We start from the raw sequence: 41,254 nt of genomic DNA, 5'->3' as shown, positions 1-41,254 counted from the left end.
TGCCCAGGTGGTGAAATTGGTAGACACGCCAGCTTCAGGTGCTGGTGATCGCAAGGTCGTGGAAGTTCGAGTCTTCTCCTGGGCACCAAATTCAGATCAAACCCGCGAAAGCGGGTTTTTTCGTTTCCGAGGTTTGAAAACTTCCCCCATGATTTCCCCCTCATCCGCACTTGAGAAGATTTATCGTTTATCCTTGCAATGATTTGTTGCATATAAGCGAGGAACACTTCGGATGATGATCCGTGACAACCGACTCAAGACATCCCTTCTGCGCGGCCTGACCCTCACTCTACTCAGCCTGACCCTGCTCTCGCCCGCCGCCCACTCTGCCGACAAGGTCTCCCTGACCTTATACAACGGCCAACACAAAGAAGTCGGCGATGAACTCGCCAAGGCCTTCGAAGCCAAGACCGGCATCCACGTCAACGTGCGCAAAGGTAGCAGCAACCAGCTGGCCAGCCAGGTCGTCGAAGAAGGTGAGCGCTCCCCTGCCGACGTCATCTACACCGAAGAATCACCGCCCCTCAACAAACTCGGCGAGCAAGGCCTGTTGGCAAAAATCGATGCCAGCACCCTCGATGTCCTGCCCAAGGATTACGTGGGCAAAAACGGCGACTGGATGGGCGTGACCGCACGCACCCGCGTCGTAGCCTTCAACCCCAAACTGATTGCCGAAAAAGACCTGCCCAAGTCGGTACTGGATTTTGCCGGCCCCGAGTGGCAAGGCAAAGTCGGCTTCGTCCCCACCAGCGGCGCGTTTCAGGAGCAAGCCGTGGCGATCATCAAGCTGCACGGTCGCGAAGCCGCAGAAGAATGGCTGACCGGCCTGCGCGCCTTCGGCAAGGTGTACAGCAACAATATGGTCGCCCTCAAGGCCGTGGAAAAAGGCGAAGTGGCCACCGTGCTGGTGAATAACTACTACTGGTTTGCCCTGAAAAAGGAAAAAACCAATCTGGATTCCCAACTGCACTACTTCACCGATGGTGATGCTGGCGGCCTGATCACCGTATCCTCCGCTGCCGCACTCAAATCCAGCAAGCATCCCAAAGAAGCTCAGCAATTGCTGGCATTCATGGCCAGCGAAGAAGGCCAGCGCGTGATCACCAACACGTCGGCCGAGTACCCGCTGCGCAAGGGCATGGAATCGAACCGCGGCCTCAAGCCATTCAGCGAGTTGCAGCCGCCGAAAGTCACCCCCGCAGACCTGGGCAACGCCGAAGAAGCCCTGGAACTGGAACGTGACGTTGGCTTGAACTGATGAACCCATCGCTTTCCGTCGCGGGGTTCACCCCCCGTCGCAAACGCCCGTCGATCTGGCTGCTGCTACCTGTGCTGTTGCTGGTTGGCCTGAGCCTGTTGCCGCTCGCCTACGTCGGGCTCAAAGCCTGGCAGGCGGGCTGGACGGAGGCGGTGCATCTACTGTGGCGGCCTTATGTGTTCGGACTGCTGCGCAACACCCTGGCGCTGATGGTCGGCGTGACCCTGACCTGCGGCGTGATCGGCCTGTCCCTGGCCTGGCTGCTGGAACGCAGCAACCTGCCAGGGCGGCGCATCTGGGGTGTGATCCTGTGCCTGCCGTTTGCGGTGCCGGCGTTCGTCAGCAGTTTTACCTGGGTGTCGCTGAGCGCCCAGTTCGAGGGGCTTGGCGGCGCGATCCTGGTGATGAGCCTGTCCAAATACCCGCTGGTATTTCTGCCGGTGGCGGCAACGCTACGCAATCTTGACCCCTCCCTGGAAGAATCGGCCCGCACGCTGGGGCTCAACCGCTGGGGCGTGTTCTTTCGCATCACCTTGCCGCTGCTGTGGCCATCGCTGCTGGCCGGCTCACTATTGATCGCACTGCACATGCTGGTGGAATTCGGCGCGCTGTCGATCATTGGCCTGCAGACCTTCACCACCGCGATCTACCAGCAGTTCGAACTGGAATTCAGCAATGCCAATGCGGCAATGCTCTCGGCAGTGCTGCTGGCGATGTGCCTGACCCTGCTATGGCTGGAACTGCGCGTACGCGGAAAAGGCCGGCACGTGCGCATCGGCCAGGGCGCGGCGCGGCACGCCGAGCAGGTTCGACTGGGCAAGTGGACGCCATTGGGCCAGGTGTATTGCCTGGCGCTAGCGATCATCGGCAGCGGCATCCCACTGGGAATGCTCGGGTATTGGTTGGCAGTCGGTTCGTCGGCAGCGTTTCCGATGGCCGAGATCGGTGAGGCGCTGCTGTCTTCCCTGGCGCTCTCGCTGGGCGGCGCCGCACTGTGCCTGGTACTGGCAGTACCGGTTGGTTTGCTGGTGGTGCGCTACAAAGGGCAACTGGCGCTTTGGGCCGAACGCTTGCCGTACTTACTGCATGCCCTGCCCGGCCTGGTGATTGCGTTGACCCTGGTGTATTTCGCCCTGCATTACGTGCCAGCGCTGTACCAGACCTCGGCATTGCTGCTGATTGCTTATGCGCTGCTGTTTTTGCCATTGGCGCAGGCGCCGATTCGTACAGCGCTGAACAAGGCGGCGCCACAGCTGGAAGAGGCTGCGCGCACGTTAGGCGCATCGTCCTTCAGTGCGTTTTGCCGGGTGACGCTGCCAATTATCTTTCCGGCGCTGGGGGCGGCGTTTGCCTTGGTGTTCCTGGATGCGATGAAGGAATTGACGGCGACATTGCTGTTGAGCCCGACCGGGCTGAATACCTTGGCGACGGCCGTCTGGGCGCATACCTCGAATGTGGAATTTGCGGCGGCGGCACCGTATGCGGCGTTGTTGATATTGGTCTCGGGGTTGCCGGTGTATCTGCTCACGACTCGGATGTATCTGAGTCGCTGAAACAGTTATCGCAGGCAAGCCAGCTCCCACAGTGACCGAGTTCCAACTTTGGAATGCAGTTGAACGTGGGAGCTGGCTTGCCTGCGATGAGGCCCGTCCAGACAACCTCAAGCCCTGAACTGCCCCAAGCTCGCCTTCAACTGCGCCGCCAACCCATCCAGCACCTTGCCACTGGCCGTCGTCTCCACCACCGCTTGCGCCGCACGCTCGGCCTGGGCATGGATCACCTCCACGCGCCCACGCACCGCATGCGCGCCCTGGGCTTGATGCTCGGCCGCGCGCGTCGCCAGGCCAATCGCCGCATGCACCTGCTCCACAGAAGCCTGCACCGTCTGCTGCAAGCGCACGCTGTCGCGCAGCACCAGCAAGCCCTCACTGGCCTGGCGCCCCGCCTTGCCGATGGTTTCTACGGCCTCACGCGCGCCCTGCTGCAACGCAACAATATGCGCCTGGATATCGCCAGTGGAGCTTTGAGTCTTGCTGGCCAGCGCACGCACTTCATCGGCCACCACCGCAAAGCCGCGCCCAGTCTCGCCAGCCCGTGCCGCTTCGATGGCCGCGTTGAGAGCGAGCAGGTTGGTTTGCTCGGCGATACCGTGAATCACGGTCAACACCACTTCAATTTGTTCGCTTTGCTGCGCCAGCCGTTCGATCACCTGGGAACCGGCCTGCACCTGCCCCGCCAACGCCTCGATCAAGCTGCCAACTTCGGCCGAGGTCCGTGAGTTCTCATCCGTGGCCTGGCGAATATCCACCACCTGCTGCAGGGCCGCCTGCATGGCGTGGCTTTCGGCCTGGGCCTCATCGGCCATTTGCGACAAAGCGCGCAAACTCTCGGCCACTTCATCACGCTGCAAGCCCGCCGCCGCATCGGCGCCAGCATTGCGCAACGTCATGGCGCCGATTTCCACGCCAGTACGCTGGGCCACGTCGCCTGCCTCCCGCACGATGGGCTGCAACTTATCCACAAAGCGATTGACCGCCGAGGCCATATCGCCGATTTCATCCTTGCTGTTGATCTGCACGCGCTTGGTGAGGTCGCCCTCGCCGGCCGCCAGATCATCCATCGCGGCAATCAGCAACTTCAGGCGATTGACCACGCGTCGCCCCAGCACAATGGCGATCAGCAGCAATACCCCAAGCCCCACCAGTGCCAGCCCCATGCCGATGCGCCAGCGCAGGGTGCCCGCCGCGTCTTGCACGGCGCTGGCGGTATTGGCCGTCATTTGCGTGGCAGTGGCTTGCGCCGATTGCAGCCGGGCGCCCATGGCGTTGGCGCTGTCAGCGGAGGCTCCCTTGAGGCTGTCACCCACCAGTTGATCACCGCTGGCGATCAGCGCGGCAAAGCGCTTATCCAAGGCTTGCAGGTCGGCTTCAACCGCAGCGGTCGACACGCCCATGCGCACCTTGCCGATTTCCACACCGTTGGGGCTGATGGAGGCTTCGACGTAATACACGGAGGGGTCTGTCTTGGCCGCGTCCAGTACCTTATCCAGAGCACGCTCACCCGCGCCTTTTGCCAGCAACGCCTGGTTGATCGGGTTCTCACGGTTCAGATAACGCGTCAGGTGCTCGCCTGCGGCGTCGTCATACACCACGAACAGCACATTGGGGTTGCGCTGGGCCCGGCGGGCAAACTCTGAAAGGGTCGGCACGTCACTGTCCCACATGGCGCGGGGCGCGACCGAGGCCAGCAGTTGCGCCATGTCATTGGCGGAGTCCTGCAGGTCTTTTTCCAGCGTCGCACGCAACTGCTTTTGCTCTTCCTGCAAGCGCGTGGAAAGCCCAGTTGTCAGTCGCTGGCGCGTGCTGGCGGACAGGCTGTCCAGGCTGGACGTGACTTCCTTGCCAGCTTGGGCCAGTTCACCAGACAACTTCTGGCTATCTATGCCCAGGCGATTGCCCAAATCGGCTTCCAGCGCCGTCACCGTGCTCCGCGTCAGCGCGACGGCCACCAGCACTTGCACCAAAAGAGCGATACCAAGGGTAACGAACACCGGCCGCAACAGACGGCTTTGTAACAACGAGAGAACGGCAGACACTGGAAATCCCTCCACCACGGGTGCCACTAATTTGATAGCACCTCGAAAGAGGGAAACACAGCAAGGGTCGTGCCGCTTGCCAGGCAGAAACGACAAAGGGCTCCCGAAGGAGCCCTTTGCTTTTCACATCAACAGCTTATTACGCGAACGGGTGACGCAGAACGATGGTCTCGTTGCGGTCCGGGCCCGTCGAAATAATGTCGATCGGCGCACCGATCAGCTCTTCCACACGCTTGATGTAGGCGCGGGCGTTGGCTGGCAGCTCTTCCAGGGTCTTGGCGCCCACGGTCGATTCGGTCCAGCCTGGCACTTCTTCGTACACAGGCTGCAGGCCCACGTAGCTGTCAGCGTCAGTCGGGGCAACATCGTTGCCTTGGGCGTCTTTGTAGCCGACGCAGATGTTGATGGCTTCCAGACCGTCGAGTACGTCCAGCTTGGTCAAGCAGATGCCCGAGATGCTGTTCACATCGATAGCGCGACGCAGGATAACGGCATCGAACCAGCCGCAACGACGAGCACGGCCAGTGGTGGCGCCGAATTCGTGGCCTTGCTTGGCCAGGTGCGCGCCGACGTCGTCGAACAGCTCAGTCGGGAACGGGCCCGAACCTACGCGAGTGGTGTAGGCCTTGGTGATACCCAGGATGTAGTCCAGGAACATCGGGCCAACGCCAGAACCGGTCGCAACGCCGCCAGCGGTGGTGTTGGAGCTGGTCACGTACGGGTAGGTACCGTGGTCGATGTCCAGCAACGAACCCTGGGCACCTTCGAACATGATGTCCTTGCCAGCGCGACGCAGGTCGTGCAGCTCGGCCGTCACGTCCAGCATCAGCGGCTTGAGCAGCTCAGCGTATTCCTTGCACTCGGCCAGGGTCTTTTCAAACTCGATGGCTGGCTCTTTGTAGTAACCCACCAGCATGAAGTTGTGGTAATCCACCAGTTCACGCAGCTTGTCTTCAAAGCGCGGCATGTTGAGCAGGTCGCCCACACGCAGGCCACGACGTGCAACCTTGTCTTCGTAGGCCGGGCCGATGCCGCGACCGGTGGTGCCGATCTTCAGCTCGCCACGCGCCTTTTCACGGGCTTGGTCCAGCGCAACGTGGAAGGACAGGATCAGCGGGCAGGACGGGCTGATACGCAGGCGCTCGCGCACCGGTACGCCTTTCTCCTCCAGCTTGGTGATCTCGCGCAGCAGGGCGTCAGGTGCAACCACCACGCCATTGCCGATCAGGCACTGCACGCCTTCGCGCAGGACACCCGACGGGATCAGGTGCAAGACGGTTTTTTCGCCATCGATGACCAGGGTGTGGCCAGCGTTGTGGCCACCTTGGTAGCGCACTACGGCGGCAGCATGTTCGGTCAGCAGATCAACGATCTTGCCTTTGCCCTCATCACCCCATTGGGTGCCCAGGACTACGACATTCTTACCCATAACACTTGTCCTCATTCGCGCAAACTTGGTGCCGGCGATGGCCGGCAGGAAAACTCAAGAAGCCAGTGGCGATACTTGCCAAAGCCCGTTCTGCTGAATCAATTGCCGGTCGCAGTCCGCTTCACGGGCGGCGGCCAATGGCTGCCCAGGCAAGGCCTGGACTACACGCTGACCCTCACGGCGTAACTGGCAAACCTGCTGCCAGAGCGCTGCGTCCGTACTGTCGGGCATCCAGATGCCACCAGACGGCAGCTCGACCTCAGCACGCCCCAGGGTCACCAGGGTTTTCAAATCGGTGGAAAAACCAGTGGCCGGACGCGCACGACCGAAGTCGGCGCCGATATCGTCATAGCGACCACCTTGGGCGATGGCCTGGCCAACACCCGGGACGAATACCGCGAACACCACACCGGTGTGGTAGTGGTAGCCGCGCAATTCACCCAGATCAAAATACAGCGGCAGCTCCGGGAACCGTGCTGACAGGCGCTCGGCAATTGCCAGCACATCATCCAGTGCCGCCAATACCGGTGCCGGCGCATTGGCCAGGCGCTCACGCGCAGCCACCAGCACTTCACGGCCGCCGCACAGATTTACCAGCGCCCGCAGCATGCCAGCCAGCTCAGCAGGCACACCCTCGGTGAGAGCGATCACTTCATCGATCGCCTTGCGCTGCAGGGCATCGAACAACTGTTGCTCCACTTCACCGGACAACCCGGCAGCACGCGCCAGGCCACGGTAGATACCGACGTGGCCCAGGTCCATGTGCACGTCCGGCACATCCGCCAGTTGCAGCATGGCCAGCATCAGGCTGATCACTTCCACATCGCTGCTCGGGCTGGCGTCGCCGTACAACTCGGCGCCCAACTGGATCGGGCTACGGGAAGACGACAAGGCGCGCGGCTGGGCATGCAGTACGCTGCCGGCGTAGCACAGGCGGCTCGGGCCTTCGCGACGCAGGGTGTGCGCATCGATGCGCGCCACTTGCGGCGTGATGTCGGCACGGAACCCCATTTGCCGGCCCGATTGCGGGTCGATGACCTTGAAGGTGCGCAGATCCAGGTCCTGGCCCGCGCCGGTCAGCAGGGATTCCAGGTACTCGATATGGGGAGTCACGACAAACTCGTAACCCCAGCTCTGGAACAGATCCAACACCTGGCGACGCGCTACTTCAATGCGCGCAGCTTCTGGTGGCAGTACTTCTTCGATGCCATCTGGCAGCAGCCAGCGGTCTACCGTTGCCATTACGCCATTCCCCTTTGATCCGGGCGGCCAGCCCCTCGGCCGAGCCTTGAGTGAAGCAGAAAATACCCGCCCCTTGCATAAACCACGCGCAAGAGCGACGTGACGAACGGCCTGCAAACGGCCTCGTCGGGCACTTTCCTCGAAAAACCTGTCACGCCTGCCGAATCAAACATGCAGACGCAAAAAAGCCGGGAATTTCCCGGCTGCCGCATCATACACCCGTTTTCTGAAAGGATCACCCCGCCAGGCATTTTAGCCGCCCGACGGAGTGCGCCTTACAGAATCACGGGCTGGTTACTTGGACTTTTCCAGGTAGCGGAAGAAGTCGCTGCTTGGGTCCAACACCAGTACGTCGGTTTTGTTCGCGAAGCTTTCACGGTAGGCGCGCAGGCTACGGTAGAACGCGTAGAACTCCTGGTCCTGGCCGTAGGCCTTGGCGTAGATCGCCGCGGCTTGAGCATCGCCGTCACCACGAGCCTCTTCAGACTCACGATAGGCTTCTGCCAGCAGTACACGACGCTGACGGTCGGCATCGGCACGGATACCTTCAGCCAACTCGTTACCCTTGGCGCGGTGCTCACGCGCTTCACGCTCACGCTCGGTGCTCATACGCTCGAACACGCTGCGGTTCACTTCCTTGGGCAGGTCAATGGCCTTGACGCGAACGTCGACCACTTCAATACCCAGCTCTTTTTCCGCCATGGTGTTCAGCGAACGGGTGATGTCAGCCATCAGCGCATCACGTTCACCGGATACCACCTCGTGCAGGGTGCGCTTACCAAACTGGTCACGCAGGCCCGATTCCAGACGACGGGACAAACGCTCGTCGGCAATCTGCTTGAGGCCGGAAGTCGCAGTGTAGAAGCGCTCGGCATCCTTGACGCGCCACTTGGCGTAGGCGTCAACCATCACGGCTTTCTTTTCCAGGGTCAGGAAGCGCTGTGTCGGTGCATCCAAGGTCATCAGGCGGGCGTCGAACTTGCGCACCTGGTTGACGTAGGGGACTTTCACATGCAGGCCCGGCTGGACATCCGCCTGGACCACGCGACCGAATTGCAGCAGCACCGCACGCTCGGTCTGAGCGACGATGTAGAAGCAGTTCCAGGCAGCGATGACCACGACGACGCCCACAATCAGGGCGGTCAGCGATTTATTGCTCATCAACGGCTCTCCCTGGTACGTGTTTGCTGTTGCAGCAAGTCAGCGGCCGCACGGGCGCTCGCTTCGTTGGCAGCGGCATTCGAACCGGTGGACGGTGCACTGGCGCCGCTACGACCACCTTCGATCATCTTGTCCAGCGGCAGGTACAGCAGGTTGTTCTGCCCACCTTTGCTGCCGGTCACGAGAACCTTGCTGGTGTTGCTGAAGACTTCCTGCATGGTGTCCAGGTACAGACGCTCGCGGGTCACTTCAGGAGCCTTGCGGTACTCGGCGACCAGCTTGGTGAAACGATCTGCCTCACCCTTGGCGCGGGAGACCACTTCATCGCGGTAACCGTTGGCATCTTCAAGGATGCGCTGGGCCTGACCACGGGCTTCCGGCACAACGCCGTTGGCATAGGTTTCAGCCTGGTTGCGCGAACGCTGCTCGTCTTCACGTGCACGGATCACGTCGTCAAAGGCTTCCTGCACTTCACGCGGTGCCGCTGCGCTCTGTACGTTCACCTGGGTAACGGTGATACCGGTGCGGTAAGTGTCGAGGAAGCGTTGCAGACGCTCCTTGATTTCGCTGGCCATCAACTCACGACCTTCGGTGAGCACCTGGTCCATGGCGGTGGAACCCACCACGTGGCGCAGGGCACTTTCGGTTGCGTGTTGCAGGCTGATTTCCGGCTGATCAACGTTCAGCACGAAGTCTTGCAGGTTGCTGATCTTGTACTGCACGGTCAGCGGCACTTCGACGATGTTCTCGTCTTCGGTCAGCATCTGGCCCTGCTTGGTGTACGCACGCTCACGCGTCACGTTCTCCATGTACTTCTTGTCGATCGGCGGGAAATAGATGTTCAGGCCTGGCCCGACAGTCTCGTAGTACTTGCCGAAGCGCAGCACCACGGCTTGCTCCTGCTCGTCCACCACGTAGACCGCGCTGTACAGCCATACGGCCGCGAGCACGACAAGACCCAGGCCCAGCAGGCCATAGCCACCGCCCTTGCTTGTGCGACCGCCGTCGTCACCACCACGTTTTTTTCCACCACCGAACAACCCATTCAGGCTTTCCTGCAGCTTTCGGAAGGCCTCGTCGAGATCCGGTGGCCCCTTGCGGTCGCCATTATTGCGGCGCTTACCACCCCAAGGATCCTGATTATTCGAGTTGCCACCCGGCTCATTCCAAGCCATAGCGCTCTCCATCTGATAAAGCAAAGACGCACCCACGGCGCGCCGACCAATGCTACAGAATGCCTGCTACTGCGGCACAACCGCTTTCTCAGGCTTTTATTGCAAAGTGTGTTGTTCGATGAACTCTGCCGGTACAACACCCTCTCGGCTGACCAGCCGATTGAGTTCCGAGCGTGGCAATCGAACGGCCAGCAAGCTGACACCTTCTTCGTCGTGTTCTTCTTTCTGTACCGCGCCCAACTCGAAAAACTGTGCACGCAGTCGAGCAAAACGCTGCGGCAAGCGCAAGGTGCCGACGAACAAATCGCTGCCGAGCAATTCGGCAATGGCTTGTTCCAGCAACTCCAAGCCACTGCCATCTCGCGCCGATAACCAGACCCGCTGGGGCTTGCCGTTCTCGTCGCGCTGGATCTGTGGCTCAACGCCTTCAAGCAAATCGAGTTTGTTATAGACCTCGAGGATCGGCAAGTCCTGGGCACCAATCTCGCCCAGCACCACCATGACCTGTTCAATCTGCAACATGCGATCCGGTTCGGCCGCATCGATCACGTGCAACAGCAGGTCGGAATTGCTCGACTCTTCGAGCGTAGACCGAAATGCCTCGACGAGCTTGTGGGGCAGGTGACGAATGAAACCCACAGTATCGGCCAGCACAATCGGCCCCAGGTCGTCGATGTCCAGACGCCGCAGGGTCGGGTCGAGGGTGGCGAACAGTTGGTCGGCCGCGTACACATCCGACTTGGTCACGTTATTGAACAACGTGGACTTGCCGGCGTTGGTGTACCCCACCAGGGACACGGTCGGGATATCCGCACGGGAACGGCCACGTCGCGACTGCTCGCGCTGGCTGCGCACTTTTTCGAGGCGGCCCTTGATCTGGCGCAGGCGAACCCGCAGCAGACGCCGGTCGGTTTCCAACTGGGTTTCACCCGGGCCACGCATACCGATACCGCCACCCTGACGCTCAAGGTGAGTCCAGCCGCGAACCAGGCGGGTGCTCATGTGGTCAAGCTGGGCCAGTTCAACCTGGAGCTTGCCTTCATGGGTGCGGGCGCGCTGGGCGAAAATATCGAGAATCAGACCGGTACGGTCGATCACGCGACACTCGAAAACACGTTCGAGGTTACGTTCCTGACTGGGCGTGAGGGTGTGATTGAAGATCACCAGATCGGCTTCTTCGGCATGAACCAGGTCGCGCAGTTCCTCGACCTTGCCGCTGCCAATCAGGTATTTGGCGGTTGGCCGATGACGCGGTACGTTAAAAAACGCAACGGTCTCGGCGCCGGCCGAATTTGCCAACTCCTGAAACTCCTGCGGATCTTCGCGCGCCTCAGGGTCCTGTCCATCCAAGTGAACGAGGATTACTCGCTCACCACCACCGTGGCGCTCAAAGAACAAAGGAGACTCCTATCAGGCGTTACCTGGCTCAGCGTCACCCTGTTCATCACCTGCTGCGCTAGGCAGACGGATTGGACGAACTGGAACGACTGTCGAGATAGCGTGCTTGTAAACCATCTGGCTGACGGTGTTTTTCAGCAGGATAACGAATTGGTCGAACGACTCGATCGTACCTTGCAGCTTGATGCCGTTGACCAGATAGATGGAAACCCCAACTTTCTCTTTACGTAAAGTATTCAAGTAAGGGTCTTGTAGCGAATGCCCTTTTGACATGTGCCGCACTCCTTTAAGGATCAATAATAAAAAATCGGAAAATAGATAGCTTATGGCCGTCACACCCCCAAGGATAGACGGCAATTGCAAGGACTCAGCTCAATATGGAGACCGTTCCCAAGTATTTCAAGGCGCGTGACAGATTGTCGCTGTCCAGGCTGTCCAACCAGTGCAAATCGCTCCAGCTGCGCAGCCAGGTGAACTGGCGCTTCGCCAATTGGCGCGTGGCAATGATGCCGCGCTCCTGCATTTCGGCGGACGTCAGCTTGCCATCCAGATGATCCCAGACTTGGCGGTAGCCTACAGCACGTATCGAAGGCAGCCCTGCATGCAGGTCGCCTCTTGAACGCAATGCTACGACCTCGTCCACAAACCCCTGTTCCAACATTATTGTGAATCTTTGTGCAATTCGTTCATGCAACACCTGGCGGTTTGCCGGAGCGATGGCCAGATTCGCCACAGTATAGGGCAATTGTGACTGTCCAGATGCGCCTGCATCAGTACTTTGCGCAGTTTGTTTCAGGCGATGTTCAGTCATGGTCTGACCACTGACACGCCATACTTCCAGGGCGCGTGTGAGCCGCTGGGGGTCATTGGGGTGAATACGTGCCGCAGAAACCGGGTCTACCGCCGCCAACTGGTCGTGAAGGGCCTGCCAGCCAAGGCGCGCAGCCTCTTCTTCAAGCTCGGCGCGCACCTGGGCATCGGCAGGCGGCATATCGGCCAGACCTTCCTGCAACGCCTTGTAATAGAGCATGGTGCCGCCCACCAGCAGCGGGATATTGCCGCGCGCGGTGATCTCGGCCATGGCCGCCAGGGCGTCGGTGCGAAAATCCGCCGCCGAATAGCTCTGCGCCGGATCGATGATGTCGATCAACTTGTGCGGATACTGGGCCAACAGCGCCTTCGACGGCTTGGCCGTACCGATATCCATGTCCCGGTAAACCAGGGCAGAGTCGACGCTGATCAACTCGCAGGGCAGCACCTTGGTCAGCTCGATGGCCAGGTCGGTCTTGCCGGCGGCCGTGGGGCCCATCAGGAAAATGGCGGGAGGCAAGGCACTCATCAGCGGCCGCGCAAGAACAGTTTGTCCAGATCATCCAGGCCCATCTGAGTCCAGGTCGGTCGGCCATGGTTGCATTGGCCGCTGCGCTCGGTGTTTTCCATGTCGCGCAGCAGGCCGTTCATTTCCGGCAGGGCCAGGCGGCGGTTGGCGCGGATGGCGCCGTGGCAGGCCATGGTGCCGAGCAATTCGTTGATATGCGCCTGGATACGGTCGCTGGTGCCGTACTCCATCAGGTCTGCCAGCACGTCGGCCACCAGGCGGTTAGCTTCGGCCTGCTTGAGCAGCGCGGGAATCTGGCGGATCGCCAGGGTTTCCGGGCCCAGGCGTTGCAGCTCGAAGCCCAGCTTCTGGAACACACCGTGATGTTCTTCTGCGCAGTCGGCTTCACGCTGGCTCACCGCCAGGGATTCGGGCACCAGCAGCGGCTGGCCGCTGAGGCCTTCGCTGGCCATGGCGATCTTCAGGCGCTCGTACATGATCCGTTCATGGGCAGCGTGCATGTCCACCAGCACCAGGCCATGGGCGTTTTCGGCGAGGATATAAATGCCTTTGAGCTGCGCCAGGGCATAGCCCAGCGGCGGAATATCACCGCCGCCTTCGGGCAACGCCACAGCAGCACCCGGCTCGGCACCCGGCAACGGCGCGAAAAACTCACGGTACGCCGCCTGGGCTTCGGCCACCGGCGCCGTCGATTGCGGGCGCGGTGTGTATTGGTACTGATAACCCGCACCGGCAACCGAATTCGGCGCCGTGTAGGCTGGCTGCGCCTGCGGCGATTGCAGCAGGTTGGCCGCCAGGCTCATCTCGCCCTGGGGGCCGAACTCGCCGGCTTCCGGGCCGCTCGGCCGCACCACCGCCGTGACAATCGGCGCTGACAACTGATCATCCGGACGCACGTCACCCAAGGCGCGGTGCAGCGTGCCGTAGAGGAAGTCATGCACCATGCGCCCGTCACGGAAGCGCACCTCGTGTTTGGTCGGGTGCACGTTGACGTCGACCACCGAAGGGTCAACCTCAAAGAACAGCACAAAGGTCGGGTGTCGCCCGTTGAACAGCACATCGCGATAAGCCTGGCGCACCGCGTGGGCCACCAGCTTGTCGCGTACCGCCCGGCCGTTCACAAAGAAATACTGCAAGTCGGCCTGGCTGCGGGAGAACGTCGGCAACCCGACCCAGCCCCACAACCTCAAGCCATTGCGCTCGATCTCAATCGGCAGCGCCTGTTCCAGGAACCCGCTGCCACACACCGCTGCCACCCGCCGAGCACGCGCGGCGTCGTCGTTGGCTTCGTGCAGGCTGAGGATGGTCTTGCCATTGTGGCGCAGGTGAAACGCCACATCGAAACGCGCCAAGGCCAGGCGCTTGATGACTTCTTGCAGGTGATCGAATTCGGTTTTCTCGGCCTTGAGGAATTTGCGCCGCGCCGGGGTATTGAAGAACAGGTCGCGCACTTCCACCGAGGTGCCCACCGGATGCGCCGCCGGCTGGACCCGAGGCGCCATGTCGCGGCCTTCGGTTTCCACCTGCCAGGCTTGCTCGGCGCTACGGGTGCGGGAGGTCAGGGTCAGGCGGGCCACGGAGCTGATGGAGGCCAGGGCCTCACCACGAAAGCCCAGGCTCATGACCCGCTCCAGGTCTTCCAGGTCGCGGATCTTGCTGGTGGCGTGACGGGCCAGGGCCAGGGGCAGGTCATCCGAAGAGATGCCGCTGCCATCGTCACGTACCCGCAGCAGCTTGACGCCGCCCTGCTCCACATCGACATCAATGCGTTTGGCACCGGAGTCGATGCTGTTTTCCAGCAACTCCTTGATGACCGACGCCGGGCGTTCAACCACCTCACCCGCGGCGATCTGGTTGGCAAGGCGCGGGCTGAGCAATTCAATGCGCGAGCCGCTGTTCAAGGTGGATTCGCTCATCACTGCGCCGCCAATGAAGTGCCGGGGATGGTCAACACCTGGCCTATCTTCAACTCGTCGGTTTTCAGGTTATTGGCGCTGCGCAAGGCAGCAGGCGTGACCTGGAAACGGACCGCCAGCATGGCAACGGTATCACCGGGTTGCACACGATGGTCACGCGGGCCCTGGGCGATTTTGCCGGAGTCGCGCAACCAGGCGATATAGGTGCCCGGCGGCGGGTTTTGCTGGAAAAACTGGCGCACGCCGGCGCTGATCGAGCGCGCCAGCGCTTGCTGATGACTGGCGCTGGCCAGTTTCGACGCTTCGTTGGCGTTGGAGATAAACCCGGTTTCCACCAGGATCGACGGGATGTCCGGCGACTTCAACACCATGAACCCGGCTTGTTCCACACGCTGTTTATGCAGCGACGTCACGCGACCGATATTGCTCAGCACTTTCTGCCCGACGTTAAGACTGGAAGTCAGCGAGGCCGTCATCGACAGGTCGAGCAGCACCCCGGCAAGCATCTTGTCCTTGTCATCAAGGGAAACGTTGCCGGCCCCGCCGATCAAGTCTGAACGGTTTTCACTGTCGGCCAGCCAGCGCGCAGTCTCGGAGGTGGCGCCGCGATCCGACAGGGCAAATACCGAGGCGCCAAAGGCAGCGGTTGAAGGCGCGGCGTCGGCGTGAATGGACACAAACAGATCCGCGCCCTTCTTACGGGCAATTTCAGTACGGCCACGCAGCGGAATGAAGTAGTCACCGGTACGGGTCAGCTCGGCGCGGTAGCCTTTCATGCCATTGACCTGGCGTTGCAGCTCACGAGCGATGGCCAGTACCACGTCCTTCTCGTGCTGGCCCCGTGAGCCGGAAGCCCCCGGGTCTTCGCCACCGTGGCCGGCGTCGATCACCACGATAATGTCGCGCTTGCCTGCCGGTGCAGGCGGCGGCGGTGGCAGCTTGACTTGGGGTTGCGAAGGGTTGACCGGCACCGCAGGCACCGTCGCCACGCTTGGCGTTGGCGCAGGCGGCGGTGCGGCGTCGGCGGGGTTGTCGAACAGGTCGACCACCAGGCGGTTGCCGTACTGGGCGTTGGGGGCCAGGGAGAAGCTTTTGGGGGTCACGGCCTTTTTCAGGTCAATGACCACACGCAGGTCGGTCGGCGTACGCTGGGCAGAGCGCATGGCGGTGATGGGCGTGTTGGCGGTGGAGACTTTCAGCGGCGCGGCCAGGCTGGCACCGTTGATATCGATCACCAGGCGATCAGGCGCCGTCAAGGTAAAGACGCTGTGCTGGACCGGGCCAGACAGGTCGAACACCAGTCGCGTGTTATCCGGCGCTCGCCACAGACGAACACTTTTCACCTGTGAAGCAGCCAGAGCATTGACAGTCATTGCCGCAAGCAACACCCCCACGACAGCAACCAACGCGCGAAAGCGCATACCTAACCCCACCAATTATTTGAATTCCAATGCCAGAGCAGCACACCACGACTCAGCGCGTGGGCTCTGGGGCAACAACTTCAGCTGACGTCCGTGCTCATGCGGCGTAATGGTAATGGTCAGGTCCGGCTTTGGCAAAAAGCCTGTGCCTTTATTTGGCCACTCGATCAGGCACAGCGCATCATCGTCGAAGTAATCACGGATGCCCATGAACTCCAACTCTTCCGGATCGACCAGGCGATAGAGGTCGAAGTGGAAAGCACGCACGTCGCCGATCTCGTAGGGCTCGACCAACGTGAAGGTCGGGCTTTTTACCGCGCCGGTATGGCCAAGGCCGCGAATAATCCCTCGGGACAGTGTGGTTTTGCCTGCGCCCAGGTCACCCTCAAGAAAGATCAACCCGGCCCCTTGCGTGACCTGTGAAATACGCTGGCCCAACGCGACCATGGCCTCTTCATCTGCCAGGAAAAGAATTACTTCAGGCACGGCGACTGCTCCTCCAGCAATTGACGAATGGCGGGGATCAGGTCGCTGGCAGCCAAGCCGCGACCAAAACTACCCTGGCGGTCTCCGGCGGTCGCGTGCAACCACACGGCCAGGCAGCTCGCTTCGTACGCGGGCATCCCCTGAGCCAATAGTGCCCCGACCAGACCGGCCAAGACATCACCGAGCCCCGCCGTCGCCATCGCCGGATGGCCTTGATCACAACGGGCAAGCCGTCCATCCGGACTTGCAATCAAACTGCCAGCACCCTTGAGGATAGCCACTGCATTGAATTTCTGACTCAACGCGCGCGCCACCTTAAGGCGATCTGCCTGAACCTCGGCTGTCGATAGCCCCAACAAACGCGCAGCTTCGCCCGGATGAGGGGTAATCACACAGTTGGCCGGCAGCTCGACGCTGCCAGTGGCCAGTTGATTGAGCGCGTCGGCATCCCACACCTGCGGCACGCTGGCATTGGCCGCGACCGACAACAGGCTCTTGCCCCAGGCGTCATCGCCCAGGCCTGGGCCAATGACGATCACCGAGATTTTTTCCAGCAGGCCCATCAACTGGTTGGCCGAGCTCACGCCGACGGCCATGACCTCCGGCAGCCGAGCCAGAGCGGCCGGCACGTGTTCCGGCCGCGTCGCCAGCGAGACCATGCCGGCGCCGCTGCGCAGGGCACTTTCGCTGCTCAGCAACGCTGCGCCGCCAAAGCCACGGTCACCACCGATGACCAACAGGTGGCCGAACTGGCCCTTATGGGCGTCCGGGGAACGCGCAGCCAGTTGCGGCAAATGGCCGGGCAACAACAGCTGAACGTCGGTAATTGGGTGTTTTGTCTGAGGCATGCGTCTTCAAGCTCCGATGTCTGGCAGAATTATACGCATCTAACCTGTGGTTTCCCCTGTCTCATGCCTGCTATTACCTCCGATCTGCCCGCCCTCGCCCAATCGATCAAAGACTGGGGTCGCGAGCTGGGCTTTCAACAAGTGGGCATCAGCGGCCTCGACCTGGCTGAGCATGAACAGCACCTGCAACGCTGGCTCGACGCGGGTTACCACGGCGAGATGGAATACATGGGCGCCCACGGCAGCAAACGCTCCCACCCCGAAGAGCTGGTGCCCGGCACCCTGCGCGTGGTTTCACTGCGCATGGACTACCTACCTGGCGACACCCAGATGGCGCAATTGCTGGCCCAACCAGAAAAAGCCTACATCTCGCGCTACGCCCTGGGCCGCGATTACCACAAGCTGATCCGCAAGCGCGTGCAGCAACTGGCCGACCGCATCCAGGCGCAGATCGGGCCGTTCGGCTTTCGCGCCTTCGTCGACAGCGCGCCCGTCCTGGAAAAAGCCATTGCCGAGCAAGCGGGCCTGGGCTGGATCGGTAAAAACACCCTGGTTCTCAACCGCAAGGCCGGCAGTTATTTCTTCCTGAGCGAACTGTTTGTCGATCTACCGTTGCCGGTAGACCCACCCCACGCCACAGAACACTGCGGCCGCTGCACGGCGTGCCTGGACATCTGCCCCACCAACGCCTTCGTCGGCCCTTACGTGCTGGACGCGCGACGCTGCATTTCGTACCTGACCATCGAACTCAAGAGCGCTATCCCCGAAGACCTGCGCCCACTGATTGGTAACCGGGTATTTGGCTGCGATGACTGTCAGATCGTTTGCCCGTGGAATCGTTTCGCTCGACCTACCGCCGAAAGCGATTTCAAGCCACGGCACAATCTGGATAACGCAGAACTGGCCGAATTGTTTATGTGGGACGAGGATAAATTCCTCAGCAGCACCGAGGGCTCGCCCCTGCGCCGTGCCGGTTATGAGCGCTGGTTACGCAATCTGGCGGTGGGCCTGGGCAATGCGCCCTCCAGCATTCCGGTATTGGAAGCACTCAAGGCGCGGCGGGACTACCCGTCGGAGTTGGTACGCGAACACGTGGAATGGGCGCTGGAGCAACACGCGGCCCGCTAGTGCACATCGTCGTTGTAGACGAACTTGGGCATTTCCCAGTGAAACCGGATCGCCAGCAGGCGTAACAGGAAGCCACTGAACAGCGTCAGCAGAATCGCTTGCTCGCTGGGCAGCTTCAGGTACAGGCACAGCAAGTAGAACCAGGCAGCCAGGAACGACACGCTGGCATACAGCTCGCGGCGGAAGATCAGCGGGATGTCGTTACAGAAGATATCCCGCAGGATGCCGCCGAATACCCCGGTGATGACCCCGCTGACCGACGCCACCAACATGCCGTGGCCCATTTCCAGGGCGGTCATGCAGCCGATCAGGGTGAAGGCCACCAACCCCACCGCATCCAGCGCCAGGAACAGCGAGCGCAGGTGGCGCATCAGCGGTGCGATAAAGATCGTCACCAGCGCCGCAACAGAGGTCAGTACCAAGTATTCCGGGTGTTTGACCCAGGTCAGCGGGTAGTGGCCGAGCAACACATCGCGCACCGAACCGCCGCCCAGGGCTGTCACGCAAGCGATCAGCACCACGCCAAACCAGTCCATGCCACGCCGACCCGCGGACAGGGCGCCAGTCATGGCTTCGGCGGTGATGGCGACGAGGTAGAGCATCAGCAACATGATGGCGATCCTGACAGAGAGGCCGGCAGTCTAATCATTTGCCGAGGGCACCAAAAGGGGGCGCTTGGCGATAAACCGCGTCGCCTGTATCGCAGGCAAGCCAGCTCCCACACTTTGAATTTGCGAATGCAGTCAAATGTGGGAGCTGGCTTGCCTGCGATAGCGCACTCACTGGCGCCGCAGAATCAAGCCTTGATGAAATGCTTGCGATAATGCTGCAACTCGGCAATCGACTCACGAATATCGTCCAGCGCCAGGTGCGTGCTGCCTTTATGGAAGCTGTCTTTGACTTCCGGCGCCCAACGCGCAGCCAGTTCCTTCAAGGTCGACACGTCCAGGTTGCGGTAGTGGAAGTAACTTTCCAGCCCCTTCATGTGCGTATAAAGGAAGCGACGATCCTGGCAGATGCTATTGCCGCAGATTGGCGACTTGCCCTTGGGCACCCATTTTTCCAGGAAGGCGATAGTTTCGGCCTCGGCTTCGGCCATGCTGATGCGGCTGTCGCGCACGCGCTGGGTCAGCCCGGAGTTACCGTGGGTGCGGGTGTTCCACTCGTCCATGGTGGCGAGTACGGCGTCGCTGTGGTGGATGGCGATCACCGGGCCTTCGGCCAAGGTGTTGAGGTTGCTGTCGGTGACAATGGTCGCCATCTCGATGATGACGTCGGTGTCGGGGTTCAGACCGGTCATTTCCAGATCGATCCAAATCAGGTTCTGTGGGTTTTGCATGGCTTGATTCTCTTGGCACCTTGGCGTAGCCGGGCAGTTTAGCAGGCGGGGGCGTGCTAGACTCGCGGCCGTTTTACCCAACTTTTGCATTATCGACACGGAACACCAATGGCCAAACGCCAGCTCAACCGTCGCCAAAACTGGCGCATCGAAAAGATTCAAGGTGAACGCGCCGCCCGCGCCGCCAAACGTGAATCCTCAGCCGTGGAAGCGCTCGAGGGCGGCGACCTGGGCCCCGAACAAACGGGCCTGGTGATCGCGCACTTTGGTGTGCAGGTCGAAGTCGAGGCGCTCGAAGGCGAACTCGCAGGCCAGGTGTTCCGTTGCCACCTGCGCGCCAACCTGCCCGCGCTGGTCACCGGCGACAAGGTGGTGTGGCGTGCCGGCAACCAGGGCATCGGCGTCATCGTCGCCCAGTTGCCGCGCAGCACCGAACTGCGCCGCCCCGACAGCCGTGGGCAGCTCAAGCCGGTGGCGGCCAACGTCGACATGATCGTGATCGTGTTCGCGCCACTGCCCGAGCCCCATGCCAACCTGATCGACCGTTACCTGGTCGCGGCTGAGCATGCTGGCATCCGCCCGTTGCTGCTGCTGAACAAATTCGACCTGATCGACGAGCAGAACGCCCCGGCGCTCAACGCATTGCTGGCGGTCTACCGCACCCTGGGCTACCCGGTGCTGGAAGTGTCGGCTCACCACGGCAACGGCATGGAACAGCTGCAACAGCAGTTGGACGGGCGGATCAGCGTGTTCGTCGGCCAGTCTGGCGTGGGCAAGTCGTCGCTGGTCAACAGCCTGTTGCCGGAAGTCGAAACCCGCGTGGGCCCGCTGTCGGAGCTGTCCGGCCAGGGCACCCACACCACCACCACCGCACGGCTGTTCCACTTCCCGGGCGGCGGCGAGTTGATCGACTCGCCGGGTATCCGTGAATTTGGCTTGGGCCACGTCAGCCGTAGCGATGTGGAAGCCGGCTTTATTGAGTTCAACGACCTGATCGGCACCTGCCGCTTCCGCGACTGCAAACACGACCGCGAGCCGGGCTGTGCGCTGCTCAAGGCACTGGAAGATGGGCGCGTGCAGCAGCAGCGGATGAACAGCTATCGGTCGATTATTGCGAGCTTGCCCGAGAGCAGCTACTAAGCAGCCCCCACCTCTGTAGGAGCGAGCTTGCTCGCGAAGACCTCAAGCGCAACGCGGGCATCCTGGATACACGCGTTATCGTTGACGTTTTTCGCGAGCAAGCTCGCTCCTACAATGCAGCATCGGTATCGGTGGCCGTTACCGCAGGAATGGATATGTACATCGGCAAATCGCCATCGCAGGCAAGCCAGCTCCCACATTTGGATTGAGGGCGTCAGGTAGATAGGCGCCGGCTGTCAGGCCGTCACGGGAGCAAGCTCCCTCGCCACAGGCCCAGCGTCGCCCCAAAATTGTGTAGATATCTATGACAGCGCAGATACAACAAGGCCGCGATTATCGCGGCCTCGTTGTATCTGGAGCTTACGGCTTCGGCGCAGGCGTCGTAGGATCCTTGACGCCCCCATCATCAAACAGGTTCAGCTTCTGGCGCAGCTCATGGGCTGGCAGCGGTTCCTGCTCCGGCGGTAGCGCGTTGGGGTCGGCCGGCACTTCGCCTGGCGCACCGTCGCCCTGGGTCGGTGCCGGTGGCGGGGGTTGATCGCCTTCAATCGCACGCTGGGCTTTTTTGGTCAGCACCACGATGTCGATACGGCGGTTGACCGGGTTGAACGGGTCTTTGGGATCAAACAGTTGCGAGGAGGCAAAACCCACTACCCGCGCCACTTGCGGGTCCGGGTAGCTGCCGGCCACCAGCGCACGCCGGGCAGCATTGGCGCGGTTGGCCGAGAGTTCCCAGTTGCCGAAATCACCCTGGCCCGCGTAGGGCTTGGCGTCGGTATGCCCGCTGATGCTGATCTTGTTCGGCACCGCCTTGATGGTGTCAGCCATGGCCAGCAGGATGTCTTCAAAGTACGGCTTCAACCGCGCACTGCCAGAGTCGAACATCGGCCGGTTGGCCGCATCGGTAATCTGGATGCGCAGCCCCTCGGGGGTGATCTCGAAGGAAATCTGGTCCTTGAACTTCAGCAACTGTGGGTTTTCTTCAACCTTGTTCTGCAATTCCTGCAGCAACAGTTCCAGTCGCTCCTGTTCGACCTGCTCGGCCATGGATTCGACAGTGTCGCGCTCGATCGGGATTTTTTCCTGAGGCGATTCAGTTTGCACTTCCGGGTTGATGGTGCGCTCGGGCGCCAGTTCCGGCGAGCCGCCCAGGTCAATGACAAACGGCGTACCGCTTTCCGAAAAGCCAATCGGGTCCTTGAAGTAGCCGGCGATGGCGATTTTCTGTTCTGGCGTAGCGGTGGACATCAGCCACAACACCAGGAAGAACGCCATCATCGCCGTGGCAAAGTCGGCGAAGGCGATTTTCCAGGCGCCGCCATGGTGCCCCGCAGCGAAGCGCTTGACGCGCTTGATGATGATCGGCTGGTTGTTTTCCATGGCTTAGCGACCGCGAACCGCTTGTTCCAGCTCGGAGAAACTTGGGCGGTGTTTCGGGTACAACACCTTGCGCCCGAACTCCACGGCCAGCGACGGCGGCATGCCCGACGCCGATGCCACCAGGCACGCCTTGATCGCTTCGTAGAGGTTGATCTCTTCCCTGGCATCGTGGGCCAGGGAGGTGGCGAGCGGGCCGAAGAAACCATAGGCGGCGAGAATACCGAAGAAGGTGCCCACCAGCGCCGCACCTACGTGCATGCCGATGGCCGCCTGATCGCCCTCGCCCAGGGACGCCATGGTCACCACGATCCCCAGTACCGCCGCGACAATACCAAAACCGGGCATGCCGTCGGCAATGCCGGTCACGGCGTGGGAAGGATGCTCCAGCTCTTCCTTGAGGCTGAACAACTCCATGTCGAACAGGCCTTCCAGCTCGTGAGGCGCCATGTTGCCGGAGGACATGATGCGCAGGTAATCACAGATATACGCGGTCATGCGCTCGTCTTTGAGCACGGCCGGGTACTTGGCAAAAATCGGGCTGGCCGCGGCGTCTTCGATATCGCCTTCGATCGCCATCATGCCTTCGCGGCGGCTTTTGTTGAGGATCTCGTAGATCAGCCCCAGCACTTCCAGATAAAACGTGTGGGAGAAGCGCGAACTGAACATGCCCAGGGACTTCTTGACCACGTGCATGGTCATATAGCCTGGGTTGGCCTGCAAAAATGCGCCGAACGCGGCACCGCCGATAATCAGCACTTCGAAAGGCTGGATCAGTGCGGCGATTTTACCGTGGGAGAGGACGTACCCTCCGAGCACACTTGCGATGACGACAATGATGCCGATAATTTTAGCCATAGGAGAGGGGTACTTGCGCCGTCGGGTTCATGGACATATGGGGTGCAGCAGAAAACTCTTGTTCTACTTATCGGCAAAACTGCGCCAGACTATAGCCCGTTAAGGCGAAAAGCCAATTCGGCCCGTTCCGGGCGTGTTGAACGCAAGTGATGATCGCGCCCCAATCATGGCAATTGAAACGACAGTCCCAACAAACCGCCCCACTACCCTCGCCGCTTGGATCAAGTGCCTGGACGACGTGCTGCTGCCCGTGCCCCAGGCCAGCCATGAACGCGTGTGCAAAGCCATTCGCGATAGCCGCAGTTCATTGCGAGATATTGCTGAGTTGATGCAAAACAGTCCGGCCCTGGTGCTGAGTGTGATGCGCGAAGCCAACAGCCAAGCCCACGGCAGCCTGGCCGAACCTGCAGAAAACCTTGAAGTCGCACTTAACCGTCTTGGCCTCAAACGTGCCGAAGAGTTGTTGGCGCGCCTGCCTTCGGTACCCGCCCGGGAAATCCCCGTGGCCTTGCGTCAGCTGTTGCTGATCAGCCAGCACGCATCCCAGCAAGCCAACGGTTTGTTCGGCAGTCGCCTGGCGCGGCTGTGGCAGGACATCCACTGGGGCAGCCTGCTGTTTCTGTCGCCGCTGTGGCCGATGGCCGTCGCCTACCCCAAGCTCCTGGAGGAGTGGGAGTTGCGGGTGATCCATAAAGGCCAATCGGCGCGCCAGGTCGAGCAACAGCTGTTCGGCGTGCGTTTGCTTGACCTGTGCCTGGGCTTGACCGAAGCCTGGCACCTGCCGATCTGGGTTTCACAGGGCTACAAGTTGCTGTTGGCCGAGCAACGCCTGCTGGTCAAGGCGCTGCACATTGCCCGTCAAGACGATGCCCTGCGCCACCAGCAATTGCTCGATGCCGAGCCCAACCTGCGACGCTGGCTGAACCAGCCGGCCAACACCGTGTTGCTGGCCAACGGCCTGGCGATGTCGGCCCAGGAATCCTGGACCTGCCCGCACACTGAGCGCTGGCAATACCTGACGGCGCTGTACCTGCAAACGCCGTTGAGCGATGTGCAACAGCAAGCCCACCAACAAGCGGTGACCAGTGCTCGTACCACCTTGATGCCCGACCTCTGGCACCCGGCGCTGTCGCTGATCTGGCCGTGGCACGTACAGAAAGTCCATCGCGGCTTGCTGCCGGCACCACCGCCCACTGCCGAAGCCTTGGCCGTGTGGCGCACGCGTTGCACCGAGTTGCTGGTGGAGCCGAGCCGCTTTGCCAACGCCATGCACCTGACCACTTGCGCCAAGGAAGCCCTGGTCGCCAGTGGCATGCAGCGGGTACTGATATTCATGGCAGATCGCGCCTTGAGCACCTTGCGTGTACACCAGGCCGACGGCCTGCCCAAGGACGCGGCTCACCTGAGCCTGGATGTGGTCAATAGCACACTGCTGCAACGCCTGCTGGAAAAGTCCGCCCAGGTACGCCTGAACCCCGACAACCATGCGCAGTTTTCCGCATTGCTGCCACCAATCCTGCGTCGTCTATTTATTGGCGAGCACTTGCTGTTGCGCTCACTGAGCTGCAACGGTCGCGTGGTCATGCTGATCGTGGCGGACCAAGGCGGCGGGCCGTTCTCGGAAACCACCGTGCAGGCGTTCGGCAAAACCGCCCAATGCATCGAGAAAGCCCTGCACAGCTTTACCAACCGCAGCGCCTGATGCTTGCGCTACAATCACCGGCCTTTATCGCCAACATTTGTGCCCAGGAGACCTCACATGCCTGACTTCTCTGGCTTGCCGCTGGTGATCGAATCCGCCGACCTGTTGGGTCGCCTCGATTCCAAGCACTTGATACTGGTAGACCTCACCAGTGTCGCCCGCTACGCCGAAGGGCATATCCCCGGCGCGCACTTCGTTGACCCCAAGCGCACCCAACTGGGACAGCCACCGGCACCCGGCCTGCTACCAAGCAAGGCCGACCTGGAAAAACTGTTCGGCGAACTGGGCCACACCCCGGACGCCACCTATGTGGTCTATGACGACGAAGGCGGCGGTTGGGCCGGGCGTTTTATCTGGATGCTCGACGTGATCGGCCACCAGAAATATCACTACCTCGACGGTGGCCTGCTGGCTTGGCTGGAGGAAGGGCACCCGCTTTCCACCGATGCGCCCCCAGCAGCCGGCGGCCCGGTCAGCCTTACGCTGCACGACGGCCCCACAGCCACCCGCGAATACCTGCAAAGCCGCCTCGGCGCGGCCGACCTGGGGATCTGGGACGCTCGTGGCCCGCTGGAGTATTCCGGCGAGAAAGTGCTCGCAGCCAAGGGCGGCCACATTCCCGGCGCGGTGAACTTCGAATGGACCGCCGGCATGGACAAGGCGCGCAACCTGCGTATCCGCCGTGACATGCCGCAAATCCTCGAAGATCTCGGGCTGACAAAAGACAAAGAAATCATCACCCACTGCCAGACTCACCACCGCTCTGGCTTCACCTACCTGGTGGCCAAGGCGCTCGGTTATCCGCGAGTCAAAGGTTATGCCGGTTCCTGGGGCGAATGGGGCAACCACCCCGACACCCCCGTTGAGATTTAAGGTTTAAGGACAGTTATGAAAAAGCAGTTGTTTATCCTCAGCCAGTACTTGCTGCCGCACCACTTGCTGTCGCGCCTGGCCGGCTGTATCGCCGAGTGCCGCGTGCGCTGGTTCAAGAACGCCTTCACTGCCTGGTTCGCCAAGCGCTACCAGGTGGACATGTCCCAGGCCCTGGTGGAAGACCTGACCGCCTACGAGCACTTCAACGCCTTCTTCACCCGCGCGCTGAAAGACGGCGCCCGTCCGCTGGATCCAACCCCAGGCGCAGTGCTGAGCCCTGCCGATGGCGCGGTCAGCCAGCTAGGCCCGATCGAACATGGTCGTATCTTCCAGGCCAAGGGCCACAGCTTCAGCGTGCTGGAACTGCTCGGTGGCGATGCGGCAATGGCTGCGCCGTTCATGGGCGGGGACTTCGCGACTATTTACCTGTCGCCCAAGGACTACCACCGGGTGCACATGCCACTGGCCGGTACCCTGCGCGAGATGGTGTATGTGCCAGGGCGGATTTTCTCGGTCAACCAGACCACCGCCGAAAACGTGCCGGAGCTGTTCGCCCGTAACGAGCGCGTTGTCTGCTTGTTCGACACCGAACGCGGCCCGATGGCCGTGGTGTTGGTAGGTGCGATGATCGTTGCGTCGATTGAAACCGTGTGGGCCGGTTTGGTAACGCCGCCGAAACGCGAGCTGAAAACCTTCCGCTACGACGAAGCGGCCCGCGCGCCGATTCATCTGGAGAAAGGTGCGGAGCTGGGTCGCTTCAAACTGGGATCGACCGCCATCGTGTTGTTCGGCCCGGACCAGGTGAAGTGGGCTGAAGAACTGGCAGCGGGTACGCCGGTGCAGATGGGCCAGGGCATCGCCGCTGCTAAAGCCTGATATTGCAGTTGATCGTTCCCACGCTCCGCGTGGGAATGCAGCCCGAGGCGCTCTGCGCCCAAAGCGTGACGCAGAGCGTCACTGGAGGCGCTCCCACGCGGAGCGTGGGAACGATCAGTGACAGTGAGATCGGCTTATAGCTGACCGTCGCGGTCACGCAAGCCCAGCAGATACAACACGCCATCCAACCCCAAGGTCGAAATCGCCTGCTTGGCTGACTGCTTGACCAACGGTTTGGCGCGAAAGGCCACGCCCAACCCGGCAATCGCCAGCATCGGCAAGTCATTGGCGCCGTCGCCGACCGCAATGGTCTGCTCCAGGCGCAAGCCTTCCTTATGGGCCAATTCCTTGAGCAGGTCGGCCTTGCGCTGGGCGTCGACAATCGGCTCCACCGCGACGCCAGTCACTTTGCCATCCACCACTTCCAGCTCGTTGGCGAATACATAGTCAATGCCCAGCTTGGCCTGCAACTGCTTGGCAAAGTAAGTGAAGCCGCCGGACAGGATGGCGGTCTTGTAGCCCAGGCGCTTGAGTTCGGCGAACAGGGTTTCGGCGCCTTCAGTCAGGCGCAGCGACGCGCCGATCGAATCCAGCACGCCAACGTCCAAGCCTTTGAGCAGCGCCAGACGCTCCTTGAAGCTGGCACGAAAATCCAGCTCGCCGGCCATCGCGCGCTCGGTAATCTCCGAGACTTGCTCGCCCACACCGGCCGCCTTGGCCAGCTCGTCGATGACTTCGGCTTCGATCAAGGTGGAGTCCATGTCGAACACCGCCAAGCGGCGGTTGCGACGGAACAGGGAGTCTTCCTGGAAGGCGATATCGACATTCAGTTCCTGGGCCACGCTCAGGAAATCAGCGCGTAGCGCTTGCGCATCAGCCGGTTCACCGCGCACGGAGAACTCGATGCAGCCCTTGCCTTTGTCAGCCGGAGTGTCCAAGGGCATGCGACCCGACAGACGGTCGATATGGTCGATATTCAATCCGTATTGCGCGGTGATCGAACTGACGCGCTGCAACTGCTCAGCCGTTACCTTGCGGGTCAACAGGGTGACGATATGGCGCTTTTTACCCTGGCCTTCGACCCAGTGCTGGTAGTCAGCTTCGGACACCGGGGTGAAACGTACCTGTTGATCGAGCTTATACGCCGTAAACAGGATGTCCTTGAGTACCGAGGAGGCCTGTTCGGTGCTGGGGATCTCCACCAGGATGCCGAACGACAAGGTGTCGTGGATCACCGCCTGGCCGATGTCGAGAATGTTCACACCACCCTGGGCCAGGACGCCGGTAATGGCTGCGGTGAGACCCGGCCGGTCTTCACCCGTGATGTTGATCAGGACAATTTCGCGCAAAGCGCACCCCCAGGCTGGAAAAAAACCGCATTCTACCCACTTTCAGTGACCATCGGGCACAGCCAGCGCTTTGCCGGCCATGGGCCTGTCGCTATACTGCGCGTCAACTTCACGGACCAAGAGCCGAGCGCAAGTGAACCGGCCCACGCCAGTAAAAACCGATAACTTCTTCCTGCTGATCTTCCGGGCACTGCGCCATCGCCGTGTACCGATTGCATTGCGCATCGCCAGCCATAACGTGATCCTGGTCGCTCTGGCCCTGGTGATCTACGCCTGCGTGATGGGTTTGCAGTTCAAGCAGGCCATGCACGAGCAAGCTGACGCCCTGGGCGCGAGCCTGACAACCCAGACTGCCACTTCGGCGACTGAGTTGCTGGTATCCAACGACATCCTCAGCCTCAACGTGTTGCTCAACAACCTGACCAAGAACCCGCTCGTGGCCCACGCCGCTATCTATAGCGTGGACAACCGGATCATGGCCGAGGCCGGGCAACGCCCGAAAAACGGTCTGCTCGGTGAGGCCGAAGGCCTGTATCAGAGTAATATTACGTTCCAGGACGTGAAGGCCGGCCAACTGCGTATCAGCCTTGATATGCAACAGTTCCAGCAGCCGATGACCATCAGCCTGCAAAGCATGGGCATTCTGAGCGCGATCCTACTGGCCTTGGCCCTGGCCTTGAGCCTGCGCCTGGGCCGGCATATCTCCACGCCGTTGATGCAACTGCGCATCTGGCTGCGGGATATCGACGAACACACCCCGGCCACTGATCGCCAGGACGAAATCGGCGACCTCGCGCGCCAGCTCCACGCCAGCTTTGCCCCGGAGCCAAAAGCGCCTGAAGTCGAGCCCGAGCCTGAGTACGACGACGCCGAGGACTACGCCGACGAGCCTGAGTTTGAAGTGCGCGACCTGCGCGACCCAGGCTTCGACGAAAGCGCCCCGGTGGCCGGCCTCAAGCCTGCGCCGCGCCATGTGATCAAGGCCGAGGAAGACGAACTGGACGACGAAGACCCGTTCGCCGACCTGCGCGACACCTCGGCAGCCGCCCCAGTCGCTGCGCCCAAACCCGTTGCGGTCAAGAACGCCGAGCCACAGCACAGTGCCGTACTCGCCGTGCAACTGGGCGCCCAGGAGCAACTGCGCCGCCTGCCCCGTGCCCGCCTGACCGAACTGCTCGAACGCTACCGCGACTGCCTCGACCAGGCCGCTTCGCTCTACCAGAGCGAACTGCACACCCTGAACGATGGCAGCACGCTGATGCTGTTCCACAGTGAAGACAGCGGCGAGGACTACCTGACCAATGCCATCTGCTGCGGCGAGCTGTTGCGCGCCCTGGGCCATGCCCTGCAGATCGAAGTGGCCGACAGCGGCATTACCCTGCAACTGCAGTTGGGTCTAACCGTGGGTGACGATCTGTTTGGCATTAGCCAGATCGACCTGCTACTCACCGAAATCGCCCAGGATGCCCTGGCCTTGTCCCAGCACAGCCGTAACCTGCTGTTGGTGGAGCGCAAGATCAGTGAGGACACGTTGATCCGCCAACGCGCACGTATCCGCCCGATTGCCAGCCCTGAAGGGGCCAGCTGTGTGGAGCGCTTGATGGAGCCGTATCCATCGATGCTGGAGCGGCAATTGGCGCGGATGCATGAGACCCGCAACAAGGGTCGACTCCAAGACTAATGCATTGATGATCACAAGCCCGCAGAGAACGAACACCTGCGGGCTTTCGAGTACTATTTGATTTTCTTGCTATCCACGACATTAATGGTTCGGCGTGGAATCCAGCCTGACCTGACCTGGTCCAAAAGCTGATACCCACTCATTTTAAAGTTGGACCCGACGGGTAGCGGCCTTTCTATCTGGACAGACCATTGTCCAAAACCATCGACAACCGCGTACCCAAGTGGAATTCCGGGCCTGTTCTCCTGATTCAACTCAACCACGGCCCCCACAACGCCAGTGCCTTTTACAAGAGGCTGGCGGCCAACGGTCTGGTTTTCGGCAGGGGTTTCGATAACCGGAGCATCGGGAACCTGCACTACCTGGAAGGTCCTATTCGCCAGCCAGCGGGCGATTTTACCGTCAAGCTGCTGATAGCCCGTCATGACAAAGGAGTTTGTGACCGGCAGAGGCTGATCAACCTGCACCGACCAGCGTCCATAGCCATCGACAGTGGTGGTCGCCAAGGCGTTATACGGGTCACCCGATTTGAGCAACACGACGGTCGCGCCCGCAATACCACTACCTGACACAACTGGCCGACGTCCTGTTTTCACACCTTGTGCAGGGGTTTCGATAATCGCCAGATCGGGAGCATCGACAACCTGGATAGTTCTATTGGCCAACCAACCGGATCTTTTCCCCTCAATCGACTGATATCCAGTCATGGTAAAGGCTGGTGGGCTTATCGGCAGCGGATTATCAACCTGCGTGGCCCATCGCCCATAACCATCGACGGTAGTAGTGGCTAAAATATTTTCAGGTTTGTACGACTGCATCAACACAACAGTAGCACCTGCTACACCCGTACCGGTCACAAAAGGCCGGCGGCCCGTTCTGACGCTTTGGGCCGGCGTTTGGATAATCGCCGGATCAGGTACATCAACAACCTTGAGTGTCCTGTTCGCCAGCCAACCCGAACGTTTTCCATCAAGGGTTTGATAGCCGGTCATGGTAAAGGCCGGTGGACTTATCGGTAGAGGGCGCTCTATGCGCACTGACCAGCGGCCATAGCCATCGACCCTAGTAGTGGCCAGCGGATTGTAAGGATCGTTGGATTTAAGCAACACCACAGTAGCACCAGGAACACCGGTACCTGACACTTGCGGCAGGCGGCCAACTTCGACATTTTGGGCGGGGGTCTCGATTATTGCCGCAGGCACGCTCAGTTCAGCCACCTTGAAGCTGCGATTGCCAGATAACACCGAGGTTCTTCCCCCAAAAGTTTGTCGGGCAGTATAAGAATAACTGCCAACATCATGCACTGACAGCGAGTACACCGACCAGTTGCCGTTGCCATCGGCAATGGCAGTGCCCACGACTTCCTCGGGCTTGGAAGCATTTACTATTTCAATACGTGCGCCAGGCCAGGCAGTGCCGGCAAATACTGGCTGTTTACCGGTGCTGGCCCCCTCGAGAGGGACCGCAATGACGGGAGCGGGGACCGTGGTTGTACAGTAAGGAAAACCCGCCCCATCAAGCGCGACCGCGACTATCGCCTCGTCCGGCCCGGCGCTGCACACAAGCACTTTAACCTTGCCGGAAGAGTCCTCAAATGTCTGCCCCGCAAGTAGCGTAGGATCGTTGGTTCTTGGCGTCTCTGGCGTGGCATCAATCTGCACATTCTGCACGCCTTGCTCCCTCGCATAACGCATCCACACGCCATTGACCCGGTTGTCATTCTCCGGAAAGTTATCAAAGACCGTAGGTTTCCTGTATTCGAGCGACAACAACGGGTAGTAGGCCCCACCGGGCGAATGGGTTTCAGGGATCTTGATCAGGTACAGCTGCGGGCCTTCGCGTCCCAACACCTTCAAACTGTAAAGGCCGGTGCGCGTGATAGTCGTCGCCTGGCCATCATCCAGCCAGCCGACATAGCGGCGGCTGACCGCAGGATAAAGCGTGCCACCACCTGACACTGAGTCACCAGTGTCTCCATACTCAACGTAAGTGCAATCAACAGGCGCACTCACAGACGCGCCATTGCGGGGGCAGCCTATGAGGCTTCCCCCATGACGAAAGCCTAAATTATGACCAAGCTCGTGCTTGTAAACATGCGGCGAGCCTGCCTTGCCAAACACTCCAACATGCCTACCGGGGGTAAAGGCCAAGGCGCCACCGCCACAATTAACGATGTTAATTTCATAGTCGAAATCATCGGGATTAAGGCCATTCTTTTCGGCAGTCTTGCGACCCTCCGCGATAGACGTGGACATAGAGCATCCCTCAGGCTTCGGTCCAGACGTCGCCTCCACTACCCGCCCCTCCAACTTCAGCTTTCCACCGGACGCAGCCAGAATATAAGAGCGTAATGAATTAGGATCAGTAGACAGCGTATGCAACTCCACCTGATCCCTGTCCAACACTCGCTCTCCCTGCCAATGGGTTACCGTGACCAGCATCCTCTTGGTGCCCGTCACAGGGCGGATTATCTGACTCAAGCTTGACAGTTCACCTTCGGCGGGCGGAAGTTCATCATTTTCAAGGCCGCCAAATTCACGATTAACTTCATGGCTACAGCCCATGAGAGCAACACTTAATGCACTACAAAAAAACCAAGCGAGGAAGATCGATATTTTTTTCATGAGTTCAGTACCTTAAGAGATAGGACTGAAATCACACTAGAGACCTTATGCGCAGCTGGATACTGTCAGAATTAACAGGTACGCAGAATTAGGCGCTGGCGTTTTACAGCAGGCATGAAAAAGCCCGCGGGCTTGGCGGGCTTTTTCAAAAATAAATTTCAGATCAGAACCTGAACACTTCCAGATCCGTACGAATCGGCGTGGCCATCGGCATCTTCGGCTTTTCCGGGGCCGCAGGCTTGGCCTGGGCGGGGGCCTGTTTACGCGGCTGCGCTTCGGCAATCGGCGGCTGGTTGGCCAGTGGTTTGAGCGCCACCGACAACTGCTGTGCCAAGTGCTGCAACAGCACACCCTGGGCCTGGACCTGGGACGCAGTGGTGCCGGCGTGTTCTTCCTGCAGGTGCACAATGCGGTTGTCCCGCACCTGCCCGCGACGGTCGATCAGGCGCCACTGTGCATCCAGGATCGCCGGTTGCGACTTGCCGGAATCCAGCCGCGTAATGGTCAGCAACACCTGTACATCCGGGGTGAACCCGGAGGGTCCCGGCGCCAGGACTACTCGCTGGCTGTCTAACTGGCCGGCGACCTGACGCAACATCAACTGGTTGATATCCGACGACAGGCTACCGGCCCAACGACCATCTGTGGAACCTTGCAGGCTGCCGTCGTTCTGACGTTGAAGCAGGGTTTCGCGTTGCAGGTAATCGGCAACGACTACCGGCCCCAGCAATACTGCCATGCCAGCGGTTTGGGCTGGCTGAGCCGGACTTCCGCTGTCCAGCTGGTACAGCGACACCGGTTGATGTGTGCTGCAACCCGCCAACCCCAAAAGGCCAGCGAGCATCAAAAATAGAGGAAGGCGTGGAGCAGTCATCATCCCATCCAAGTGGCTGCCACAAGGCGAACCACAATGTAATACTAAAAATAACCTGAACACGCTCGGCCACGCCGGCGCTGGAAAGGCCATATCATCCGTGAATATGCGCCATGACTCCAGCGCGAAAGCATCGATCTACGCGTTAAATCGTAGATCGAGGCCTCTAGTACCGCTTAAACCGGCGTTTCGACCAGCAAGGCATCCACTCGCTGGAAGCCTCGTGGCAGTTTGTTACCTCGCCGGCCACGCTCACCCTTGTAGTGTTCAAGGTCGTCAGGGCGCAATGACAACGTGCGCTTGCCGGCCTGGAGCACCAGGGTAGAGCCTTCCGGGACCACGGCGATGTCAGTCACATACTCCTCGCGACTGGCCACCCGGTCACCGGGAATCCCGATGATCTTGTTGCCTTTACCCTTGCCCAACTGCGGCAAGTCGCTGATCTTGAACACCAGCAAGCGCCCTTCGGTGGTCACCGACGCCAGCCAGTTGCTTTCACGATCCTCCACCGGCCTTGGCAGGATCACCTTGGCATTGTTCGGCAGGCTCAACAGCGCCTTGCCCGCCTTGTTCTTGGCCTGCAGGTCTTCACCCTTGACCACGAAACCGTAACCGGCGTCGGAGGCGATGACATACAGCGAATCATCGTCCGGCAACAGCACGCACTCGAAATTCGCCCCCGGCGGCGGCGTGAGGCGCCCGGTCAACGGCTCGCCCTGCCCCCGTGCAGACGGCAGGGTATGGGCCGGCACCGAATAACTGCGCCCGGTCGAGTCGATAAACACCGCAAACTGATTGGAACGCCCGGCGGCAGCGGTCTTGAAGCCATCACCGGCTTTGTACGAAAGGCCGGTGGCGTCAATATCATGCCCTTTGGCGGAGCGAACCCAACCCTTTTCCGACAGAACGACGGTAATTTTCTCGTTGGGCAACAGTTCGGTTTCGGTCAGGGCCTTGGCTTCAGCGCGCTCGACGATAGGCGAGCGACGGTCATCGCCATAGGTTTCGGCGTCTTTGATCAGTTCGCTACGCACCAGCTTCTTGAGCTTGGCTTCGCTGCCCAGCAGGGCTTGCAGCTTGGCTTGCTCCTTGAGCAGTGCATCCTGCTCGTCGCGCAGCTTCATTTCTTCCAGGCGTGCCAACTGGCGCAAGCGGGTGTCGAGGATGTAGTCCGCCTGGATTTCGCTCAGCTCGAAACGCGCGATCAGCTCGGCCTTCGGATGCTCGGCGGTACGGATGATATGGATCACTTCATCCAGGTTGAGGTAGGCGATCAGCAAACCGTCCAACAGATGCAAGCGGCGCTCAACCTTGTCGAGGCGGAATTGCAGGCGGCGGCGCACGGTTTGTACACGGAACTCCAGCCATTCCACCAGCAGATTGCGCAGGTTCTTCAACTGCGGCTTGCCGTCCAGGCCGATGATATTGACGTTGACCCGATAGCTGGACTCCAGGTCGGTGCTGGCAAACAAATGCTGCATCAACACTTCATGATCCACCCGGCTGTTGGTCGGGATGATCACGATACGGCACGGGTTCTCATGGTCGGACTCGTCACGCAGGTCGGCCACTTGCGGTAATTTCGACGGCTTGGCCTGCATCAACGCGGCGATCTGCTCCAGCACCTTGGCACCCGATACCTGGTGCGGAAGCGCCGTCACAATAATGTCGCCGTCCTCAATGTGGTACACGGCACGCATACGCACCGAGCCCTTGCCCGTTTCGTACATCTTCAGCAGGTCGGCGCGCGGCGTGATGATCTCTGCTTCGGTCGGGTAATCCGGGCCCTGGATATGCTCGCAGAGCTGCTCGACCGTAGCCTTGGGCTCATCGAGCAAGCGCACGCAGGCGGTGGCGACTTCGCGCAGGTTGTGCGGCGGCACGTCGGTGGCCATGCCGACCGCGATACCGGTGGTGCCATTGAGCAGGATATTCGGCAAACGCGCCGGCAACACCAGGGGTTCGTCAAGGGTGCCGTCAAAGTTCGGCCCCCAGTCGGCAGTGCCCTGGCCCAGCTCGCTGAGCAGCACTTCGGAATAACGCGACAACCGCGCCTCGGTGTAACGCATGGCGGCGAAGGATTTGGGGTCATCCGGTGCCCCCCAGTTACCCTGGCCGTCCACCAGGGTATAGCGGTAGCTGAACGGCTGGGCCATCAGCACCATCGCTTCATAGCACGCCGAATCGCCGTGGGGGTGGAACTTACCGAGCACGTCACCGACGGTACGCGCCGACTTCTTGTGCTTGGAATCGGCGTCCAGGCCCAACTCACTCATGGCGTAGATGATGCGCCGTTGCACGGGCTTCAGGCCGTCGCCGATATGCGGCAAGGCACGGTCCATGATCACGTACATGGAGTAATTGAGGTAGGCATTTTCGGTGAATTCAGCCAGCGACCGGCGTTCTACGCCATCTAAGCTGTCTGCGAGGATGTCACTCATGCGGGCCTCATCATGGGGTAAGGCGCAGCGGAACTGCCGCTGCGCTGATTCAATTCAAAAAAATCTCGACTCATGGCTGGGCACTCCAGCCGCCATCCGGAGCGGCAAAACGATAGACCATCGGACGTTTTTCACCATCGGCACGCGGGCCGAAATTGTTGTCGATCCCGACCCAGGCACCGTCGGCATCCACCAACAGGGCTTCAGCCAGGCCATACGACTGCGGGTAACGTCGCTGTGGCGTCAGGGTTTCGTCGGCAAACGACCAGCACAGCTCAACCTTGGCCGTGAGCGGGTCGCGCCGGCAGATCTGGAACGCATTGCGCTCCAGGGTAAACAGCTTGCCGTTGAACAGCGACAAGTCGGCAAAGTCCTTGGACACGGCCTTGGCGTTGGGGAACTGCGCCGGCTGCACTTCCTGGCCGGCCTCGCTCAACAATACACAACGGCCATCACAATCCCATACGCTCTGCCCACGCTTGATCGAGACCAGGCCACGGCGTTCACGCTCGGCAGCCAGCCAGATCTGATTGCCTTCAGGGTTTACCGCCAAGCCTTCGAACAAGGCATTAAAGTGCAGCAACATGCCACTGGCCCTGGCTTCACGCACCATGCCCGGCGCGATTTTCAACCACTCCGGCGCGCCCGTGGCGGGCACCTGCAACACCGCGGCATGGGCTTCGCTGACAATGTAACGGTTGCCTGCGGCATCACAGCTGATGCCTTCAAAGTCCAGGTCACCACCACGTATGAACGAAGCGGCCTTGGTGCGCGAACGCAAGCCCCAAGGCAGGCCGGACTCGGGCACGGGCGGCACGTCGATCTTCAGCGCTTGCGCGCTCCACGTCGGCGCACGGGTATCCAGGCGGTAAATCTGGTCGTCATCGCGGTCCGAAACCGTCCACAGCTCGTTGCCACACAACGCCAGGCCCGACAGGTTCCCACCGCGCATGCCGTCAACCGGGTGTTCCGAGACCAGCTTGAGCTCTGCCACGCTGGCTGCGGCCACCTGGGTGACCGCCAGCCCGCTCAACATCAGGATCGCCAGGGCGAAGCCTGTGCGCATCAGCCCAGAACCTCGGCCAGGTTGCCTTTGGATTCAAGCCAGGTCTTGCGGTCGCCAGCGCGTTTCTTAGCCAGCAGCATGTCCATCATTTCCGAGGTAGCGGCGAAGTCTTCCAGGGTCAACTGCACCAGGCGCCGGGTGTTCGGGTCCATGGTGGTTTCGCGCAGTTGCGGCGGGTTCATCTCACCCAGGCCCTTGAATCGCGTGACCTGTGGCTTGCCGCGTTTCTTCTCGGCCACCAGGCGGTCGAGGATGCCATCGCGCTCGGCTTCGTCCAGAGCGTAGAAAATCTCCTTGCCCAGGTCGATGCGATACAGCGGCGGCATGGCGACGTAGACGTGACCGGCATCCACTAATGGGCGGAAGTGCTGCACAAACAACGCGCACAGCAAGGTAGCGATGTGCAGGCCGTCGGAGTCGGCGTCGGCGAGGATACAGATCTTGCCATAGCGCAGCTGGCTCATGTCCGCTGCACCCGGGTCGACCCCGATGGCCACGGCGATGTTGTGCACTTCCTGGCTGGCCAGCACTTCGCTGCCGTCGACTTCCCAGGTGTTGAGGATCTTGCCGCGCAGTGGCAGGATCGCCTGGAACTCCTTGTCCCGCGCTTGCTTGGCGGAACCGCCGGCGGAGTCACCTTCGACCAGGAACAGCTCGGAACGCATCGGGTCTTGCCCGGCGCAATCGGCCAGTTTGCCCGGCAGTGCCGGGCCCTGGGTGATGCGCTTGCGCTCGACCTTTTTGCTCGCCTTCAAGCGCCGGCCGGCGTTGTTGATCGCCAGCTCCGCCAGGGCCAGGCCCAGCTCGGGATGCTCGTTGAGCCACAGGCTGAAGGCGTCCTTGACCACGCCAGAGACAAACGCCGCTGCCTCGCGGGACGACAGGCGCTCCTTGGTCTGGCCGGAAAATTGCGGTTCCTGCATCTTCATCGACAGCACGAACGCGATGCGCTCCCACACGTCTTCCGGCGCCAGCTTGACGCCACGCGGCAACAGGCTGCGGTATTCGCAGAATTCACGCATGGCATCCAGCAAGCCTTGGCGCAAACCGTTGACGTGGGTGCCGCCCTGGGCCGTGGGGATCAGGTTGACGTAGCTTTCCTGCACGCTGTCGCCACCTTCGGGCAACCACAGCAGCGCCCAGTCCACCGCTTCTTTATTACCCGAAAGGCTGCCGCAGAACGGCTCGTTGGGCAGGCGTTCGAAGTCGCTGACCGAGTCTTCCAGGTAGGAACGCAGGCCGTCTTCGTAGTGCCACTCGACCTTCTCGCCGGTGCCTTTGTCTTCAAAGCTGACCAGCAGCCCCGGGCACAGCACGGCCTTGGCCTTGAGCACGTGCTTGAGGCGGCTGATGGAGAATTTGGGCGAATCGAAATACTTGGGGTCCGGCGCAAAGTACACGCTGGTGCCTGTGTTGCGCTTGCCAACGGTGCCGATCACTTCCAGGTCGGTGGCTTTGTAGCCATCGGCGAAGGTCATCTGGTACTCGTTGCCGTCGCGCTTGACCTTGACCCGCACCAGAGTCGACAGCGCGTTGACCACGGAAATACCCACACCGTGCAAACCGCCGGAGAACTGGTAGTTCTTGTTGGAGAACTTGCCGCCGGCATGGAGCTTGGTAAGGATCAGCTCGACGCCCGGCACACCCTCTTCGGGGTGAATGTCCACCGGCATGCCACGACCATCGTCGGACACTTCCAGGGAATGGTCGGCGTGAAGGATGACTTGCACCGACTTGGCGTGCCCGGCCAAGGCTTCGTCGACGCTGTTGTCGATGACTTCCTGGGCAAGGTGGTTCGGCCGACTGGTGTCGGTATACATGCCGGGGCGTTTGCGCACCGGGTCGAGGCCCGAGAGGACTTCGATGGCGTCGGCGTTATAAGAGCTAGCGCTGGGAGTGGCCATGGGGTCTCGTCGTGAGTCGTTCGATTAAAAAGTGACCTGCGATTTTTTACAGTGACGAAAAATCGAAGGATTGAAACTGATCTGCGCCAATGCCGGCAAAACACAACAGTGCCGGCAATTGCTGGGCGAACCCCTGGTAGCCATGGTCGCCACCGGCCTGGATGCGCAAGGCGCAGGCCCGGTAATACTGTTGGGCCAGGCGATAATCCAGGGTTTCGTCCCCGGTCTGCAACCACACCTGATAACGCGCGGCATCCTGGGGCGCCGGTACTTCCAGCTCGGCCAGGGCCGTGACGTGGTCCTGTGTCAATTCCCAGGTCTCATCGGTGTAGAGGTTCTTCTGGGTGCCCAGGTAACCGTCGAACATCCGATGGGGACTGACCGCCGGGTTGACCAGCAACGCCTTGAGACCATGGCGTTCTGCAAGATGGGTTGCATAGTAGCCGCCGAGTGAGCTGCCGACCAGCAGTGGCCGGCCCAGTTGCGCAATCGCTTGCTCCAATTGAAGAATCGCCTGACGAGGGTGGTGATGCAGCGCCGGTACACGTAGCTGGTCGGACAGGCCGAGGGTGCCCATCACAGTGGTCAACTGGCTGGCCTTGTTGGAAGCCGGCGCACTGTTGAAACCGTGGATATACAGGATCGAAGCGGACATGCCGGGCTCTCCGTGCTGGGGCCAAAGAGGCGCAGTTTACAGGGAATGCAGGCAGAAGCGGACCCAATGTGGGAGCTGGCTTGCCTGCGATGGCGGCGATTCAGTCAACGAGTCAGCGCCAGGTACACCGCCATCGCAGGCAAGCCAGCTCCCACCCTTTGATCAGTGTTTGCAGGTCTTAATAGCCGTTGCTGCCGTAATCGACGGTGAACGCAAAGCCCACCAAACGCTCCACCCCCGTCTCCAACCGTCCGTCGCCATGCAAACGCAACCAGCGATAACCCGGCGCCTGCTCGCTGACCTGGAAACCCTCACTTCCCGGCGCGAACTGGATACAGGTGGACGGCGAAGCCAGCAGTCGCACCCCGTTGCGCTCGCCGTCGATCTCCTGATGCACATGGCCCCAAAGCAATGCCTTGGTCTGCGGGAAGCGCTCAAGCACGGCAAACAGCGCCTCGGGGTTGCGCAGGCCGATAGGCTCCATCCACGCACAACCGATGGGCACCGGATGATGGTGGAAACACACCAGGTGATGGCGGTCCGGCGCTTCGCTCAAGGCCTGCGCCAGCCGTTGCAGTTGCTCGTCTTGCAAGTAGCCCGGCACCGACCCGGGTACCGCCGAATCCAGCAGGGTGATACGCCAGTTGCCGATATCCACCACCGGTTCGAGCAAATCACTGTGCATGGCAGCCTGGGCCATGACCTGCGGTTCGTCGTGGTTGCCGGGAATCCAGCGCGCCGGGGCGCCAAGGGGAGCGGTCAAATCGCGAAACTGCTGATATGACGCCAGCGTGCCGTCCTGAGACAAGTCGCCGGTCGCCAGTATCAGGTCGATGGCCGGCTGTTGCGCACGCACCAGCTCGACCACCCGCTGCAGGCTTTCACGGGTATTCATGCCCAGCAACGTGGCGTCAGCGTCGGCGAACAGGTGGCTGTCGGACAACTGCACCAGCAACACGGCATCAGGATTCACGGCGGATACGCTCGGCAAGGCGCTCTCCCTGGCAACTACAGGAATGGACATTTGGCGCGATTATGCTGGGGCAGGACACAAAGAGGAAACCCAAGGAAGCAGGCACAGTTCACCTCTACCGCACCACTTCAAACTCATGGCCCAAGGCCAGGCAGTGGCTGAGCCATTCGCCGAGGAACACATTGAGCTGTGCTTTCTCATCGGGCTGGTGCATGAACACATTCGGGTAAGGATAGATGCTGCGAAAGCGTCGTGCGTGCTCGGCACTGATCACTTCGGCCATACGCGCGTCGTGGTACACCTGTACTTCCAGTTGCGGCACCGGCAACCACGGCAGGCTGTGCTCCTGGCGCACCCGCAGGGTGGTGGTGTACGGGCAGGTGAGAATGACTTCCAGGGTCAGCACACCGAGCATCTGATCGCCATGGGTGACAGCAATGCGCCGCGCCTGGGGGGCGTGGCGCATGTCCGGGAGCAGGCGCATCAGCCGCGCATAGTTGGCCTCGCAGGCCGCTTGCAGCCCGATCAGGTCAACTCGATAACGTTCCCGTGCCTTTACTGCCATAACCCCCTCACTTCCGCGCGATTAAGCGCAAGCCATTGCAGGGCGATAATGCTGGCTGCGTTGGAAATCTTGCCATCGCGCACCGCCTGCAAGGCATCTTCGAATGCCCAGACGGTGACGCGGATGTCTTCTGCTTCTTCTTCCAATCCATGGACGCCACCCGCGCCCGAGCTGTCGCATCGGCCCAGGTACAGGTGGACAAATTCAGTACTGCCGCCCGGCGACGGGAAATACTTGGTGATCGGCCACAGCGCGGAGAATGTCAGCCCAGCTTCCTCCTCGGCCTCGCGGTGTGCAACCTCCTCGGGTTGCTCATCCTTGTCAATCAGGCCGGCGACCATCTCCACCAGCCAGGGGTTGTCGGCGCGGCCCATGGCGCCGACGCGGAACTGTTCGATCAACACCACCTCATCGCGCAGCGGGTCGTAGGGCAGCACGCACACGGCGTCGTGACGCACGAACACCTCGCGGTTGATCACCCGGCTCATGCCGCCGTCAAATTTTTCGTGGCGCAGTTGCACGCGATCGAGCTTGTAGAAGCCTTTATAGGCATTGTCACGC

At 60.9% G+C, this 41,254-nt stretch carries 34 protein-coding genes and 1 tRNA gene (1 of these 35 only partly in view); 9 read left to right on the top strand and 26 right to left on the bottom strand.

Features of this window, described 5'->3' with window-relative positions:
- Position 1 precedes the first annotated feature (1 nt).
- From JFT58_RS10230 to JFT58_RS10220, 3 genes are all read left to right on the top strand, one after another.
- Positions 2–88: transfer RNA gene (locus tag JFT58_RS10230), tRNA-Leu, on the top strand.
- A 144-nt stretch (positions 89–232) separates the two neighbouring features.
- A complete protein-coding gene (locus JFT58_RS10225) occupies positions 233–1,258 on the top strand; it encodes an extracellular solute-binding protein (protein WP_034125652.1) in 1,026 nt (341 codons plus the stop codon).
- Positions 1,258–2,811 carry an ABC transporter permease gene (locus tag JFT58_RS10220; protein WP_054896268.1) on the top strand — a complete coding sequence of 518 codons (1,554 nt, stop codon included), beginning with the start codon at positions 1,258–1,260 and terminating at the stop codon, positions 2,809–2,811. The genes JFT58_RS10225 and JFT58_RS10220 overlap by 1 nt, the downstream gene beginning before the upstream one ends.
- A gap of 107 nt (positions 2,812–2,918) precedes the next feature.
- Here the strand turns inward: JFT58_RS10220 and JFT58_RS10215 are convergent, their stop codons facing one another.
- The 12 genes from JFT58_RS10215 to JFT58_RS10160 form a co-directional block, all read right to left on the bottom strand.
- Complete coding sequence (locus tag JFT58_RS10215; RefSeq protein ID WP_054896267.1) at positions 2,919–4,853, bottom strand: methyl-accepting chemotaxis protein; 1,935 nt, start codon at positions 4,851–4,853, stop codon at positions 2,919–2,921.
- A 139-nt stretch (positions 4,854–4,992) separates the two neighbouring features.
- Positions 4,993–6,282: an adenylosuccinate synthase gene (locus tag JFT58_RS10210; protein ID WP_014716669.1), complete on the bottom strand. Its 1,290-nt coding sequence runs from the start codon at positions 6,280–6,282 to the stop codon at positions 4,993–4,995.
- Between the two features lie 54 nt (positions 6,283–6,336).
- Positions 6,337–7,524 (bottom strand): ATP phosphoribosyltransferase regulatory subunit, encoded by a 1,188-nt coding sequence (locus tag JFT58_RS10205; protein ID WP_034125649.1) that lies wholly within the window; start codon positions 7,522–7,524, stop codon positions 6,337–6,339.
- Between the two features lie 294 nt (positions 7,525–7,818).
- Entirely contained in the window at positions 7,819–8,685 is an 867-nt protein-coding gene (hflC, locus tag JFT58_RS10200) for a protease modulator HflC (protein WP_003188064.1), read from the bottom strand.
- Positions 8,685–9,860, bottom strand: a complete 1,176-nt coding sequence (gene hflK / locus JFT58_RS10195) for an FtsH protease activity modulator HflK (protein WP_003188062.1) — start codon at positions 9,858–9,860, stop codon at positions 8,685–8,687. The genes hflC and hflK overlap by 1 nt, the downstream gene beginning before the upstream one ends.
- Before the next feature lie 96 nt (positions 9,861–9,956).
- Positions 9,957–11,258 (bottom strand): ribosome rescue GTPase HflX, encoded by a 1,302-nt coding sequence (gene hflX, locus JFT58_RS10190; protein WP_003188061.1) that lies wholly within the window; start codon positions 11,256–11,258, stop codon positions 9,957–9,959.
- A 12-nt stretch (positions 11,259–11,270) separates the two neighbouring features.
- The gene (gene hfq, locus JFT58_RS10185) at positions 11,271–11,531 is read right to left on the bottom strand and encodes an RNA chaperone Hfq (protein ID WP_003188059.1); all 261 of its coding nucleotides are present in this window, start codon (positions 11,529–11,531) and stop codon (positions 11,271–11,273) included.
- A 94-nt stretch (positions 11,532–11,625) separates the two neighbouring features.
- On the bottom strand, positions 11,626–12,597 hold the full coding sequence (gene miaA, locus JFT58_RS10180; RefSeq protein WP_054896266.1) for a tRNA (adenosine(37)-N6)-dimethylallyltransferase MiaA: 972 nt from the start codon (positions 12,595–12,597) through the stop codon (positions 11,626–11,628).
- Positions 12,597–14,513 carry a DNA mismatch repair endonuclease MutL gene (mutL, locus tag JFT58_RS10175; RefSeq protein WP_054896265.1) on the bottom strand — a complete coding sequence of 639 codons (1,917 nt, stop codon included), beginning with the start codon at positions 14,511–14,513 and terminating at the stop codon, positions 12,597–12,599. The genes miaA and mutL overlap by 1 nt, the downstream gene beginning before the upstream one ends.
- Entirely contained in the window at positions 14,513–15,934 is a 1,422-nt protein-coding gene (locus JFT58_RS10170; RefSeq protein WP_003188054.1) for an N-acetylmuramoyl-L-alanine amidase, read from the bottom strand. The genes mutL and JFT58_RS10170 overlap by 1 nt, the downstream gene beginning before the upstream one ends.
- A 15-nt stretch (positions 15,935–15,949) precedes the next feature.
- Positions 15,950–16,420 (bottom strand): tRNA (adenosine(37)-N6)-threonylcarbamoyltransferase complex ATPase subunit type 1 TsaE, encoded by a 471-nt coding sequence (gene tsaE, locus JFT58_RS10165; protein ID WP_014716665.1) that lies wholly within the window; start codon positions 16,418–16,420, stop codon positions 15,950–15,952.
- On the bottom strand, positions 16,408–17,268 hold the full coding sequence (locus tag JFT58_RS10160) for an NAD(P)H-hydrate dehydratase (protein WP_054896264.1): 861 nt from the start codon (positions 17,266–17,268) through the stop codon (positions 16,408–16,410). Before JFT58_RS10160 ends, tsaE begins: the two co-directional genes overlap by 13 nt.
- 63 nt (positions 17,269–17,331) lie before the next feature.
- Here JFT58_RS10160 and queG point away from each other — a divergent pair, with 63 nt between their 5' ends.
- On the top strand, positions 17,332–18,396 hold the full coding sequence (gene queG / locus JFT58_RS10155) for a tRNA epoxyqueuosine(34) reductase QueG (protein WP_034125645.1): 1,065 nt from the start codon (positions 17,332–17,334) through the stop codon (positions 18,394–18,396).
- On the opposite strand, the gene JFT58_RS10150 is transcribed toward queG, so the two are convergent.
- Together JFT58_RS10150 and orn are read right to left on the bottom strand one after the other, a co-directional pair.
- Positions 18,393–19,010: a trimeric intracellular cation channel family protein gene (locus JFT58_RS10150; RefSeq protein ID WP_169918769.1), complete on the bottom strand. Its 618-nt coding sequence runs from the start codon at positions 19,008–19,010 to the stop codon at positions 18,393–18,395. The genes queG and JFT58_RS10150 overlap by 4 nt on opposite strands.
- Before the next feature lie 182 nt (positions 19,011–19,192).
- Positions 19,193–19,735 (bottom strand): oligoribonuclease, encoded by a 543-nt coding sequence (gene orn, locus JFT58_RS10145; RefSeq protein ID WP_003171343.1) that lies wholly within the window; start codon positions 19,733–19,735, stop codon positions 19,193–19,195.
- 108 nt (positions 19,736–19,843) lie between these two features.
- On the opposite strand from orn, the gene rsgA reads away from it, so the two are divergent.
- On the top strand, positions 19,844–20,875 hold the full coding sequence (rsgA, locus tag JFT58_RS10140; RefSeq protein ID WP_003188044.1) for a small ribosomal subunit biogenesis GTPase RsgA: 1,032 nt from the start codon (positions 19,844–19,846) through the stop codon (positions 20,873–20,875).
- Positions 20,876–21,235: 360 nt separating this feature from the next.
- On the opposite strand, the gene motB is transcribed toward rsgA, so the two are convergent.
- Together motB and motA are read right to left on the bottom strand one after the other, a co-directional pair.
- On the bottom strand, positions 21,236–22,255 hold the full coding sequence (gene motB, locus JFT58_RS10135) for a flagellar motor protein MotB (protein ID WP_054896262.1): 1,020 nt from the start codon (positions 22,253–22,255) through the stop codon (positions 21,236–21,238).
- A gap of 3 nt (positions 22,256–22,258) precedes the next feature.
- Positions 22,259–23,110: a flagellar motor stator protein MotA gene (gene motA / locus JFT58_RS10130; RefSeq protein WP_054896261.1), complete on the bottom strand. Its 852-nt coding sequence runs from the start codon at positions 23,108–23,110 to the stop codon at positions 22,259–22,261.
- 166 nt (positions 23,111–23,276) lie between these two features.
- Here motA and JFT58_RS10125 point away from each other — a divergent pair, with 166 nt between their 5' ends.
- From JFT58_RS10125 to asd, 3 genes are read left to right on the top strand one after another with little or no spacing between them, the layout of a single operon-like run.
- The gene (locus JFT58_RS10125) at positions 23,277–24,812 is read left to right on the top strand and encodes an HDOD domain-containing protein (protein WP_038448629.1); all 1,536 of its coding nucleotides are present in this window, start codon (positions 23,277–23,279) and stop codon (positions 24,810–24,812) included.
- 57 nt (positions 24,813–24,869) lie between these two features.
- The gene (locus tag JFT58_RS10120) at positions 24,870–25,685 is read left to right on the top strand and encodes a rhodanese-like domain-containing protein (RefSeq protein ID WP_054896260.1); all 816 of its coding nucleotides are present in this window, start codon (positions 24,870–24,872) and stop codon (positions 25,683–25,685) included.
- Between the two features lie 15 nt (positions 25,686–25,700).
- Entirely contained in the window at positions 25,701–26,561 is an 861-nt protein-coding gene (gene asd / locus JFT58_RS10115) for an archaetidylserine decarboxylase (protein WP_054896259.1), read from the top strand.
- A 134-nt stretch (positions 26,562–26,695) separates the two neighbouring features.
- Here the strand turns inward: asd and serB are convergent, their stop codons facing one another.
- Positions 26,696–27,910: a phosphoserine phosphatase SerB gene (gene serB, locus JFT58_RS10110; protein WP_003188034.1), complete on the bottom strand. Its 1,215-nt coding sequence runs from the start codon at positions 27,908–27,910 to the stop codon at positions 26,696–26,698.
- Positions 27,911–28,043: 133 nt separating this feature from the next.
- On the opposite strand from serB, the gene JFT58_RS10105 reads away from it, so the two are divergent.
- A complete protein-coding gene (locus JFT58_RS10105) occupies positions 28,044–29,591 on the top strand; it encodes a HAMP domain-containing protein (protein WP_054896258.1) in 1,548 nt (515 codons plus the stop codon).
- A gap of 53 nt (positions 29,592–29,644) precedes the next feature.
- Here the strand turns inward: JFT58_RS10105 and JFT58_RS10100 are convergent, their stop codons facing one another.
- The 9 genes from JFT58_RS10100 to JFT58_RS10060 form a co-directional block, all read right to left on the bottom strand.
- Positions 29,645–32,215 carry a hypothetical protein gene (locus JFT58_RS10100; protein WP_054896257.1) on the bottom strand — a complete coding sequence of 857 codons (2,571 nt, stop codon included), beginning with the start codon at positions 32,213–32,215 and terminating at the stop codon, positions 29,645–29,647.
- A gap of 163 nt (positions 32,216–32,378) precedes the next feature.
- A complete protein-coding gene (locus JFT58_RS10095; protein WP_032873461.1) occupies positions 32,379–33,092 on the bottom strand; it encodes a PqiC family protein in 714 nt (237 codons plus the stop codon).
- 173 nt (positions 33,093–33,265) lie between these two features.
- Positions 33,266–35,530, bottom strand: coding sequence for a DNA topoisomerase IV subunit A (gene parC / locus JFT58_RS10090; protein ID WP_020301636.1), 2,265 nt, complete (start codon positions 35,528–35,530; stop codon positions 33,266–33,268).
- Positions 35,531–35,600: 70 nt separating this feature from the next.
- On the bottom strand, positions 35,601–36,596 hold the full coding sequence (locus JFT58_RS10085; protein ID WP_060765791.1) for an esterase-like activity of phytase family protein: 996 nt from the start codon (positions 36,594–36,596) through the stop codon (positions 35,601–35,603).
- Entirely contained in the window at positions 36,596–38,500 is a 1,905-nt protein-coding gene (parE, locus tag JFT58_RS10080; RefSeq protein WP_003188026.1) for a DNA topoisomerase IV subunit B, read from the bottom strand. Before parE ends, JFT58_RS10085 begins: the two co-directional genes overlap by 1 nt.
- 46 nt (positions 38,501–38,546) lie before the next feature.
- Positions 38,547–39,155 (bottom strand): YqiA/YcfP family alpha/beta fold hydrolase, encoded by a 609-nt coding sequence (locus tag JFT58_RS10075; RefSeq protein WP_014716651.1) that lies wholly within the window; start codon positions 39,153–39,155, stop codon positions 38,547–38,549.
- Between the two features lie 178 nt (positions 39,156–39,333).
- The gene (gene cpdA, locus JFT58_RS10070) at positions 39,334–40,146 is read right to left on the bottom strand and encodes a 3',5'-cyclic-AMP phosphodiesterase (protein WP_054896255.1); all 813 of its coding nucleotides are present in this window, start codon (positions 40,144–40,146) and stop codon (positions 39,334–39,336) included.
- Positions 40,147–40,243: 97 nt separating this feature from the next.
- Positions 40,244–40,693, bottom strand: coding sequence for a DUF1249 domain-containing protein (locus tag JFT58_RS10065; protein WP_003188022.1), 450 nt, complete (start codon positions 40,691–40,693; stop codon positions 40,244–40,246).
- Positions 40,684–41,254 carry the 3' portion of an NUDIX domain-containing protein gene (locus JFT58_RS10060; protein ID WP_034125636.1) on the bottom strand. It continues 47 nt past the right edge of the window, so the window shows 571 of its 618 coding nt (coding positions 48–618); its start codon lies beyond the right edge, outside the window — the gene reads right to left on this strand; it ends in the stop codon at positions 40,684–40,686. The genes JFT58_RS10065 and JFT58_RS10060 overlap by 10 nt, the downstream gene beginning before the upstream one ends.

The sequence above is a fragment of the Pseudomonas sp. MF6767 genome, assembly GCF_016405475.1.
GTDB classification, from domain to species: Bacteria; Pseudomonadota; Gammaproteobacteria; order Pseudomonadales; family Pseudomonadaceae; genus Aquipseudomonas; species Aquipseudomonas paracarnis.
The sequence above is the reverse complement of the archived record's forward strand: the minus strand, read 5'-3'. Positions and strand labels throughout refer to the sequence as shown.

Bases quoted from the DNA above. Each gene is read 5' to 3' on its own strand.
- JFT58_RS10225 (WP_034125652.1), top strand. From the start codon at position 233: ATGATGATCCGTGACAACCGACTCAAGACATCCCTTCTGCGCGGCCTG.
- JFT58_RS10220 (WP_054896268.1), top strand. From the start codon at position 1,258: ATGAACCCATCGCTTTCCGTCGCGGGGTTCACCCCCCGTCGCAAACGC.
- JFT58_RS10210 (WP_014716669.1), bottom strand. From the start codon at position 6,282: ATGGGTAAGAATGTCGTAGTCCTGGGCACCCAATGGGGTGATGAGGGC.
- JFT58_RS10205 (WP_034125649.1), bottom strand. From the start codon at position 7,524: ATGGCAACGGTAGACCGCTGGCTGCTGCCAGATGGCATCGAAGAAGTA.
- hflC (WP_003188064.1), bottom strand. From the start codon at position 8,685: ATGAGCAATAAATCGCTGACCGCCCTGATTGTGGGCGTCGTCGTGGTC.
- hflK (WP_003188062.1), bottom strand. From the start codon at position 9,860: ATGGCTTGGAATGAGCCGGGTGGCAACTCGAATAATCAGGATCCTTGG.
- hfq (WP_003188059.1), bottom strand. From the start codon at position 11,531: ATGTCAAAAGGGCATTCGCTACAAGACCCTTACTTGAATACTTTACGT.
- miaA (WP_054896266.1), bottom strand. From the start codon at position 12,597: ATGAGTGCCTTGCCTCCCGCCATTTTCCTGATGGGCCCCACGGCCGCC.
- mutL (WP_054896265.1), bottom strand. From the start codon at position 14,513: ATGAGCGAATCCACCTTGAACAGCGGCTCGCGCATTGAATTGCTCAGC.
- JFT58_RS10170 (WP_003188054.1), bottom strand. From the start codon at position 15,934: ATGCGCTTTCGCGCGTTGGTTGCTGTCGTGGGGGTGTTGCTTGCGGCA.
- JFT58_RS10160 (WP_054896264.1), bottom strand. From the start codon at position 17,268: ATGCCTCAGACAAAACACCCAATTACCGACGTTCAGCTGTTGTTGCCC.
- queG (WP_034125645.1), top strand. From the start codon at position 17,332: ATGCCTGCTATTACCTCCGATCTGCCCGCCCTCGCCCAATCGATCAAA.
- orn (WP_003171343.1), bottom strand. From the start codon at position 19,735: ATGCAAAACCCACAGAACCTGATTTGGATCGATCTGGAAATGACCGGT.
- rsgA (WP_003188044.1), top strand. From the start codon at position 19,844: ATGGCCAAACGCCAGCTCAACCGTCGCCAAAACTGGCGCATCGAAAAG.
- motB (WP_054896262.1), bottom strand. From the start codon at position 22,255: ATGGAAAACAACCAGCCGATCATCATCAAGCGCGTCAAGCGCTTCGCT.
- motA (WP_054896261.1), bottom strand. From the start codon at position 23,110: ATGGCTAAAATTATCGGCATCATTGTCGTCATCGCAAGTGTGCTCGGA.
- JFT58_RS10125 (WP_038448629.1), top strand. From the start codon at position 23,277: ATGGCAATTGAAACGACAGTCCCAACAAACCGCCCCACTACCCTCGCC.
- JFT58_RS10120 (WP_054896260.1), top strand. From the start codon at position 24,870: ATGCCTGACTTCTCTGGCTTGCCGCTGGTGATCGAATCCGCCGACCTG.
- asd (WP_054896259.1), top strand. From the start codon at position 25,701: ATGAAAAAGCAGTTGTTTATCCTCAGCCAGTACTTGCTGCCGCACCAC.
- JFT58_RS10100 (WP_054896257.1), bottom strand. From the start codon at position 32,215: ATGAAAAAAATATCGATCTTCCTCGCTTGGTTTTTTTGTAGTGCATTA.
- JFT58_RS10095 (WP_032873461.1), bottom strand. From the start codon at position 33,092: ATGATGACTGCTCCACGCCTTCCTCTATTTTTGATGCTCGCTGGCCTT.
- parC (WP_020301636.1), bottom strand. From the start codon at position 35,530: ATGAGTGACATCCTCGCAGACAGCTTAGATGGCGTAGAACGCCGGTCG.
- JFT58_RS10085 (WP_060765791.1), bottom strand. From the start codon at position 36,596: ATGCGCACAGGCTTCGCCCTGGCGATCCTGATGTTGAGCGGGCTGGCG.
- parE (WP_003188026.1), bottom strand. From the start codon at position 38,500: ATGGCCACTCCCAGCGCTAGCTCTTATAACGCCGACGCCATCGAAGTC.
- JFT58_RS10075 (WP_014716651.1), bottom strand. From the start codon at position 39,155: ATGTCCGCTTCGATCCTGTATATCCACGGTTTCAACAGTGCGCCGGCT.
- JFT58_RS10065 (WP_003188022.1), bottom strand. From the start codon at position 40,693: ATGGCAGTAAAGGCACGGGAACGTTATCGAGTTGACCTGATCGGGCTG.